Below are 56,037 nucleotides of genomic sequence, written 5' to 3'. Positions count from 1 at the left end.
CTCGCGCTTGAAGGCCTCAGACGCATACAGGCGGGACACCTCGAATTCGTCCTTGATGGCCAGCAGCTTGAAGTAATAGCGCGCCACGGCCGTCGAGAACTCCTTGCCCAGCCCCCTGGCTTCTTCAACGGCGACCGCCCGTTTGACCAGCTCGAGGTAGCGTTTGGCATAGGCCTCGTCCTGGTAGGCTTTCAGGAATTCGGCCGAGCGGGTGACCACGGCGTCGCGCGACATGTCGATGCGCGGCGCGAACTGGATGGTCGAGGTGGCCACGGCCGCCTTTTCCACCGCGGCGAGATCGTGCGCGGCGCGCCGTCCCCACAGGAAGCTTTGCTTGTTGAACTCGATCTGCACGTTGTTCAGTTCGATGGCCTTCATGATCGATTGGTGCGTCAGGGGCAGGCTGCCGCGCTGCCAGGCCAGCCCCAGCATGAACATGTTGGCGGCGATGGTGTCGCCCATCAGCAGCGATGCCAGGCGCAGCCCCTCGACCGCCGTCAGGCCGTCGCCGGCGACGGCCTGCAGCCGCTGTAGGAGCGCCTCCTTCTCGAGCTTCCAGTCGGGATTGCGGACGAATTCGCTGGTCGGCACGACATCGGAAGCGACGAACACCTGCGTGCGGCCGTTCCGGATCTTGCTCAGGGCCTCGTCGCCGGCGGTGACCACAAGGTCGCAGCCGACGATGGCATCCGCCTCGCCGTAGGCGATCCGCGTCGCGTGCAGATGGCTGGCATCGGGCGCCAGCCGGACATGGCTCATCACGGCGCCGAATTTCTGCGCCAGGCCGGTCACGTCGAGCACCGAGCTGGCGATACCCTGCACATGCGCGGCCATGCCCAGCACCTGGCCAACGGTGACGACACCGGTGCCGCCGATGCCGGTGATCAGGATGGAAAAATCCTTGTCCAGCGCCGGGATGACCGGCTCGGGCAGGCTCGGGAAGTCGCCTTGCGCCGCCTTCTTGATCTTGCGCAGGGCGCCGCCGTGCACCGTGACGAAGCTCGGGCAGAAGCCCTCGATGCACGAATAGTCCTTGTTGCAGGCGCTCTGGTTGATCTTGCGCTTGCGGCCGAACGGGGTTTCCAGCGGCTCCACCGACAGGCAGTTGGAGGCCTTGGAGCAGTCGCCGCAGCCCTCGCAGACGGCGGCATTGATGAAGGTGCGCTTGGGCGGATCGATCCACTTGCCGCGCTTGCGCAGCCGGCGCCGTTCGGTGGCGCAGGGCTGGTCGTAGACGATCACGGAAACGCCGGGATATTCACGGAAGCGCTTCATCACGGCATCCAGTTCGGTGCGCGGCAGGACTGGGACGCCATTGGGCAGGGAGCCCGGCGGATGCTTGGCGACCTCGTCGGTGAGGACGACGATTTCCTTGACGCCCTCGGCCAGCAGTTCGCTGACCATGCTGGGCACCGACAGTTCGCCGTCGATGGGCTGGCCGCCGGTCATCGACACGAAGCCATTGACCAGTATCTTGTAGGTGATCGGCGCCTTGGCGGCGATCGCCTGGCGGATGGCGAGGAAGCCGGAATGGAAATAGGTGCCGTCGCCGATGTTGGCGAAGACGTGCTTTTCCTTCGTGAAGGGCTGCTGGCCGATCCAGTGCAGGCCTTCGCCGCCCATCTGGCTGATTGCCGGCGGGGTGGCGACCGGGTTGTTGAAAATGGCCATGGCGTGGCAGCCGATGCCGGGGACGGCACGCGAGCCTTCCGGCACCTTGGTCGAGCGGTTGTGCGGGCAGCCCGAGCAGAAGGTCGGGATACGCGAGGGCGACGCCGGGTTGGCCACGCCGGGCGGCATCTTGGGCGCCGGCAGCGCGATGGCCGGGATCGGGCAGGCGGGATCGAGCTGGCGCAGCACATCGACCAGCACCTTGGCGACGATGGGCGGCGACAGTTCGCCATGGGCGGCAAAGACGTTCTGCCCGCGCTCGGGTGCGAACGGATTGCTGGCGTTGAACTTGCCGACGATGCGCGGCGGTTTCGCCAGCTTCAGGTCGTAGAGCTGGGTTTTCAGCTGATCCTCGATCAGGCCCTTCTTTTCTTCGATGACCACGACGGTGTCGAGGCCGTCGACGAAGCTCTTGATGAATTCGGTTTCCAGCGGCCAGACCATGCCGATCTTGCCGATGCGGATGCCCAGCTCGGTGAGCCTGGCATCGTTCAGGCCGAGTTCCGACAGGGCTTGCAGCAGGTCCTGGTAGGCCTTGCCGGCGGCCAGGATGCCGAGGCGCGCACCCGGGCATTCGTGCGCCACGACGTTGATCGGGTTGGCGCGGAGGAAGGCGGTCACGGCGTGCAGCTTGTGGTTGACCAGGCGGTCTTCCATGATCAGCGGGTTGTCTATCAGGCGGGTGTTGAAGCCGGCCGGCCCGAGGTGCGGCGCGGGGGCATGCTCGGGGATGGCGATGGTCGGCTCGTTGGCCGAAATGCGGACCGAACCGCCGCCTTCGACGACGTCGTTATGGACCTTGATGCCGACCCAGCAGCCGGAATAGCGGCTGAGGGCGATGCCGAACAGCCCGAAGTCGATCAGGTCCTGCGTGTTGGACGGGTAGAGCACCGGGATGCCGGTGGCGATGAAAATCTCGTCCGAAAAGTTGGCGATGGTCGAGCTCTTGGCGCCATGGTCGTCGCCGGCCAGCGCCAGCACGCCGCCATGCTTGTGGGTGCCGGAACTGTTGGCGTGGCGGAAGACGTCGCCGGTACGGTCGACGCCGGGGCCCTTGCCGTACCAGATGCCGAACACGCCATCGACCGTGGCGCCGGGAAAGACGCCGACGTACTGCGTGCCGGCAACCATCGTGGCGGCCAGGTCTTCATTGACGCCGGGCTGGAACTTGATGTTGTGCTCGGCCAGGCGCTTCTTTTGCGTCCACAGCTCCATGTCGTAGCGGCCGAGCGGCGAGCCCCGGTAGCCGGAAATGAAGCCGCCGGTATTCAGGCCATTGGCCTTGTCGCGTTCCTGAATCAGCAGCGGCAGGCGGGCGAGGGCCTGGTTGCCGGTCATGTATACCCAGCCGTCCTGGATCTCGAATTTGTCGTCGAGGGTGATTTCGGCCTTGTTGAGCGGAGCGTTCATTGAACACTTCTCCTGTGATTGATCATCTATCGGGGAGGGGCTTTCGGTATGGCTGCGGCTCAGCTCTTCATCTTCATCATGAAATCGAGCATCTTGGCGGCCTTCCCGGCATAGGGCGGCATCAGCATGTTGATGCTGCGCCACGGGCTTTGCTTGAAGACCGGGCGCAGCTTGGAGAAGGTCTGGAAGCCTTCGTAGCCGTGGTAGTGGCCCATGCCGCTGTTGCCGACGCCGCCGAAGGGAAGCGTGTGCAGGCCGGCGTGCATCAGGCCGTCGTTGATGGTGACGCCGCCGGAGATCGTGTTGTGCATGTAGTAGTCCTGGATCGCCTTGTCGTTGCTGTAGACGTAGAGCGCCAGGGGGCTGTGATGGTCGCCGATGTAGTCGACCACTTCTTCCTTGGTCCGGTAGGTCTTGATCGGCAGCAGCGGGCCGAAGATTTCGCGCTGCATGATGATCATGTTGTCGGTGACGCCGGTCACGGCAATGGGCGGCATGATGCGCTGCGCCGGGTCGCCGTTGCGGCCGGGGCACAGGTTGGTTGCCGTGGCGCCCTTGGCGACGGCGTCGGCGAGGGTTTCCTGCAGGCGGTCGTACTGGCGCTGGTCGATGATCGCCGTGTATTCGCCGTTGGTGATGCTCGGGTAGCGCTCGGCGGTGATCGCCTGCGCCTCGCGGATGAATTCATCGACCTTGCCTTCGGGCAGGTACAGGTAATCGACGTTGGTGCAGATCTGCCCGGCGTTGAGCATCTTGGTCCACATGATCCGCTCGGCGGCCGTGCGCATCGAATAATCGGGCGCGACGACGCAGGGGGATTTGCCGCCCAGTTCCAGCGTCACCGGCGTCAGGTTCTGCGCGCAGTTGGCCATCACCGCCCGCCCGGTCATCGGCGAGCCGGTGAAGAACAGGTGGTCGAAGGGCAGCTGGGTGAACTGCGGGCCGCGGCCGCCGCCGTCCTCGAAGAAGGCCAGCTTGTCGGCGGAAAAATACTTCGGCGCCAGGCGCTTGAACAGCTCGGCCAGGGCGTTGGAGTTTTCCGACATCTTGACCATCACCCGGTTGCCTGCGGCAAAGGCGCAGATCATCGGCTGGAAGGTCATGGCGATCGGGAAGTTCCAGGGGACGACGATGCCCACGACGCCCACCGGTTGGGGGAAAACCCAAGCCTTGGCGAGAGGATATTGCGTCGGGTCCACATGGCGCTTTTGCGGCTTCATCCATTTCTTGAGCTGCTTGATGGCGTCAAGAGTGGCGTCCTGGCATTGCAGCAGTTCCGTCAGCTTGGTTTCGAAGCTGCTGCGGCAGCCGTAATCCTGGTTGACGGCGGCAATCAGCGCATCCTTGTTGTCGACCAGCAGGCGGTGGATGCCGCGCAGGTCGTTGCGCCGCTCCTCGAGCGACGGCACCCGGTTCGCCTTGTAGGCGGCGCGCTGCTTCAGGTAGGTCTCTTGAAACTCCGCAGGCGTGCCCGCGGCAAAACTGATGTGGTGGTCGGCCATGAGTCGAGTGTCTCTAGAAGTCGTTCGACAAAACGCCCCTTGCACCATGCCTTCACCGGCGCAATGTGCGGTCGCTTGTTCTTGCTTCTATTGGAGCACCGGGTGGAGGCAACTCTTATCCCCCTCTCGGGGGGGGCTTGGACGAATTACAGGTTCCAGCACTCGCGCAGCACCGACAGCATGCCGATGGTGGTCGGGTGGGATTCGTTCTTCTGCCGGTAAATGAAGGAGAGCGGCACGTCGATCGCAGCGTGCGGCCAGATCACGGCATGCCCTTCCTCGACCGCCTGCAGCGCCCGTTCCTCGCGCAGCAAGGTCAGGCCCAGCCCGGCGCGGACCAGTTCCTCGAGCGCCGAAATCTGGTCGCAGCCCAGGGTTTCGCGCGCCTGCAAGCCTTGCTGCGCGAAGAGCTGCTGTTGCAGGCGGCGGATGTGGCTCTTGGCCGGCGGCGTCAGCCAGGGCATCTCGGCCAGTTCGCGCCAGTTGGCGGCAACCAGCCGCTCGGCCAGGGCGCGCGGGCCGACGACGAGGTAGCGGACGCTGCGCAGCGCGATCCTGGCGAATTCGGGCTGGTCGAGGTGGCCGATGTGGAAACCGGCATCGAGCTCGCCGTTGGCGACGCCGGCCAGCAGTTCCTCGGCCGGGCAGCTGCGGAAGCCGAGCTTGAGCAGCGGCAGCGCGTTCTGCAGGTTGTAGAGGAAGGCGCCGAGGCGGATGAATTCGGCGTCCTCGACCGTGCCGACCAGCAGGTTGCCGGTGATTTCTCCCTTGATCTGCTTGGCCTTGTGGAGCAGGCCGTTGAAGGTGTCGAGCACATGCTCGGCCTCGTCGAGCAGCAGTTCGCCGGCCTTGGTCAGTACGATTTTCCCCGGGCTGCGCGTGAACAGCACGATGCCCAGTTCCTCCTCGATGGCCTTGAGATGGGCGGTGACGGCGGGCTGGGTGAGGCACAGGCGGTCGGCCGCCTTGGTCACCTGGCCGAGCCGGGCGACCATGACGAAGGATTTGAGCTTGAGGATATCCATGCCGCCGGCTCAGGACGCCGCTTCGTCGGCGAGGAACAGGCGCGCCTGGCCGAGGTTGAGCGCGAGCAGGATGCGCTGGCCGGCCGGCAGCGCCGGCATGCCGCACAGGTGCGGCTGGCTGGCGGAGAGGCATTGTTCGCCGACCTGCAGCGTGTAGACGTATTCGCTGCCGGTGAATTCGACGTTCTCGATCACCCCTTCGACGTGGAAGTCGCGGCCGTTGCGCTGGCTGTCGACCGGGATCAGGCGGATCGCCTGCGGGCGCAGCGCCATTTGCCCCGCCGCGCCATGGCGGGCGGCGGCGGGCAGGGTGGGCAGGGTGGGCAGCGGCAGCTTGCCGAGGTCGGGCGAGACGAAACAGGGCGCATGCGTCGGCTCGATCTGCAGCTGGCCGGAAATCAGGTTGACCGCGCCGCCGATCTGCGCGACGTAGGCGCTTTGCGGGAAATCGTAGAGCGCGGCCGGCGTGCCGACCTGTTCCAGCCGGCCGTGGCGGATCACGCCGACGCGGTCGGCCAGGCTCAGCGCCTCCTGCTGGTCGTGGGTGACGAGCACGGTGGTGAAGCCGAGCTGGCGCTGCAGGCGGCGCAGTTCGCGGCGCATCTGCTGGCGCAAGGCCGGGTCGAGATGGGAAAACGGCTCGTCGAGCAGCAGCAGGCGGGGCTGGCCGGCCAGGGCGCGGGCCAGCGCCAGGCGTTGCTGCTGGCCGCCGGAGAGTTCGGCCGGGCGGCGGCCGGCAAAGTCGGCGAGCGCGAAGGCGTCGAGCGCCCAGGCCATGCGTTCCCGCCGCTGCGGCACGGAAAGCCCGTGTTCCTCGAGCGCGAAGTCGATGTGCTCGGCGACGCTGAGGTGCGACCATAGCGCATAGCCCTGGAAAACCAGGCCGATGCCGCGCTGCCAGGGCGCGAGGCCGGTGATTTCCCGGTCGTCGAGGCGCAGGCTGCCGCTGCTCGGCTTGTCCAGCCCGGCGATGACGCGCAGCAGGCTGGTCTTGCCCGAGCCGGAGGGGCCGAGCAGGGCGAAGAACTCGCCGGCCTCGATGCTCAGGTCGATGCCGTCGAGCAGGGTCTGCCCCTGCTTGCGCACGCCGAGGGCGGCCAGGCGCAGGCCGGCGCGCGGCATCATGCTGCCGGCTCCGCAACCGGCCGCGGCCGGCGGCGCAGTGCCTGCCGGCCGAGCGCGGCGCCCAGGCCGAGCAGGGCGAGCGCGGTGACGGCCAGCGCGGCGCCGCTTTCCTGGTTCGAGGTCTTGAACATTTCCAGATAGATGCTGTAACTCAGGGGGGCCATGTTTTCGCTGGGAATCAGGATGAGGGCGGTGGACAGGTCGAAGGCGGCCATCAGGAAGCAGACGGCGAAGGCGGTGACGAGGCTGCCGGCGAGCAGCGGCAGGGCGATCCGGACGAGGCTGCGCCACGGCGTCTGGCCCAGCACGTGGGCGGCTTCCAGTTGCTGGGCGGGCAGGTTGGCCAGCGCCAGGCGCAGAATCTGCACGGCGTAGGGCAGGTTGCGCACGGAGAGCACGAGGGCGATGAAGGCCCAGGGCGGAGCGGCAAGCAATTCGCCGCCGAAGGGAGAGAAGGCGGCATAGCACTGCTGGTAGCCGATGACCAGCGCGCTGCCCGGCAGCGCGACGAGCCCGAGCAGGGCGTTGCCCAGCCGGCGCGCCCGGGCCGTCCGCCGGCTGTGCAGGCGCAGGGCGATGATCAGCGCGGCGAGCAGGGCGCACAGCGCGGCAAGGCCGCAGTAGAGCAGGGTATTGCCGAGGGCACCCTGCTGCGTCTGCCAGGTGGCCAGGTAGTGGCGCAGCGTGTAGCTCTCGGGCAGCGCCGTGAAACTCCACAGCCCGGCGAAGGAGAGCAGCAGCAGGGCGATGAAGGGCAGGCCGGCGAGGCCGGCGAGCAGCGCCAGGTAGGCGCGTTCGCCGGGCGACAGGGGTGGCCGTTCGTCGTCGGCAGGCGGCAGGGCGAGCGGGCTGAACAGGCTGGCCGGGGCGAACGGCCGGCTGGCCAGCAGCCAGGCGCCGAGCGTCAGGCAGAGCAGGCACAGGGCGAGCACGCTGTTGACCGGGTCGGCGAAGCCGTGGCTGCCGACGCGCAGGTAGAGCAGCGGGGCGAGCAGCGTGCCCTGGCCGAGGATCAGCGGCGTCGCGATGTCGTCGAGGACGCGGCTGAAGATCAGCGCGCAGCCGAGGGTCAGCCCGGGCAGGGCGAGCGGCAGGAAGATGCGGCGCAGGAAACGCCACCCGTGGCGCGGCGCGCAAAGCAGCGCGCTGTCGATCTCCTGCTGGCGCTGGCGCAGCGGGAGCAGGATGGCGAGCAGCAGCATCGGGAAGTAATGCACGACCTCGACCGCCAGCAGCCCGGCCGGGTGATTCAGCCAGCCGGCCCAGCCGCCCGGGCCGAGCGCCCCTTTCAGCGCGGCGGCGGCGAGGAAGGGCGGCGTGCATAAGGGAAGCAGGCCGAGCGGCAGCCAGGCGGCGAAGGCCTTCGGCTGGCGGAGCAGGATCACCGCCGCCGGCAGCGCCAGCAGGCAGCAGCCGGCGGCGGTGGCGCCGGCGAGCAGCAGGCTGTTGCCGAGCGCGGCGCGGTAGGTCGGGTTGGCCCAGGCCAGCAGCAGGCTGTCGAGCGGCGTTGCGCTGCCCCCCAGGCTCAGGCCGTTGACGAGCAGGGCGAGCAGCGGCAGAACGATGAAGGGCAGCAGGTAGACCAGCGTGCTCAGCGCGAACAGGCCGTTGGCCAGGCGTTCCGGCCAGCGGGTCTGGCTGGCGGAAGGCGCGGGGGCAGGGGTGAGCATGTCCGGCACTCAGCGCAGCAGGTCGAGGGCGCGGCGCAACTGCTCGCCGGCCTGGCGATAGTTGGCCTGGCTGGCGCGGGCGACCTGGTTTTCGAGGAGCAGGGTCTGGCGCTCCGCCAGCGGGGCGGCGTCGGCGCCGGCGATCTCGGGCGGCGGCCGGTAGAGCAGGCGGCGCGCTTCGGCTACCAGCGCCGCGGCCTGCGGCTCGGGGGCAAGCGCCAGCCGCCTGTCGGCTGCGTGCAGCAGGCGCGTCGTTTCGCGCAACTCGGCGTGGCGGAAGGTGATGGCCTGGTCGAAGAGCACGCCGATCAACTGGTAGCGGTGTTGCGACAAGGCGCGGTCGAAGCGCTGCCCGGCCTGCGCCAGGTGCGGGAGCAGGGCGTGCTGCGGGTTTTGCGCTTGCGCCAATACCGGCAGCCGGCTGATTTCCGGGCGGTTGAGCAGGGCCTGGCCGGCCGGCGACAGCGTGAAGGCGAGAAAGCGCCGGGCGCCGTCCGGATTGGGCGCGGCGGCGAGCACGGCGATGTTGGCCGGGATGATCGAAGTCTGCGGCGGGTAGATGAAAGCGACCGGGGTGCCGGAATTCCGGGCGCCGAGGGCGAGAAAGTCGACCACCGGCCCGGCGCCGTACTGCCCGCGACCGACGGCGTTGGGGACGCCGAAGCTGCGTTCGCTGATTTCCGCGCAGTTGCCGGCGATGCGCAGCAGCAGTTGCCAGCCGGCCTCCCAGCCGTGGCTTTGCAAAATCTGCTCGACGATCAGGTGGGTGGTGCCCGAGCGCGCCGGCGAGGTCATGATCAGGTGGCCGAAATAGGCCGGCTGGCCGAGGTCGGTCCAGGTGGCCGGCGGCGGCAGCGCCTTGGCGGCGAAATAGCGGGTATTCCACATGATGCCGTAGCCCGACCAGGCCTGGGCCAGGAAATAGGGCTGGGCCGAGGCGTCGACCGCGGCATCGCCCGGTGGCGGGGCGAGGCGTTGCAGGTAGCCTTGCGCGGCGAGCTGGTCGAAGGTTTCCGGCGCCGACGACCAGACCAGGTCGGGGCGCGGTTCGAGATGGCGGCCGAGGATGTAGGTCAAGGCGCGCGGCGACGGCAGCGACAGGAATTCGACGCGCAGGCCCGGGTTGTCGGCTTCGAAGGCCTTCTTGTAGGACTGGGTGATTTCCTTGCTGAACGAGGTGACGACGACGATGCGCTGGCTGCCGCTCGCCAGCGGGGCGGCGAGCAGGGCCAGGATGAGCAGGAAAAGGCGGCAGGCGGGCAGGGGCATGGTCGGGGGCAAGCCTAGCGCAAAAAGGGGCGGCGCAGGAAGCGCCACCCCTCGCTGCGTGCGGCGCGCGGCCTCAGGCGGCGTTGTTGGCCAGTTGCGGCGCTGCCTGGCGGGCGTTTTCCAGGTTCAGCGTGCTGCGGTGGGTCAGGTGGCAGAAGACGAAGCAGAGCATGGCGCCGGTCAGCAGGGTGTAGAAGCCGGCATCCCAGCCGTAGAGGTCGACCAGCTTGCCGATCAGCGCAGTGCCGATGGTGGCGCCGACGATATAGCTCATGAAGCCGCGCAGGCCGACCGCCGAACCGACGGCGAACTTGGGCACGATTTCCATGGTGCTCACCGAGAGCAGGAACTGCGGCACGTAGATGAAGGCGCCGATGACGCCGGCGGCCGCGGTGACGACGAGCAGCGAACTGCTTTCGTGATAGACGAACAGGGCGCCGAAGATCACCGTGACGCAGAACATGGCCAGCGGCATGCGGCGGCCGCGCAGGTACTTGTCGGTAATCACCCCGGCGAACAGCGTGGCCGGGATCGCCGCCCACTCGAAGATGGCGAAGGCGACGCCCATCTGGCCCTTGGAGAAGCCCTTGACCTGGAGCAGGTAGATCGGCAGCCAGCTGATGACGCCGAAGCGCACCAGGTAGACGCAGGCGTCGGCCAGCGAGACGAACCAGACGTTCTTGTTGGGCAGCACGTAGCGGCGGAAGATCTGGAAGGCCGAGAGGTTGTCCGGGGCATGGTCGCTGTTGTCGCGGATCAGGTCGTTCTTCGCCACGTCGGGCAGGATCTTTTCGACCGGCGGCAGGCCGGCGTTGTAGGTGGTGCCGACGCCGACCCACATGAAGACCACGGCGATCACCGCCGCCAGCGCCGCCGGCGCCCAGTAGGAGGCGGCCTGCCAGTGCTCGGCGCCGAACAGCGCGAAGGCGCCGACCGAGATCGGCGCCACGATGCCGCCGCCCAGGTTGTGCGAGATGTTCCAGATGGCGCCGGTGCGGCCGCGCTGCAGGCGGGGGAACCAGCTGGCGATGGTGATGAAGGACGGCCCGACGCCCATGCCCTGGAACAGGCCGTTGGCGATGATGAGCACGACGAACATCCAGAATTCGCTGCTGAAGCCGAGGAAGAAATTGACCAGGCAGGAGAGCAGCAGCCCGCAGATCATGTAGTACTTGGGATTGCATTTGTCGGCGAGCAGGCTCATCAGGCCCTTGCTCAGGCCGTAGGTGATCAGCATGCAGCTGCTCAGGATGCCGATGTCGGTCTTGGTCAGCGCCATCGCCTTCATCAGGTAGGGCGTGGACAGCGTGAAATTGGAACGGACGATGTAATAGGCGGCATAGCCGATGAATATGCCGAACAGCGCCCGCAGCCGCAGGCGGTAGTAGGCGGCTTCGACCTGGTCGGCGGGAACGGCCTCGCGGGCGGCCCGGGATTGCAGCAAGCTGAACATGATGTGGTGTCTCCTTATCTGGTCTGCTCGCCGCCCGGAGGGGGGAGCGAAGCCACTCTAGAGAGATTGCACCATCCGGGAAAATCACTTTTCGTGATGTGCCCGATCAGCAAAAACGGGGTTCGTCGCCGCCTCGCTTGCCGTGTTCGGAAAAAAACAGGGAAGGCGCTTGCCTTCCCTGCGTTCGGTCTGTCGGGAAACGACGGAGAGCGGGCGGTCAGAGGGCCTTTGCCAGTTCCAGCCCTTCGGCGAAGGCCAGCTTGGCGTCCATGCCGCGCGCATCCCGCGCGGCGCCGATGCGATGCACGCGGATGCCGCTGCCTTCGAGCTGATCCGCCAGGTCGGCGCGGGCGCGCTGGCCGGCGCAGATGATCACGGTATCGACCTCGAGCACCTTGTCTTCGCCGCGATAGCTGAGTTCGACGCGGCCCTTGTCCACCTGCTTGAAAACGACGCCGCCCCACATCTGGACGCCGCGCTTCTTCAGCACCTCGCGGTGGATCCAGCCGGTGGTCTTGCTCAGTTCCTCGCCGACCTTGATGTCGCGCACCTCCAGCAGGTGGATCTGGCGATCCACAGCCGGGGCGGGGCGCGGTGCGGCGAGGCCGCCGCGCGCCTCGAAGCGGGCGTCGACGCCCCATTCGGCCATGTAGCCTTCCTTGCCCTGGTGCGCGTGATCGTCGGATTCGGTCAGGTATTCGGCGACATCGAAGCCGATCGGGCCGGCGCCGATGATCGCCACCCGCTTGCCGACCGGCTTGCCGTGCTCCAGGACATCCAGGTAGTCGAGGGCCTGCGCGTTCTCGGCGCCCGGGATCGGCGGCGTCCAGGGGCGGACGCCGGTCGCCACGACCACGTCGTCGTAGCCTTCGGCGAGCAGGGCTTCCTTGTCGGCGGTCTGCCCCAGGCGCACTTCGACGCCCGCCTTGTCGAGGCGTTTTTCGTAGTAGCGGAGGGTTTCGTAGAATTCCTCCTTGCCCGGAATGCGGCCGGCGATTTCGAATTCGCCGCCCAGGCTGGTGCGCGTCTCGAACAGCGTGACCCGGTGGCCGCGCTCGGCGGCCACAGCGGCGACCATCAGGCCGCCGGGGCCGGCGCCGATCACCGCGATGCGCCGCGACTCGGCCGTCGCCGTCACGCCCGGCTCGATCTCCCGGCAGGCCAGCGGATTGACCAGGCAGGTCGTCATCTTGCCTTCGAACACGTGGTCGAGGCAGCCCTGGTTGCAGCCGATGCAGGTGTTGATCTCCTCCGAACGCCCGGCGGCAGCCTTGGCGACGAACTCCGGGTCGGCCAGGAAGGGGCGGGCCATGGAGATCATGTCGGCCTGGCCGGAGGCGATGGCCTGCTCGCCGACTTCGGGCACGTTGATGCGGTTCGAGGTGATGACCGGCACCTTAACCTCGGCGCGCAGCTTGGCGGTAACGCCGGTGAAGGCGCCGCGGGGAACGTTGGCGGCAATGGTCGGGACGCGGGCTTCGTGCCAGCCGATCCCGGTATTGATGATGGTCGCGCCGGCCTTTTCGACGGCCTTGGCCAGCGTCACGATCTCTTCCCAGTCGCTGCCGCCCTCGACCAGGTCGAGCATCGACAGGCGATAGATGACGATGAAGTTGCTGCCCACCCGTTCGCGCACGCGGCGGATGACCTCCAGCGGGAAGCGCATGCGGTTCTCGTAGCTGCCGCCCCAGCGGTCGCTGCGCTGGTTGGTGCGCTGCGCCAGGAACTGGTTGATCAGGTAGCCTTCCGAACCCATCAGTTCGACGCCGTCGTAGCCGGCGCGCTGGGCGAGTTCGGCGGCACGGGCATAGTCGTCGATCTGCTGCTCGACCTCGGCGTCGCTGAGTTCCTTGGGCAGGAAGCGGGTGATCGGCGACTGGATCGCCGACGGCGCAACCGAATCCTTGGTCATCGCGTAACGCCCGGCGTGCAGCAGCTGCATGCAGATTTTGCCGCCCGCTTCATGCACGGCATCGGTGACGATGCGGTGATGCGCCACCTCGGCCTCGTCGTCCATCCGGGCGGCGCCCCTGAAGACCACGCCGTGGATATTCGGCGCGATGCCGCCGGTGACGATCAGGCCGACCCCGCCCCGGGCACGGGCCGCATAGAAGGCAGCCAGCTTCTCGAAGCCGCCGGGCTGTTCTTCCAGGTTGGTGTGCATGGAACCCATCAGGACCCGGTTCTTGAGGGTGGTGAAGCCCAGGTCGAGCGGGGCGAGAAGGTGGGGGTAACGGTTAGCGCTCATGGTGGCGATCCTCACGGTACGGTTACACGAAACTCCAGCGCGGAGTGTATCTTGACGGCGTCAAGTTACCCGGGTATCTTGACGCCGTCAAGTTGACTTTATTGCATCGGATACCGGCCCCATGAATGCCCCCGAACCCAAGCCCTACCATCATGGCGAACTCCGCCCGGCGCTGCTCGCCGCGGCCAACGGCATCATTCGCGAAGCGGGCGTGGACGCCCTGTCCATGCGCCGGCTGGCGGATCAGGTCGGTGTCTCGCGCATGGCGCCGTACCATCATTTCAAGGACAAGAACGATCTGCTGTGCGCGATCGCCGAGATGGGCTTTGCCGACCAGGACCGGATGATCCGTTCGGTCATCGACGACATCGGCACCGAGGACGGCGCCCGGCTGTTCGAGAACTGGGTCCATGCCTACATCCGCTTCGCCCATGACAACCCGGAAACCTACGACCTGATGTACGGCAAGGAAATCTGGAAGCGGGGAGCGCCGACGCCGGTCCTGCACCAGGTGTCCAGGGCCAGTTTCCGCCTGTGGGTGGACATGGTCGGCAAGCTGCAACTGCAAGGGGTCCTACCCGCTACCCATCCCGCCCTGCGGACGGCACAAGCCAGCTGGGCCACGCTGCACGGCCTGGCCCGCCTGCTCAACGACGGCGTCTACGTCCTGTCCGGCGATCTCGACGAAATCGCCAACACGGCGGTGGACCTTCTCACTCAACGCACTGGCGGCAGCCAGACCCCGGGCGCGCCTGCCTGAAACCCTGACTCCGGAGAACAAGATCATGAGCGATTTCGCGACTGCGGCCTCCCGTAGCGAACCCACCGTCACCGCGCCGTCCACCGGCGAGGTCGATGCCGTCGTCCGCAAGGCCGCCTGGCGCCTGGTCCCCATCCTGTTCCTGGCCTACCTGATCAATTTCATCGACCGCATCAACATCTCCTTCGCCAAGTTGCAGATGAGTTCCGCGCTCGGGCTGGACGACGTGGCCTTCGGCATCGGCGCCGGCATGTTCTTCATCGGCTACTTCTTCTTCGAAGTGCCCAGCAACATGATCCTCGAGCGCATCGGCGCCCGGCGCTGGGTGCCGATCATCATGGTTTTCTGGGGCCTGGCGACCGCGGCGCTGGCCTTCGTCAGCACGCCGATGGAGTTCTACCTCATCCGTTTCTTCATCGGCTTTGCCGAGGCCGGTTTCTTCCCCGGCGTGGTGCTCTTCCTGACCTACTGGTTCCCCGTCTCGCATCGCGGCCGCATCATGGCCCTGTTCATGACCGGGCTGGCTATCTCCGGCGTGCTTGGCGGTCCGCTCTGCGGGGCGATCATGCAGTACCTCGACGGCGTTGCCGGCATTGCCGGCTGGCAGTGGCTGATGACCACGACAGGGCTGCCCTCCCTGCTGGTCGGCGCGGCCATCTACCGGCTGTTGACCGATCATCCGGATCAGGCCGCCTGGCTCGACGAACGCGAACGCGCCGTCCTCAAGCAGAGCCTTGGCAACCAGGAGCGGCCGAAGGCTTCCGTGAAGGAGGGTTTTTTCAACTTCTGGAGCTGGAACTGCGCCTTGATCTACTTCCTGCTGGTCTGCGGCGGCTATGGCCTGTCGTTCTGGATGCCGACCCTGTTTCGCAACGCAGGAGTTGCTTCAAGCCTCGATATCGGCCTGCTGGTGGCGCTGCCCAACCTGGTCGGGGTTGTCGCCATGCTGTTGATCTGCCGCCATTCCGACCGGACCCAGGAGCGCCGTTGGCACTTGACCTTCTGTTTCGCCCTCGGGTCCGCTGGTTATGCGGTGACGGCCAGCCAGTTGGGCAGCGTGCCGGGAATGCTGCTTGGGCTGTGCATCGCCCACGTCGGCATCCTCTCCGGGGTGCCCATGAGCTGGACGATTCCCACCCGCATGCTGGCGCCGTCGGCTGCCGCCGTCGGTATCGGCATCATTGCCTCGGTGGGTAATCTTGGCGGCTTCGCAGGGCCGGTTCTGATCGGCAAGCTCAGCGAGCAGGCGGGGGGTTTCGCTGTCGGCATGCTGGTCGTTGCTTGCCTGTCGCTGTTCGGGGCGCTATGGACTGCGCTGACCGTACGCATCCCCCGCTAGCCTGACCCGGCACGCCGGGCAATTCAGCCGGCCAGTTCCTTGCGGGGCCTATTTTCTTCCCCCGAGGGGGGGATGAGAGTTCTACTCATCCAATGCTCCAATGGAAAGGAGCGAGGCATGTCTGCCCAATCAGGCAGAGGTCAGTCATAACGCCATCTGGAGGGGTACAACATGGATATCGTCAAGGAACTGCGTGCCTTGATCGGCGCAAGCGGCGTGCTGGATGCCGCCGAAGTGGCCACGCGCTCGGCCGGCGCCTTTCGGCCCGATACCCTGAAGGCGGCTGCGCTGGCTCGCCCGAGGACGACGGAGGAGGTCGCCGCCGTGCTGCGCTGGTGCCGCGCGCAGGGGATTTCCGTCGTCACCCAGGGCGGGCTGACCGGCCTGGTCCACGGCGGCGACGCGCAACCCGACCAGGTCATTCTGTCGCTGGAAAACATGCGTGCCATCGAAGGCATCGACCCGGTTCAGCGCATCGCCACCGTACAGGCCGGGGTCACCCTGCAGAGCCTGCAGGAGGCCGCCGACACCCATGCGCTCGCCTTTCCGCTGGATCTCGGCGCGCGCGGCACGGCGACGCTCGGCGGCATGGCGGCGACCAATGCCGGTGGCAACCGGGTGATCCGCTACGGCATGACGCGAGACATGATACTCGGCCTCGAAGTCGTGCTCGCCGATGGAACCGTCGTCTCCTCGCTCAACTCGCTGATCAAGAACAACACCGGCTACGACCTCAAGCAGCTTTTCATCGGCTCCGAGGGAACGCTCGGCGTCATTACCCGGCTGCTCCTGCGCCTGCGCGAAAAACCCCTGACCACCAACATGGCCTTCATCGGCCTCGACAGCTTCGACAGCATGGCCAGGCTGCTCAAGCACATGGACCGCAGCCTGGGCGGCACGCTGTCGGCATTCGAGGTCATGTGGCAGGATTTCTACAAACTGGTGAGCACGCCCCCTCGCGGCAAGACGCCGCCGATCCCGCAGGACTATCCTTTCTACGTCCTGGTCGAAAGCCAGGGCGCGGACCGCGAGCTGGACGACCAGCGCTTCAACAACGCGATCGAATCCGCCTACGAGGCGGGGATTGTCGCCGACGCCGCCATCGCCCAGTCCGAGGCCGACTGCCAGGGGTTCTGGACCTTGCGCGACAGCGTCGAACTGGTCCTCGAGGGCGGGGCGCCGATCATCTTCGACATCTCCCTGCCGATCGGCGAGATGGATAACTACATCAACCGGCTCAAGTCGGCGCTGCCCGAGGCGATCGGTTCCGATCACCGCCTCTTCGTCCTCGGCCACCTGGGCGACGGCAACCTCCATGTCATTGTCCAGGTGCCGCCCGCCGACTATCCGCTGGCGCGACCCCGGGTCGAGGCGCTTGTCTACGGCGGTCTTTCCGGTTTCCGCGGCTCGGTGTCGGCAGAACACGGGATCGGACTGGAGAAAAAGCCCTGGCTTTCGATCAGTCGAAGTTCGGAAGAGATTAAACTAATGAAAATGGTAAAAAAAATACTGGATTGCGACAATGTTCTTAATCCGGGAAAATTGATTGATTCGATGTAGCCCATCGCCAACAGACTGACGAACGGAATATGGCCCGGAAAACCAAGGAGGACGCGGAGCGGACGCGCAAGGATCTGGTCGTGGCGGCGCGCCAGGTGTTTCACGAGTGCGGCGTCAGCCGCTCGACGCTGGAAAAGATCGCCAAGGCGGCCGGCGTGACGCGCGGCGCCGTGTATTGGCACTTCAAGGACAAGGCCGAACTGTTCTTCGCCATGCGCGAGGACGTTTTCGCGCCGGTGATCCTGCGTACCGACGCTTTCCTCTATTCACCGGATTATGCCAATCCGCTCGATGCCATCGAAGCCTCGCTGGTCGAGTTTTTCAGCGTGCTGGAAAACGACGTCACCGTACGCGAGGTGTTCGAGGTCATGATTTCGCGCTGCGAATACGTCGACGAATTCGCCAGCGTTCAGGAAGAGGTCAGTCGGCCAGCCTTGCACTTTCTCGAAAAAATGGAAGGCGTCTATCGGTTGGCGGCCGAGAAGGGGATGTTGCGCACCGCCGTCAGCCCCGAGGCCGCAGCGCGCGATACCTGGGCCTTTACCAGCGGCATTCTGCACCTGATGTTCGGTGTCAGGCGGAGCAGCGGCCTGGAGCGGCTGATTCCCGAGATGATCCGGGCGCACATGGCGATGCGACGCCCCTGAGGGGCATCGCGACAAAAATGCTGCACTGAAGCAAGCCGGCCGGGCGACTTGCCCAGCGCGATCAGGCCTCGATGCGGGAGATGACGACGGCGCTTTGCGGAATCTGGTAGTCGGCCGCCAGCTGGGTGCGGGCGATATCCTCGATAGCCTTGTCTTCGCAGGCGACGAAGTGGCGGGCGCCGCAAAAATCCTGCGGAATGCCGGCGCGATCCTGGGTGATGCGGTAGTGCACCTTGACGTTCATTTGCTGTTTACCTTTTATGTGGTTTTGTGATCCTGCGCGCGCAGTTTAGGCGCAATCTTGTGCGACGCAATAAGGGTTTTCCACAGGTTGGGGAGTCGTTATGCGACGTGGCTGCGCGGCCCTGAATGACCGCCGGATGCCCGCTTGCCCGGCGCCTAGCGCGGGGCGTCGAAGCGCTGCAGTTCTTCGCGGGTGTTGATGTTTTCGAAGGCCGAGGCGACGTCGTCGAAGGGAACCTCGACGGTCTTCAGGCTGGCGTACCAGCGGTCGAACTTGCGCTCGCCGCTCTGCAGGTAGGCCGTTAGGTGCGGCAGCAGGTCGCGCTTGCACAGGCAGAACACCGGGTGCGGCTGGTCGAAGGTGCGGGCCACGGCCAGGTCGGCATCGGCAGCCCGCATCGCGCTGGCCAGCCGCGACACCAGGTCGGTCGGCAGAAACGGCGAATCGCAGGGCGCGGTGGCGACCCAGGGGTGGGCGGCTGCCGACAGCGCGGCATGCAGGCCGGCCAGCGGGCCGGCGAAGTCGGGAATTTGGTCGGCGACGACGCGGTAGCCGAATTCGGCGTAGCGCTCGGCATTCCGGTTGGCGTTGATGAGCAGTTCATCGACCTGGGGCGCCAGGCGTTCGACGACCCAGGCGCCCATCGGGCGTCCGTGGAGCTCCTGCAGCCCCTTGTCGACGCCGCCCATGCGGCGTCCCTGTCCGCCGGCAAGGAGAACGCCGGTGATCGGCGGGCAGGCCATCAATAGACCAGCGTGCGCCATGCCGGGTCGAGCGTGCGGGCAACGAAGGCGGTGGCGCCGGCGGCCCGCGCCTGCGGGATCAGCGCCTCGCTCTCGGCGATCCACCCGGCACGGGCCATGCCGCAGGCAAAGAGCGGGATGTTCTCGGCGATGACCTCGCGCAGGAATTCGCCGATCGATTTTTCACGGGCGGCCGTGGGGTAGAGCGTGTCGGCCACGCCCTCCGCCAGCAGGCGGATGGCCGGGCCGGCGAAATGGATTTCGACCTCGGCATCGAGGGCGTGCGCGGCCAGGGCGTGGACCAGCGGCGTCGAATACAGCTCGGGGCGTTCGACGCTGGGCGAGCAGATCAGGATGGCCAGCTGCTCACTCAAAGCATGCCTCCGGCTCGATCTTGAGGATGTGCCGGCGGTAGGCCGCGGCATCGACCAGCGTTGCCTTGTCGGCTTCCCAGTCGGTAGGCCGGGCGCGCACCATCCAGCCGGCGTCGTAGGGCTGCTTGTCCACAAGGGAAGGGCGTTCTTCGGCAGCCTCGTTGCCTTCGAGCAGGGTGAAGGAGATCGGCGCGTGGACGGCGAGCACGGTCTTGCGGCACTCGACGGTGCCCAGGCCCTTGCCGACGACAACCTGGGCGCCCTTCGGCTTGGCGGTAAAGGCGATGATCTCGCCGGCGAGGAAAATGCCGAAGCTGGTCGCTCCGATCAGCACCTCGCCGTTTTCCTGGACGCGGACCCACATGTCGTGGCCGGGGCAGTAGAGGCGGTCGTCGGGCACGCTGCCGTGGAAGGGATGATGAGCCATGGGCGGAGGGGAATTGGATGGATGCGGAAGTTTAACCCCGGCGCGGCATTCCGGCTCGGGAAAGCGACAGCGGCGGCCGGATGGCCGGCGATTGGCACGGGAGCGAAGGCCGGTCGAGGAAGCGAAATGTTGACGCAGCGCAATACATCAAGGCGAATTGCCTGCTAGCGTGGGGCTGTCTGTTTTGTAACCATCAACCATGAGAGTTAGCCTATGTTTCCCGAGTATCGCGACCTGATTACCCAACTCAAAACAACTGACCGCCACTTTCTCAACCTGTTTGACCGGCACAACGATCTGGACCAGCAGATCAAGAATCTGGAGGCGCACATCGGACATGCGACGCATCTGGAAATCGAGTCGCTGAAGAAGGAAAAGCTGGTGCTGAAGGATGAGCTGTACGGGCTGCTACGCCGGGCCGCCACGGCCTGAGGCATCCGGAACCCCGCTGCGGCGGGGTTTTTTCCGGCATGCACCGGCAAATGGCCGGGGCGGGTATTGGCGGAAGAGAGCAGGAGTCGAACCTACCCAAACCTGTTTGACAGGTCCTGCCGGTTTTGAAGACCGGCCGTCCCACCGGGGAACGATCTCTTCCGTTGTTCATGCGCCGAATTGCTGCGGATTGCCGCGCAATACGTGGGTATCGCGGACCCGGCGAGTGTAGCCGATACGGTCGAAAAATTCGAGGATGTGGATGGCGACTTTTCGGCCGCCGCCGATTTCGTCGCGCAGGGGCGCGGCGCGGGCCATGCCGTCGCGGGCATTGATGGCGGCGACGCGTTTCGCCAGGTCGGCGACGGCTTCCGCGGTGAAATAGTGGTCGTGCGCCACCGGGTAGGCTTCGCCGATGCGGGCGACGCGCTTGAACAGGGCGCGCACGGTGTCTTCGCCGACGCCGGTGGCCTTGGCCACGTCGCGGACACGGGGCGGGCCGTAGGGCGCGGCGTCGAGCAGCGGCTTCAGCGTCTGCCACAGGTCGCGGTCGCCGGCGGCCATCTGCACGCGATGTTCGGGCAGGTGCAGCCAGGCGTTGGTCTGGGCGATACGGCCGTCGGCCAGCGGCGCGGAGAGCAGGGCGTCGAAGGCCGGCCGGCCGAGGGTGGGCAAGGTCAGGCGGCGCAGGCGGTCGCGTTCGACGCCGGGCATGTCCGGGGCGCGCTCGTGCTCGGCGGCGAGGGCGGCCAGCAGGCGTTCCGACAGCGACTGCCAGTTGGCCGGCGAGAAGGCGGTGTTGCCGACCAGGCGCAAGCCGAGCTGGTCGACAAGCGTTTGCCGCGAGGCGGCGTCGAGGTTGCGGTTGAGGGCGCAGGCGTCGAGCTCGACGCCGGCTACCTGCTGCTCGGTGGCGAGTCGCAGGGCGGCGGCCGGGTCGTCGTTCGCCAGCGCGGCGAGCATGGCCAGGCGTTCCGGGCTGCGTTTCTTGCGCGTCGGCGGGAAGATGTCGAGAACGCGGCCGCCGCCGATGGTGTGGCGGGCCGAGGCGTCGCGCAGGATGAAGCGGTCGCCGGCCAGGGTGCCGATGTCGCGCTCCAGCGCGATCTGGGCCCAGTGTTCGCCGCCCGGCGGAATCTCGTCGGCGCCGAGCAGGGCGATGCGGGCGGGGACGTCTTCGGCGCCGAGGTGGAAGTGGACCTGCGTCCAGTGCTTGAGCGGCGGCTGGCCGGGCAGGACGCGGACGGTGGCGTCGAAGCGGTGGGTCGGGGCGTGCAGGGCGGGCGCGAGCAGCCACATGCCGCGTTCGACCTCGGCCTTCTCGATGCCGGCCAGGGCCAGCGCGATGCGTTGCCCGGCGTGGCCGGATTCGGCCGGCGTGTCCTGAACGCGCAGGCTGCGCACGCGCACCGGCTTGCCCGGCGGCGAGAGCAGCAGCTGGTCGCCGGCCTTCACGGCGCCGGAGAAGGCGGTGCCGGTGACGACGGTGCCGGCGCCGGAGAGCGTGAAGCAGCGGTCGATGGCGAGGCGGAAGCCGCCTTGCCGGGTACGTTCGCCGATGGCCGCGGCCATCCGGTCGAGATGGCCGCGCAGCGCGGCGATACCCTGGCCGGTGACGGCGGCGACCGGAAAGACCGGGGCATCGGCCAGCGCCGTGCCGGCGAGCAGGTCGGCGATTTCGGCCGTGGCCTGCGCCTGGCGCTCGGGCGATACGCCGTCGATCTTGGTCAGCGCCACGGCGCCCTGGCGGATGCCGAGCAGTTCGACGATGTCGAGGTGCTCGCGGGTCTGCGGCATGGGGCCGTCGTCGGCGGCGACGACGAGCAGCGCGAAGTCGATGCCGGTCGCGCCGGCCAGCATGTTGTGGATCAGCTTCTCGTGGCCGGGCACGTCGATGAAGCCGAGCGTGCCGCCGGCCGGCAGCGGGGTGTAGGCGTAGCCGAGGTCGAGCGTGATGCCGCGGGCCTTCTCTTCCTTCAGGCGGTCGCAATCGACGCCGGTCAGCGCCTTGACCAGCGTGGTCTTGCCGTGGTCGATGTGGCCGGCGGTGCCGATGATCATGGCGTCAGTCGGCCCGGAAGAAGGTGTCGGCGGCGGCCAGGGCGGCCGCGTCGGCGAGCACGGCGTCGGGGGCGCCGCCCTTGCCCCACAGCGGCGGCATGGACTGCATGCCGAGGAATTCGGCGCACATGCGGTAGCTGTCGAACATCGGCTGGGCCTTGTCGCGGTCGCCGCTGGTGGCGATGACCCACAGACGCTTGCCGGCCATCCTTTCCTTGAATTCGACGCCGGGGATGCGCAGCCAGGCGCTCCAGTGGTCGAGATAGGTTTTCAGCGGCGACGGCACGGAGAACCAGTAAACCGGCGATACGAAAACCAGGTCGCTCGCTTCCAGGGTCAGGTCGAGCAGGGGCTTGGCCTCGCCGATGGGCATCGGATAGGTGCCGGCGGTATGGCGCAAATCCACGAACGGCGGGATTTCCAGGTCGGCCAGCTTGCACCAGGTCTGGCGGGTGCTGGCGGGCAGGCCGGCGGCGGCACGGCGGGCCAGCGTCTCGGTGTTGCCGACATGGCCGGGTTCGCGGGTGCTGGCATTGAGGAAGAGGAAGTGGGACATGATCGAGGCCGGTTCGTCAAAAAGCGTATTCTGACACGCCCCCGCGCCAACGGTCGGGCGGGGGCATGGTCGGTCAGCCGAACATGTCCTCGTACATGCGGCCGGCCCAGGCGAAATCCTCGGTGACCAGCTCGTCGCGGCGCAGGTTGTCGTCGTCCTGGTCCTGGATGATGACGCCCTTGTCGTTGACGTAGTACTTGAAGCGCACCGCGATATCCTCGCGCGGCTCGGTATTGACCATCATGAAGCACAGGTTGTCGGGCAGGGCGTACCTGGGGTCGCGGCCCTTGACGCGCTGGGCGATGTAGTTGGCGACGATGCGGGCATGGGCGTTGGCGACGTGGCCGGCCTTGGGGTAGAAGCGGAACTGTGGCGACACGACGCCGACCGAGTCGCCGATCACATAGACATCGGGGTCGTCCTTGAGGTTGAGGAAGAAGGGATCGACGCCGGCCCAGCCGGTCGGCTTGCCTTCCTCGTTGCGGCCGATGACGCCGGCCTTCCACGCCATGTCGCCGGCCTGGTGCGGGGCCATCAGAATCGAATGGTCGAAGCTGAAGTCGCCGGCCGCCGTCTTGATCTTCTTGTTGAAGGGATCGACTTCCTGGATCGTTGCCTTGGGCACGTAGACGATCTGGTCCTTGTAGAGGTTGGCGAAGGCTTCCTGGAAGCCGCCGGTGATCGGCGCCGGGCTCGGCTTGGGGTCGAGGATGATGACCTTGCCCTTGATCTTGCGCTGCTTGAACAGGCCGGCGATCAGGCAGGCGCGCTCGTAGGGCGACGGCGGGCAGCGGTGGGGTGGCGGCGGCAGGGTCATCACTAGGTCGCCGCCCTGGAAGTTCTGGATGCTCTGCTTGAGACGGAAGTGCTCGGCGTTGGGAATGTAGGCGGCCGGGAACATGGCCTTGGTGTAGTCGGCGGCCTTGCGGTCGTTGCCGAACCAGGCCTCGTAGTTGTAGCGGATGCCGCTGCCGAGGATCAGGTAGTCGTAGTCGATCCAGCCCTGGGCGGTGATGACGCGCTTGCGGTCGCGCTCGAAGGCGGTGACTTCGGTCTGGATGAAGGTGTAGCCGTATTTCTGGGCGACCGGCAGGTAGCTGAAGGTGAGGAACTGGGCATCGACGATGTCGACCAGCCACTTGTTGCTCATCGGGCAGGAAAAGAACACCGGGTTGCGCTCGAGCAGCACGACGTCGAGGCTCGGGTCGAGCTGGCGCAGGTGCTTGGCGGCGGTGACGCCGCCCCAGCCGCCGCCGCAGATGACCACCCGCTTGCCGGTGGCCTTGGGCAGCAGCGGATCGGCCTGCATCTGGATCAGGAAGGGCAGCGGGCCGGTCGGCGCGGCGATGCTGGCTGTCGCGCCCAGCGCCGCCCCGGCGGCGAGGAATTGTCGTCGGTTCAAGCTCATCGGGTTGTCTCCATTCGGTAAACCACCCGGGCACGGAGATGCCCGGATTTACAAGTGCGCCGTTGCCGGCGCGGGCGAGGACGGCAGGCGGTACGCAGACCGCCGTGCGAGGCCGTGCTCAGAATTTCAGGGAGGGCAGCTGGGCGACGAAGCGCGCTTCGTCCTGCGCTTCCAGGCAACGCAGGTCGAGGTGATAGGCGTCGTCGCGGATGTAGCCGATAACCGGCGTCGGCAGGCCACGGAAGGCGGCTTCGAGGGCGAGCAGGGCCTTGCCCGGCTTTTTCGCGCCCGGGCGGCAGACCAGGGCGGCCGACGGCAGGCGCTCGACGGGCAGGGCGCCGCTGCCGATCTGGCTGCTGCACGGGGCGATGGCCACCGTGGCGCGCTCGCCGAGGGCGGCCTGGACGGCCGGTTGCAGGCGGGCCGCCAACGCCTCGATATCGGCGACCGGGCGGGTCAGCAGGCGCAGCGTGGGCAAGCGTTCGGCCAGGCGGTCCGGGTCGCGATACAGGCGCAGCGTGGCTTCCAGCGCGGCGAGCGTGGTCTTGCCGACACGCAGGGCGCGCTTCAGCGGGTTTTTCTTGATTTTCGCGATCAGATCCTTGCGGCCGACGATCAGCCCGGCCTGCGGGCCGCCGAGCAGCTTGTCGCCGGAGAAGGTGACGATGTCGGCGCCGGCGGCCAGCGCCTGCTGCGGCGTCGGTTCCGGCGGCAGCCCGTAGGCCGCGAAGTCGGTCAGCGTGCCGCTGCCGAGGTCGACGACGAAGGGCAGGCCGGCGGCGTGGGCGATGTCGGCGACGGTTTTTTCATCGACCGACTTGGTGAAGCCGGTCACCGCGTAGTTGCTGGTGTGGATCTTCATCAGCAGCGCGGTTTTCGGGCCGATGGCCTCGGCGTAGTCCTTGTCGTGCGTGCGGTTGGTGGTGCCGATTTCGTGCAGGCGGACCTGGGCGCGGCGCATCACGTCGGGGATGCGGAAGGCGCCGCCGATCTCGACCAGCTCGCCGCGCGAGACGACCGCTTCCTTACCCTGGGCCAGCGCGTTGAGGGTGAGCAGCACGGCAGCGGCGTTGTTGTTGACGATGGTCGCCGCGATGTCCGGTGAGCCGCCGGCGACCAGCTCGGCGAGCAGTCCGGAAACGAGGTCGTCGCGGTCGCCGCGGCCGCCGGAGGCAAGGTCGTATTCCAGCGCGCAGGGGGCGCGCGCGGCGTCGACCATCAGGGCGATGGCTTCCTCGGCCAGCTGGGCGCGGCCGAGATTGGTGTGGAGCACGGTGCCGGTCAGGTTGATGACGGGGCGCAGGTTGGCGCGGCCGGCGTCGTCGGCGCGGCGGTGGATGGCGGCGAGCAGGGCGGCTTCGTCGGGCAGCGGCAGGCCGTGCTTGAGGCCCTCGCGGGCGGCGGCCAGCTCGGCACGGACGCAGCCGGTGACCAGCTGGCGGCCGTGGGTTTCGATCAGGGCGGGGAGTTGCTGCAGGACGCGGTCGACCGCGGGAAGGTGTTGGTTTGGGTTCATGGCTTTTCGCCCGGACCGGGCAGAAAGGTTAAAAAATTGGCCGGAATCAGCCGCTATGCGCACCGATCAGGAGCAGGTTGGGGCCGGAGCGCTCGTAGCCGGCTTCGTCGACCAGCATGTCGAGGGCCAGCGTGGCGAGGTCGTCGGCCACCGGATCGACATTCGGGTCTTTTTCCTGGTACACGATCTTCAGGTAGCTCTGGCAGGCATCGCAGGTTTCGGCGCGGACAGCACCCTTGCTGCCTTCGACTTCGTGCAGCGACACTTCCTTGTCGGTGTCGCAGGCCGTGCAGGTGGCGCGCGGCACGTTCCATTCGGTGTTGCACAGCGAGCAGTGCAGGTAGCGCAGGTTGTTGATCGTGGCGCCGAGCCTGACCACGCTGGCCACCGGCAGGCTGCCGCAGCAGGGGCAGACGCCGTGGGCGTCGAGTTTCTGCACATGGCTGGCGTCGAGCTGGCTGGCCATCTGGGTGAAGGCGACCTGCAGCGCGGCGGCGACGAAGGGCAGCTCGGCGGCGTGGGCCATGTCGGGCTCGCCCTTGAGAAGCATGTCGGCCAGTTGCTCGAGTTCGGCTTCGGATGCGGCAAAGAGCTTCCTGAGCGTTGCCTGGGCGCCTTCCGGGGCGTCGGCTTCCAGGCGCTGCACGATTTGCTGCAGGGCGAAGCGCCAGGCCGCGGGGCGGGCCAGCGAGGCGGCGTTCAGGGGCGGCATGCCGTGCGTGCGCGCTTGTTCGAGCGCGGCTGCGTCGGGCAGGGGCAGCGCGGGCAGACCCTTGATCACGTCGTGCTGGGCGCGGCTCAGGTCGCCGAGGAAGCTCAGCCAGTCGGCCAGGCTGTGCTGGTCGGCCAGGGTGCCGAAGCGGGTGGCCCGGTCGGCGAACAGCGTGGTGGTGACCGGCAGCAGGATCGGTGCGGCTTCTTCTGCCGGCGGGTGGAAATCTATCGGTTGGCTGTGCATGGGGACAGTTTCAGGTGTTTATCCGGTCGGTGCCGAGGGTGGATCATTCAAAAAAACTGGGGGATGCGAAATGTTCTTCGCAGAGCCCCCAAAACGCAAGGTAAAACGGTTGTCGGTCTCGCCCGCGGCGGCAGGCGAGACCGGATGCGGCTTATTTGCCGGTGACCTGACGGTACCAGCCGCGGTGATGCTGCTTGGCCCAGGCGCGGGTGACCGTGCCGTACCACATGGCGCGGATGGTGCCCTTGACCCAGATGGCGGCATAGACGTGGACCATGATCATGGCGATCATCACGGCGCCGGCCGCGGCATGGACGACGGCACCGAGGCGGACCACGGTGATGTCGAAGCCGAACCAGGCACGCCAGATGAACAGGCCGGAGACCGTCATCAGCAGCATGCACACGGCGAGAACCCAGAACATAACTTTCTGCCCGCCGTTGTACTTGCCCTGTTCCGGCATGTCGTGGTCGTTGCCGTCCACCATGTTCTTCGCCTTGGCCAGCCATTCCTTGTCCGCCGGCGTCATCTTGTTCAGATGCTTGAAGCGGATGAAGATGGCCAGGAAGGACACCGCCATCAGCACCCCGATGTAGGGGTGGATGATGCGGGCCCAGGTCGGGCCGCCGAACAGCTGGGTGAGCGGGAAGAACGCCGGGTGGAAGAAGGCCAGGCCGGAGAGCGCGAGCAGGATGAAGCTGATGCCCACGACCCAGTGGTTGGCCCGTTCCTTGGGCTCGTAACGCTTGAGGTCCTTCGGATCGCGGATCATTTTGCTTCCTCCTTGTCTTCACGTTCGATCTCGTCCTCGATCTCCTTCGAGACCTCGTTCGGACCCTTGGTCACGTAGTGGAACAGGCTGCCCAGGGCAACGCCGGCCAGGGCCAGCGTAGCGAGCGGCTTGGCGAAGCCCTTCCACAGGGAGACCAGCGGGCTGATCGACGGGTTTTCCGGCAGGCCGGCGTACAGGTTCGGCTTGTCCGCGTGGTGCAGGACGTACATGACGTGCGTGCCGCCCACCCCTTGCGGGTCGTACAGGCCGGCCTGGTCGTAGCCGCGTTCCTTGAGGTCGGTGACGCGCTTGGCCGCGTAGTCCTTCATGTCCTCCTTGGAACCGAACTGGATGGCGCCGGTCGGGCAGGCCTTCGCGCAGGCCGGGGCCTGGTTGACGGCAACCCGGTCGGAGCACAGCGAGCACTTGTAGGCCTTGCTGTCTTCCTTGGAGATGCGGGGGACGTTGAACGGACAGCCGGTCACGCAGTAGCCGCAGCCGATGCAGTTTTCCTGGTGGAAATCCACGATGCCGTTGCTGTACTGGATGATCGCGCCCGGGGCCGGGCAGGCCTTGAGGCAGCCGGGGTCGGAGCAGTGCATGCAGCCGTCCTTGCGGATCAGCCACTCGAGCTTGTTGTTCTGCTCGACCTCGGTGTAGCGCATGACCGTCCACGACTTGGCCGACAGGTCCATCGGGTTGTCGTACACCCCGTGGCAGTTGCCGACTTCGTCGCGGATGTCGTTCCACTCCGAACACGCGACCTGGCAGGCCTTGCAGCCGATACAGGCGGAAACGTCGATGAGCTTGGCGATTTCGATGGTTTCCCGCACGTGCGTGGAGGGCGTCGTCGTCGCGGAGCGCTGTTTGATGTCTAGCGATTGCAGTGCCATATCAGCTCTCCCTTACGCTTTCTCGATGTTGACCAGGAACGCCTTGTACTCCGGCGTCTGCGTATTGGCGTCACCGACGTACGGGGTCAGGGTGTTGGTGATGAAGCCAGGCTTCGTCGCCCCCTTGAAACCGTAGTGGATCGGGATACCGATGGTGTGCACCTTCTTGCCGTCGACATCGAGCGCCTTGATGCGCTTGGTGACCACCGCCACGGCCTTGATGAAGCCGCGGTTGGAGCGGACCTTGACGCGGTCGCCCACGGCAATGCCCTTTTCCTTGGCCAGTTCCTCGCCGATTTCCACGAACTGTTCCGGCTGCATGATCGCGTTGATCTTGCTCTGCTTGGTCCAGTAGTGGAAGTGCTCGGTCAGGCGGTAGGTGGTCGCCACGTACGGGAAGTCCTTGGCCGTGCCGAACGCTTCCATGTCGCCCTTGTACACGCGGGCCGCGGGGTTGGCGCGGGCCTTCGGGTTCTTCGGGTGCATCGGGTTCGCGTCGAGCGGGCTTTCGAACGGCTCGTAGTGTTCCGGGAACGGACCTTCGTTCATCAGGCCGAGGCTGAACAGGCGGCCAACGCCTTCACCGGTCATGATGAAGGGCATGACGTGCTCTTCCGGCTTGGCGTCCGGACGCATGTCGGGCACGTCGTTGCCGCCCCACTTGTCGCCCAGCCACTTGAGCACGGTCCGCTTCGGATCCCACGGCTTGCCGGAAACGTCGGCCGAGGCGCGGTTGTACAGGATGCGGCGGTTGACCGGCCAGGCGAAGCCCCAGTTCAGGGTTTGGCCCAAACCGGACGGATCGGCGTTGTCGCGTCGTGCCGACAGGTTGCCGGCAGGCGACCAGACACCGCAGTAGATCCAGTTGCCGCAGGTGGTCGAACCGTCGTCGCGCAGCATGGCGAAGCTCGGCAGCTGATCGCCGGCCTTGACCAGCACCTTGGTCGGATCCTTCGGGTCGAGCACGTCGGCCAGCGCCTTGCCGTTGAACTCCATCATCAGTTCTTCGGGCGAGGGCTTGTTCGGGATGCGATAGGCCCAGGTCAGCTTCTGGATTGGCTCGGCGTAGGCACCGCCGTCCTTGGCGTACATTTCCTTGAGCTTCAGGAACAGCGTGGCCATGATCTCGGTGTCGTCCTTGGCGTCGCCCGGACCGTCGGCAGCCTTCCAGCGCCACTGGATGACGCGGCCGGAGTTGGTGAAGCTGCCCGTCGTTTCGGCGAACAGCGTGGCCGGCAGACGGAAGACTTCGGTCGGGATCTTGCTCGGGTCGACGTCGTTGAACTCGCCGTGCGGCTTCCAGAACTCGGAGGTGTCGGTGGCCAGCGGGTCCATGACGACCATCCACTTCAGCTTGGCCAGCGCGTCGCCCACCTTCTTCTTGTTGGCGACGGAAGCCAGCGGGTTGAAGCCCTGGCACAGGAAACCGTTGATCTTGCCCTGGTACATCTGGTCGAAGATCGACAGCACGTCGGATGCGCCGCCCAGCTTGGGCATGAAGTCGTAGGCGAAGCCGTTGTCCTTGGTCGCGGCATCGCCCCACCAGGCCTTGTGCAGGCTGACGTACCACTTCGACAGGTTCTGGCCGTAGTTCATCTGGCCCGGACGCAGCAGCTTCGGCGTCTTCTTGTCGAGGAAGGTCTTCAGGTCCGGCTCGGCGTCGGTCGGCACCGCCAGGTAACCCGGCAGGTTCTGGGCGTACAGCGCGAAGTCGGTGATGCCCTGGACGTTGGCGTGGCCGCGCAGCGCGTTGATGCCGCCACCCGCCATGCCCATGTTGCCGAGCAGCAGCTGGATGATCGCCATGCAGCGGATGTTCTGGGAGCCGACGGAGTGCTCGGTCCAGCCCAGCGCGTACAGGTTGGTCATCGTCTTGTTCGGTGCGGCCGTTTCGGCGATGTACTCGCAGACCTTCAGGAAAGCTTCCTTCGGCGTGCCGCAGACCTGTTGCACGACGTCCGGCGTGTAGCGGGCGTAGTGGGCCTTGAGCATCTGGAAGGCGCAACGCGGGTCCTGCAGCGTTTCGTCGACCTTGACGAAGCCGTCGGCACCCATCTGGTAGGACCAGGTGGACTTGTCGTAGCTGCGTTTTTCCTCGTTGTAGCCGGTGAAGATGCCGTCGTCGAAAGTGAATCCTTCGTTGATCAGGAAGGACGCGTTGGTGTACGCCTTCACGTAATCGTGATGGATCTTGTCGTTGGTCAGCAGGTAATTGATGACGCCGCCGAGGAAGGCGATGTCGGAACCGGAGCGGACAGGCGCATAGTAATCGGCCACCGAAGCCGTGCGGTTGAAGCGCGGGTCGACGACCACGAGCTTCGCCTTGCGGTTCTTCTTGGCTTCGATTGCCCACTTGAAGCCGCAGGGGTGCGCTTCAGCGGGGTTGCCGCCCATCACGAAAATCAAGTCAGCGTTCTTGATGTCCACCCAGTGGTTGGTCATCGAACCACGCCCAAAACTCGGAGCCAGACTGGCCACCGTGGGAGCGTGTCAAATGCGCGCCTGGGTATCGATCGAGGTCATGCCCAACGCGCGAATCGTCTTCACGGTCAGGTAGCCGGCCTCATTCGGTGCTGCCGATGATGCGAGGAATGCAGTGCTGGTCCAGCGGTTGACGGTCAGGCCATCCTTGTTCTGGGCCATGAAGTTGGCGTCGCGGTCGGCCTTCATGTGCTTGGCGATGCGGTCGAAGGCTTCCATCCAGGAAATCTTCTTCCACTCGTTGCTGCCGGCTTCGCGAACTTCCGGCCACTTCAGGCGATTGGCGCTCTGCACCATGTCGCGCAGGCCGGCGCCCTTCGGGCACAGCGTGCCACGGTTGACCGGATTGTCCGGGTCGCCTTCGATGTGAATGATCTCGGCCGGGGTGTTCTTGGACTTGTCCCCCGTCGAATAGATGAGTACCCCGCACGATACCGAGCAGTACGGACAGATGTTCCGTGTCTCGGTGGCGCGGGCCAGCTTGAAGGTACGTACTTCCGCCTGGGCTGCGGTCGGCGAGAAACCCATCAGTGCGATGGATGACCCGCTGAGCCCGGCGGAGCAGACCTTGAAGAACTGCCGCCTGTTCATGTTCATTTAGGTTTTTCCTCCGTATGCGACTCCGTGTCGCAATGGCAGAACGCAGCAAGGAGCAGGCCAGTTTTCGTAAGTCATTGAACGATGGGGAATCGGCTTGCGGCGGCCCTCTTGGGGTTGGGACATTTTGTCCTTTTGGCTGCCGGGTGGGACATTTTGTCCGTGCGCCGGATGGCTCGCTGCGGCCTCAATGGCCGGCATGGCGCAGGCGAAGAGCGAGGCGGGCGGATACGCGGGCAAACCGGTGGCCGGCCGGGGCGGCGAGCTCGGGGAAAGGCGGGCAGGGCGGTACCGCGGACGAGGCCGGGCGCGCCCGTCGGCGGCGCGCTTACTGCCGCGTCTGGCGCAGGGTGTCGGAAGGGAGTTCGCCGAACAGGGCGCGATATTCGGCGGCAAAGCGCGGCAGGTGCCAGAAGCCCCACTTGGCGGCGATGTCCCGGATCTGCTGGCCGCTGCCGTCGGGGTCGCGCAGCGCGCGACGGACGCCGTTGAGGCGCAGCGAGCGCAGGTATTGAACGGGGTTGATGTCGAGCGCGTCCTGAAAGCAGTAGTTGAGCATGCGCCGGCTGATATTGAGCTTCTGGCAGAGGTCGGCGACGGTGATCGGTTCGGATGTATGGGTCATCGCGTAATCGGTCGCCTCGCGCACCACCTGGCAGCGCCCGGCAAAGGAGCGGGTGGGCAGGGGCGCGCGGTTGGAGGCCTGCAGCACTTCGGTGAGATGGCCGATGATGGCCGAACTCATCGAGCGCTGTACCTGCGGATAGCGGAGCAGCGAGGGTTCGAAGTTGGACGGGTCGAAAATGGCGAGCAGGCAATTGCGCAGCTCGTCGAGCAGTTGCCGGTCGGCGACCATCACGGTCGGGGCGTTCGGGAAAACGCCGGGCAGGTTTTCCTGGCCTTCGGGGGACATCGTGTCGAGCAGGGCTTCCTTGCGGATGGCGAGGGCGACGATGTCGAATTCCTCGGGCGAGGTCAGGGAAAATTCCTGGCCGCTATGGAAGGTCAGCATCGAGTCGCGGGTCAGGACCTGCCGGGAAAACAGGCAGCTTCCCTTCATGGCCACCGGAATCCCGACGACGAAACAGCCATCCCAGGAGATGCCGCTCTGCGCTACCGCGCGATTGGTCGTCTCGCGAAAGATTTGCAGGCCCTTGAAGCGGATATCGACGACCCGCCCTTCGAAGTTGCCCGGCGACAGCTGGTCGTAGGTCTGGTCCCAGCCTTGCAGCGATTCGGCGTGCTCGTCCGAGTCGCGGGTTGTGCGGTTGAAAAATGAGTAATTCGTCGACGTGGCGGAGAGGGGCATGGGCACACCTGGAATGAATGACCGGGCCAATGTCGTCATGACCGATTGGAGCGGCCTCTATGCGGTTCAGGATAGATCAGAATTTCGTTTAGGGAAACAGGTTTTGATTGGTGACATGGGGTTTTTTCCAGTTTCGGCTACGGCCTGTTGATGGCAGGGCGTTGGGTCTTGGCATGAATGCGCCACAACGGGGCGTTTTCGTAGGTTCATGCACACATTTTGCCTTCCTTTTGTTTTGAAAATAATTCTTTTAAAACAGTTGGATGCTTCGTTTTTGCCGATTCGCCATCGCCGGAACCGGAGGCTCGTGGCTGTTTATGCAAAACCGGTGCCAGTCGCTGCGGCCGGCCGGCGACCGCATCTTTCGGAAACCGGCCGCTGGCTGCCATGGGGTATTTCCCGGCGCTTTGATCCAGATCGTGTTTTTCCGGTTTTTTTGTCGTCTTTTCCGAAATCGGATATCAAACCGGGCTTTCGCATCGCTTCGGTTCCGATTTCGGATACCGCCTTCGACTTCTCCGCCAACACAATTTGAGCCATCGAACGGGACAGTTTTTGTTCCGCTCCCGATCCAAATAGAAAAAAGGAGGTCGCTGGTGATACCCAAGAGAATTGCATTGCTAACCGTCGTCGCCGCCCTGGGGGGCAGCCTGACGGCACACGCCGAACTGCCGCTGGACCAGATCACGGTCGCCCGCATGCCGGCGCCGCATCCCTATCGTCTGTATTTCACCGATGTGAATATCCTCTCGCTGCTCGACGGCAAGATGACCATCATCGACGGCCGCAACCTCAAGGTCGAAGGCATGGTCGCCACCGGCACCTTCGGCCAGACCGCGGTGTCGCCGGATCGCTCGGAGATCTACGCGGTCACCACCTATTACAGCAAGGGCAACCACGGCGAGCGCAGCGAGGAGGTGCTGGTCTACGACGCCGCGACGCTGAAGCTGAAGGCCGAGATTCCCTATCCGGCCCGTCATGCCCAGGCGCTGCCCTATCGCGGCACAATGCGCACCTCGGGCGACGGGCGTTTCCTGTTCATCCAGAACGCCACCCCGGCCACCTCCATCGGCATCGTCGACCTGAAGAGCCAGAAACTCGTCGCCGACATCGCGACGCCGGGTTGCTACAACGTCTATCCGGCGCAGACCGCCAACCGGGTGTCGACCCTGTGCGGCGACGGCACCATGCTGACCATCGCGCTCGACGACGAAGGCAAGCCGACCGGCAAGCAGAAGAGCGCCCGCTTCTTCGATCCGGACGACGATGCGCTGTTCGTGACGGCCGCGCAGGAAGGCGACCGTTATCACTTCGTTTCCTTCAAGGGCAACGCGGTCAGCGTCGATCTCTCCGGCGAGACCGCCCAGGCCGGCAAACCGTGGCCGCTGGTCAGCGCCAAGGATGCCAAGGGCGGCTGGCGCCCGGGCGGCTACCAGCCGGTGGCCCTGCATCGCGACAGCGGCACGCTGTATGTCGGCATGCACCCCAAGGGCTACGAGGGCAGCCACAAGAATCCGGCACACGAAGTCTGGACCTACGATTTCAAGGCGCAGCGCCTGGTGGCCCGCAACAAGGTGGTGCATAGCACCGGCCTGGCCGTCAGCCAGGGCGCGGCGCCGCGTCTGTTCGCCTTCGATACCGAAAAGGCCCAGGTTGCCGCTTACGACGGGACGACCAAGCTCAAGCTGGCCGGCATGAAGGGCGGTTTCGGCTTCACGCCGACCCTGCTGGAGGCCCAGTGATGGACGCCGTCACGGCTTTCCTCAACGACCCGGTGGTGACGCGCAGCCTGGGAGCCATGCTCTCCGTGCTGCTGCTGATCGGGAGCTGGCAGAAGCTGCGCGACATGGTGGTCTTCGCCGCCGCGGTCGACAACTACCGCCTGCTGCCCGAGTCGCTGGTGACGCCGGTGGCCTGGGCCGTGGCCTTGAGCGAAGCGGCGGCCGGCCTGCTGCTCCTGCTCAACGACACGGCGGCAGCCGGTGCCTGGTTCTCGCTGGCCCTGCTGGCCGCGGTCACCGCTGCCGTCGTCATCAACCTGCTGCGCGGCCATACCGCCATCGATTGCGGTTGCGGCGGCCTGTCCAGCCAGCCGCTGGCCTGGTCGCTCGTCGCCCGCAACGTCGTGCTCATGGGCATCGCCCTGCTTGCCGCCCGGGAAGGCGCCAGCCGCCCGCTGGTATGGGCCGACTACCTCACCACCGTCGGTGTCGTCCTCGGCCTGCTCGGCCTCTACACCATCGCCAATCAACTAATGACCAACGCCCCGCGGGTGCTGGCCGTTCGCCGGTAACAAGAAAAGGAATTCAACATGAACGATGCAATCCTCATCTCCAACGCCATGCTGTGGGTCGTGCTGCTTGCCCTGGTCGTGGTCGTCCTCGCCCTGGCCCGCCAGATCGGCATTCTCTACGAACGCATCGCCCCGATGGGCGCCCTGATGATGGACCAGGGCCCCAAGGTCGGCGAAGCGGCACCGATCTTCAACCTCGACAGCATCGGCGGCGGCAAGCTGCAGGTCGGCGGCAACCGCGGCCGCAGCCAGCTGCTGTTCTTCCTGTCGCCGACCTGCCCGGTGTGCAAGAAGCTGCTGCCGGTCCTCAAGTCGATCCGCCAGGACGAATCGGCCTGGCTCGACGTGACCCTGGCCAGCGACGGCGAACTGCCGGCGCATGCCGAGTTCTACAAGAAGGCCGAGCTGCAGGACTTCCCCTACGCCTTGTCCACCGACCTCGGCATGACCTACCGCATCGCCAAGCTGCCGTACGCCGTGCTGATCGGCGAGGACGGCGCGATCCGCGGCAAGGGCCTGGTCAACTCCCGCGAGCAGCTGGAAAGCCTGTTTGCCGCCAAGGAGGCCGGCGTGGCCTCGATCCAGGAATACATCGATCAACGCGCCTGAAGCGCGCCCCAGCAAGGAGAAACAGAAAATGAAATGGTTCGATGACTTTTTTGAGCACAAGACCCGGCGCGTCGCCCAGTCCTCGTCGCGGCGCAGCGCGCTGGCCAGGCTCGGCAAGATCTTCGTCGGCACGGCCTTCGTGCTGCCGGTCCTGCCTTTCGACCGGATCGGGCAGGGCGCCCACGCCGCCGCGCCGAGCAAGGCCAACGACGACACGACCTGCGACTACTGGCGTTACTGCGCGCTCGACGGCTTCCTCTGCACCTGCTGCGGCGGCACGATTTCCAGCTGCCCGCCGGGGACCGAGATATCCAAGGTGACCTGGGTCGGCACCTGCCGCAATCCGGGCGACGGCAAGGATTACCTGATCAGCTACAACGACTGCTGCGGGGCCACGGCCTGCGGCCATTGCGGCTGCAACCGCAACGAACGCGAGCGCCCCGGCTACCGCATGGGGGTGCATAACGACATCAACTGGTGCATGGCCAACAGCAGCAACATGTACAACTGCACGGTGGCGGCCATCGTCGGCGTCAGCGACGGCAAGGGCTGAGCCATGGCGCGTCGGGTATTCGCATCCCTGGCTCTGCTCGCCGCCTGCGGCGGCGCGCTGGCCCAGGCCGACGGCGCGGCGCTGTTCGCCGCCCATTGCCAGGCCTGCCACCAGCCGGGCGCGGTCGGCGCGCCCGGTATCGCGCCGCCGCTGGTCGGCAACATCGGCCGCCATGCGGCGAACGAGGAGGGGCGGCGCTACCTGATGCGCGTCGCGCTGACCGGCATGATCGGCAGCATCACGGTCGATGGCGTGCGCTACACCGGCAACATGCCGTCCTTCGCCGTCGCCTTGTCCGATGCCGAACTGGCGGCCGTGCTGCGCCATGTCCTGGCCGGCTACGAAAAGGTCGCCGACCTCGCCTGGCTGACGCCGGAACAGCTGGCGGCAACCCGCCAGGCCGGCGGCAGCCCCAACGAAACCCACAAGATGCGCGGGCGCCTGCCCGCAGGAGGCTGATCATGAAACGCTCGGTCGTCGCCGTGGCGGTCGCGCTGCTGGCAAGCCAGGCCGGGGCTGCCGGCAGTTCGCCCAAGGTTAATTACATGCTGCACTGCTCCGGCTGCCATGGCCCGGCCGGCGCCGGCAACCCGGAGGTCGGCATTCCGGACATGCGCGGCGCCATCGGGCATTTCCTCAAGGCCAGGCATGGCCGCGAGTTCCTGATCCAGGTGCCGGGCACTTCGCAGACCAGCATGAACGACGCCGACGTGGCCGTGATGATGAACTGGATGCTGCAGCAGTTCAGCGCAGCGGAAGTTCCCGCCGGCACGCTTCCCTATAGCGAACAAGAAGTACGACAACTGCGCGCCAATCGACTGGCCGACGTCCCCGGAAGACGGGCGGCGATCATCAGCGAATTGAAAGCGCAGGGCATATCAATCGAGTAACACTCGAAACAGGGCAATTCATCTTTCGACAGGAGGACCACAATCATGCACCCCAACCACAGAGCCAAACCGCTGGCGCTGGTCGTCGCAGGCCTCATCGGCCTCATTGGCCAATCCGGCGGCACGGCGCTCGCTGCAGTCAGCGAGCAGGAAGCCGCCCAGCTCGGCAAGGACCTGACCCCGGTCGGCGCCGAGCGCGCCGGCAACAAGGACGGCAGCATCCCGAAATGGGAAGGCGGTCTGCCCAAGGGCAAACACAAGGTGGGCGACGCCCGCGTCGACCCCTTCGCCGCCGACAAGCCGCTGTATTCGATCGACGCCAGCAACGTCGACAAGTACAAGGACAAGCTGTCGGCCGGCCAGATCGAGCTGATCAAGACCCGCAAGGGCTACCGGATGGACGTTTACCCGACGCACCGCAGCTGTGGCTACCCGGATTCCGTCTATGGCCAGACCAGGGTCAACGCCACCAGCGCCAAGCTGACGGCCGACGGCAAGGACAACCTGGCCCAGGCGGTCGGCGGCGGCTTCCCGTTCGCCGTGCCGAAGAACGGCGCCGAGGCGGTGTGGAACCATCGCCTGCGCTGGCAGGGCGAAGGCCGGATCGAGTATTACCAGACCAACTTCATCAATCCGGACGGCACCTTCTACGGCCTGGCCCAGGACCAGGTGGTGATCACCCCGTTCGCCTCGCCCAAGGCCAAGTCCATCGACGACGTCGGAGGCGTGCAGATGAAGCTGCTCAACCTGGCGACGGCGCCGGCCGCGCGCACCGGCGAGATCATCCTGGCCCATTACTTCCTCGGCAAGTCGAACGATGCCTGGATGTACTTCCCCGGCCAGCGCCGCGTGCGCCGCCTGCCGGCCTTCGAGTACGACAACCCGATCCCCGGCTACGAGAACCTGGAAACCGCCGACCAGTACCCGATGTTCGCCGGCGCGCTCGACCGCTATGACTGGAAGCTGGTCGGCAAGCAGGAGATGGTCGTGCCGTACAACAGCTTCAAGTTCGTCGCCAAGCGGCCGGCCAAGGAAGTGTATGAGGGCATGTATCCGAAGCGCGACCTGATGCGCTACGAAGTGCACCGCGTCTGGAAGGTCGAGGCGACAGTCAAGCAGGGCATGCGCCACATGTTCGCCAAGCGCACCTTCTACCTCGACGAAGACACCTGGATGATCCTCGCCGCCGACCAGTACGACGCCCAGGGCAAGCTGTGGCGCGTGATGGAAGGCTCGCTGTACCCGGCCGTTGAACTCGGCGCCTGCGTCAGCCAGGAGTTCATGTCGTGGGACCTGACGGTCAACCGCTACATGGCCGAAAACTCGACCCAGGAAGCCAAGCACACCGACTGGCTGGCCGGGCAGGAAGGACGCATCGACGCCAAGCGCTTCGAGTCCGACGAATTGCGCCGCGCCGGCGACCGCTGACCTGAAGCACACGGAGGGGTAAATCATGCATCAACAACATTGCTTCAAGCGCAGCACGCTGGCCGTCGTCGTCGCCACCCTCGGCCTGGGGGTGGCCGGGCAGGCGCAGGCCTTCAAGTTCGATCTCGACAACGGGATCAGCGGCTCGCTGGATTCGACCATTTCGCTCGGCGTCCAGCGCCGCATGCAGTCGCCGAACAAGTCCATGGTCGGCAACGACAACGGCGGTTCGGTGCCGACCAGCGGCACCCTCGGTTCCCTGGTCAACGGGCCGGGGCAGGGCGCCACGTCGAATCCCGACTTCAACTACACCAACATCGACGACGGCAACCTGAACTACAAGAAGGGCGACATCGTCGCCGCCGTGCTCAAGGGGACGCACGAACTGGCCCTCGGCGAGCGCGGCAACTGGGCGGCGCTCGGCCGGGTGACGTGGTCCACCGACTTCGCCGCCGCCAACACCGTGCGCACGCCGCTCGACGACGAGGCCAAGAAGGCGATGACGCAGAACGTCTCGCTGCTCGACCTGTGGGTGTCGAAGGACTTCAAGGTCGGCGACAACTCGGCCAAGTTCAAGTTCGGCAACCAGGTCATCAACTGGGGCGAGGACATCTTCATCTTCGGCGGCATCAACACCATCCACGCCTTCGACCTGCGCAAGGCCCACATCCCGGGCACCCAGGTCAAGGAAATCCTGATTCCGGCGCCGATGGCCTCGCTGAACATGGCGCTCGGTGCCGGTTTCTCGACCGAGATGTACTACCAGTTCGCCTGGAACAGCTTCAAGCTCGACCCGGCCGGCACCTACTGGTCGACCGCCGACTTCATCGGCAAGGGCGGCAAGCGCGGGGCCTTCATTCCGTCCAGCTACGGCGGCATCGGCGACTTCGATCCGACGCGCGGCCGCTCGCTGGCCAGTATCGATGCGGCCGGCGGCTTCATCCCGGTCGAGCAGACCAAGCCGTCCAACAACGGCCAGTACGGCTTCAACCTGCGCTACAAGCCGCCGGGCGCCGATACCGAGTTCGCCGCCTATTACATCCGCTACCACGACAAGCTGCCCTTCGTCGGCTTCAAGCTCAACCCGGCGGTCAACAACCTGTTCGGCGGCATCACCGTCGTCGAGCAGTATGGCGAAGACAAGGAACTGTTCGGTCTGTCGGCCAACACCAAGGTCGGCGACTGGGCCTTCGGGGCCGAACTGTCCTACCGCCCGCGCGACAGCGTGGCGATCGACCCGACGGTTCCCACGGCCGGCCGCTACAGCGTGTTCAGCCTGCCCAGCAACACCGTCGCCAACGGCTACGTGAACGAGAAGAAGTACCAGGGCCACGTCACCGCCTTCACCTGGCTGCCGCCGGAGCTGACCCGCGCCCTGGGCGCCGCCGACGGCGCCTTCCTGGCCGAGGTGGCGGTGGCGCATTACCCGGGGCTCAAGCTGAACGGCGAAATCCCGTACCTGCTGAACAACTACGAGATGCCGACCAGGACCTCCTGGGGTTACGTCATGGAAGTCAGCCTGACTTACGCCAACGTGTTCAATTCCGGCTGGACGGCCACCCCGATCGTCGATTTCTACCACGACGTGAAGGGCACCAGCCCGAACACCATCCCGTTCGTGGAAGGGCGCAAGGCGCTGGCGGTCGGCCTGAACTTCGACTACCACAACCAGTGGAAGGTCGGCCTCGGCTACAGCAGCTTCTTCGGCGGCGGCAACCTGAACCTGATGCGCGACCGCGACATTGCGTCGATGACGGTTTCCTACACCTTCTGATCCGCTTCACAGGGCGGCGCTGCCTGTCACGCACACGGCGCCGCCCGACCTCCGCAAGGGGGCACATAACAATTACGAGGTTGAATCCCCATGGTGAGCATCGTTGGTTTCGTCAAACGCCTGGAAGATTTTTTCTTCCGCTACCGGCTGATCACGCTGTCGGCCCTGCTGGTGTTGACCGCCGTGATGGGCATGCTGGCCTCCCAGCTGCACATGTCGGCCGGTTTCGACAAGCAACTCCCGGTCGGTCACGAATACACCGACACCTTTTTCAAGTACCGCACCCAGTTGTTCGGCTCCAACCGGGTGATGGTCGTCGTCCGCGCCCGCGACGGCGACATCTGGACGCCCGAGTCGCTGAAGAAGCTGCACGAGGTGACCGAGGCCGTCCTCTACCTGCCCGGCGTGGACCGCCGCTCGGTGCAGTCCTTGTGGACGCCGAACACCCGCGTCTATGAGCTGACGGAGGAGGGCTTCCAGGCCGAGGACGTGATCGGCGGCACGGTGACGCCGGATGCGCTGGACGCCGGCAAGATCGCCCAGATCCGCGACCGCGCGGCACGCGGCGGCTATACCGGCAGCCTGGTGGCGAGCGACGGCAGCGCGGCGATGATCGTCGCCGACCTGCTCGAGGAAGACCCCGGCACCCACGAACAGCTCGACTACCTGGCGCTGGCCGGCAAGCTAGAGCAGGACATCCGCGCCAAATACGAAACGCCGACGCACGAGATCGAGATCGTCGGCTTCGCCAAGCAGATCGGCGACATCGCCGACGGCGCCAAGGGCGTTGCCGTCTTCTTCGCGCTGGCCACGCTGCTCACCGCGCTGGCCGTCTATTGGTACTGCCGCTCGCTGATGCTGACCGCGCTGCCCATCTTCTGCTCGATGGTCTCCGTCGTCTGGCAGTTCGGCACGCTGACGCTGCTCGGCTACGGCCTCGATCCGCTGGCCATCCTGGTGCCTTTCCTGGTCTTCGCCATCGGCGTCTCGCACGGCGTGCAGCAGATCAACGCCATCTCCAAGGCGGTGGCCGGCGGGGCCGATTCGCTGGAGGCGGCGCGCGAAAGCTTCTCCAGCCTGTTCATCCCCGGCACGCTGGCGCTGGTCACCGCCTTCGTCGGCTTCATCACGCTGGTCCTCATCCCCATCCCGATGATCCGCGAACTGGGCATCACCGCGTCGATCGGCGTCGGCTACAAGATCGTCACCAACCTGATCATGCTGCCGCTGACCGCGTCCTTCTTCCGCTTCTCGCGCGACTACGCACTGCATCTCGAAGCCATCCAGGCCAGGCGCGGCGAGTGGATACAGCGCCTCGGCTTCATCGCCGACATCAACCACGCCCGGCTGGTGCTCGCCGTCGCCGCCGTGCTGCTCGGCATCGCCGTGTGGCAGAGCCACGGCCGCCACATCGGCGCGCTGCAGCCCGGCGCCCCGGAACTGCGCCCGGACGCCCGCTACAACCAGGACATCGAGAACATCGTCAAGCGCTTCGATCTCGGCATGGACGTGCTGACCGTGGTCTTCGAGACGCCCAACGACTCGTGCAACAACTACCCGGTGCTCAACTACATCGAGCAATTCACGCTGCACATGTCGCAGGTGCCGGGGGTGCTGTCGGTGCAGTCACTGTCGGCGCTGGCCAAGTTCGCCAATGCCGGCCTCAACGAGGGCAACCCGAAGATGATCGCGCTGCCGCGCGACAGCAAGGCGCTGCAGGTGGCGGTGGGCTACCTGCCCGAGGCCGGCGGCCTGTTCAACCGGGCGTGCACCATGATGGCCGCCAACGTCTATCTGGCCGACCACAAGGCGACGACCATCGAACCGGCCATCCACGCGGTGAAATCCTTCCGCGCGCAGTTCGACGGCAAGCCGCTGGGCATCGAGGTCCGCCTCGCCTCCGGCAACGTCGGCGTACTGGCGGCGACCAACGAGGAAGTGGAAATGCGCGAGCTGCCGATGATGCTTTACGTCTATGCCGCCATCGTCGTCCTCGTGCTGCTCGCCTACCGCGACTGGCGCGCCATGCTGGCCTGCTGCGTGCCGCTGACGCTGGCCACCTTCCTCGGCTACTGGTTCATGAAGGAACTCGACATCGGCCTGACCGTCGCCACGCTGCCGGTCATGGTGCTGGCCACCGGCATCGGCGTCGATTACGCCTTCTACATCTACAACCGCCTGCTCATCCACCTGGCACGCGGCGAGTCGATGAAGGAGTCGCTCGAAGGGGCGCTGCGCGAAGTCGGCGTGGCCACCATCTTCACCGCCATCACGCTGTCGGTCGGCGTCGCCACCTGGGCCTTCTCCGACCTCAAGTTCCAGGCCGACATGGGCATCCTGCTCACCTTCATGTTCATGGTGAACATGCTGATGGCGATCACCGTGCTGCCGGCCTTCGCGGTCAAGCTCGATTCACTTTTCCCGCGTCGCGGCCCGGTCAAGGCACCGGCCATCGGCCACTGATGGAGAGCGCAACATGAAATTCCCGTTCAAGATTCTTGCCCTGGCCGCCAGCCTCGCGCTGCTGGCGCCGCTTTCGGCGCAACTGGCGGCGGCGCCGGGGGAGGGCAAGGCGGCCCCCGACTACTTCCGCAGCGCGCCCCACCTGGCGGTGCCGACCAAGGCGCCGATCTACGCCGCGGCCCGGGCCGGCGAGCGAACGATTGCCGTCGGCGACTACGGCTTCGTGATCTACAGCGACGACGGCGAGCGCTTCGTGCAAGCCGAGGTGCCGACCCGCGCGCCGCTGACCTCGGTGTTCTTCCTCGACGCCTTGCGCGGCTGGGCGGCCGGCCACGACGGCACGGTGATCGCCACCGTCGATGGCGGCAAGACCTGGAGCGTGCTGCGCGAAATGCGCGGCCAGGACCAGGTGCTGATGGCCATCTGGTTCGCCGACGCCGAGCGCGGCCTGGCCGTGGGGCAATTCGGCCTGGCGCTGGAAACCCGCGACGGCGGCAAGAGCTGGAGCGAGCGCCAGCTGGTCGACGGCGAGGCGGGGGAGCGCCACCTGCTGTCCATCGTCCCCGGCCGCGACGGCCTGCTGCTGGTCGCCGCCGAAGCCGGCACCGTGCTGCGCTCGACCGATGCCGGCCAGAGCTGGAAGGCGATCCAGACCGACAACAAGGGCTCGTTCTGGGCCGGTGCCGAGCTGGCCGACGGCAGCCTGCTGCTCGGCGGCATGCGCGGCCACCTCTATCGCAGCACCGACCGGGGCGAACACTGGACCCACCTGGCCAGCGGCACCCAGCAGTCGCTGACCGGCATCGCCCAGCACGCCGACGGCAGCGTGCGGGCGGTCGGCCTGGCCGGCACCACGCTGCTCAGCAAGGATGGCGGCCAGAGTTTCGAAACCGTCGTGCGCCCCGACCGCCTGGCCGTCACGGCCATCGTTCCGCTGGCCAAGGGGGACTTGATGTTCTCGGCGGTCGGTACGGTCGTCCGCGACTAAAACCCGATTTTTCCCGCACCGGCGGCTTGAACCGGTCAAACCAAAACCCAGAAGGAGACAAACCATGAATGCACCGCTCAACCCCGTCCTCACCGCGGCGACCACCGAATTCCTGGCGCGCCGCAACCACCGCATGCTGATCGGCGGCCAGTGGGTCGCCAGCAGCAACGGCCAGAGGCTGGAAGTCCTCAACCCGGCCGACGAAAGCCTGCTCGCCACCGTGCCGGCGGCCACCGAGGCCGACGTGGACCGTGCCGTGCAGGCCGCCCGCCAGGCCTTCGAGGCACCCGGCTGGGCGAAGATGCGCCCCGACCAGCGCCAGCGCCTGCTGCTGCGCCTGGCCGACCTGATCGAGGCCAACGCCCGCACCCTGGCCGAGATCGAATCGCTCGACAACGGCAAGTCGGTGGCCATCGCCGAAGCCGTCGACGTCGCGCTGGCAGCCAGCTACTTCCGCTACATGGCCGGCTGGACGACCAAGATCGAAGGCAGCACGCTCGACGTGTCCATCCCCTTCGCCCCGCAGAACGAGTTCGTCGGCTATACGCGCAAGGAGCCGGTCGGCGTCGTCGGCGCCATCGTCGCCTGGAACTTCCCGCTGCTGCTCGCTTCGTGGAAGCTGGCGCCGGCCCTGGCCACCGGCTGCACGGTGGTCCTCAAGCCGGCCGAGCAGACGCCGCTGAGCGCGCTCTACCTGGCCGAACTGGTCCTCCAGGCCGGCTTCCCGGAAGGCGTGGTGAACGTGGTGACCGGCGACGGCCCGTCGGTGGGCGCGCCGCTGACCCGCCACCCCGGCGTCAACAAGCTGACCTTCACCGGCTCGACCGAAGTCGGCAAGCTGATCGGCAAGGCGGCGATGGACAACATGACGCGCATCACCCTCGAACTCGGCGGCAAGTCGCCGGTCATCGTGCTCGAGGATTGCGATCCGGCCGTCGCCGCCGGAGGGGCCGCGCAAGCCATCTACTTCAACCAGGGGCAGGTGTGCTGCGCCGGCTCACGCCTCTACGTGCACAAGAAGAACTACGACCGCGTCGTCGCCGACCTGGCCGACCACGCCAACGCGCTGACCATCGGCCACGGCATGGACCCGGGCGCCCAGCTCGGCCCGCTGGTCTCGCGCGAGCAGCTCGACCGCGTCTGCGGCTACATCGACATCGGCCGCCAGCAGGGCGCCGAGGTGGTGGCAGGCGGCGGTCGTGCCGGCGACAAGGGCTACTTCGTCAAGCCGACCGTGCTCGCCAAGGTGGACCAGAAAGCCCGCGTCGTGCAGGAGGAAATCTTCGGCCCGGTCGTCGTCGCCATGCCCTACGACGACCTCGACCAGGTCGCCGCCTGGGCCAACGACACGCCCTTCGGCCTCGGCGCCTCGATCTGGTCCAACGACCTGTCGCGTGTCCATCGCCTGATCCCCAGGATCAAGTCCGGCACCGTCTGGGTCAACTGCCACAACATGCTCGACCCGGCCCTGCCGTTCGGCGGCTACAAGCAATCCGGCTTCGGCAAGGAAATGGGCCGGGCGGCGCTCGATGCCTACCTGGAGCAGAAGTCGGTGCTGATGATGGTTTGAGTGTCGGGAAACCGGAAAAGCAAGGCCCGGCCAGCTTGGCCGGGCTTTTTGCCGATTTGAAACAGAAATGCGGGCCAGGCGAGCGGGGTTCGGGATATCAAGGGAGGCCCGTTTCGATTGCTGCCGGCATCGAGGCGTCAGGCGCCGATCCGCTTGCGATATTCCGATGGCGTGACGCCCAGTTCCAGGTTGAACGTCCGGCGCATGTTGTATTCGTCGCCAAAGCCGCTTCGGTAAGCAATTTGCTTGAGCGAGAGTTCGGGATTGGCCAGCGCGCGACAGGCCGCTTCCAGGCGCAGGCGCTTGAGCCAGGCGGCGGGTGTCCGGCCGGTCTCCTTGATCAACTGCCGATGCAAGGTACGCGATGAAACCGCCAGTGCGCTGGCCATTTCATCGACGTTCACGCTCTTGTCCAGCCGTTCGAGCAGCCACTTGCTCAAACGTCCGCTCAGCGAGCTTTCCTCCGTCTGGGCATGCAATTCCGCGCTGTATTGGCGTTGCCCGCCGGGGCGCTTGAGATAAAGCACCAGACGATGGGCGATGCGCAGGGCCAGCGGGCGTCCCAGGTCCTTTTCGACCAAAGCCAAGGCGAGATCAATCCCGGCGCTGATGCCGGCCGATGTCCACACCCGGTCGTCCTGAACGTAGATCGCGTCGGCATCGACATGCACTTGCGGAAAACGGGTTTGCAGGGCGTGAGCATCCATCCAATGGGTCGTCGCCCGGCGCTCATCCAGCAAGCTGGCGGCGGCAAGCAAAAACGCACCGGTGCATACCGAGCAGGTCCGATCCGCGTGTTCATGCGAACGATTCAACCAGGCACAGAGCGCCTGCGATTGGTCCAGAATCGACAAATCCTGCGTCCCCGGAACCAGCAGCGTTGCGCCGGACAGTTCCTCTTCTTTCGGCAGCGGTTCGCTCAGCAGCGTAACGCCGGAAGCCGAGGTGACGGGGCCTCCGCCTTGAGAGACAACGTGGATGTCGTAGCTGGCCGGTACCCCTTCATCATGACATTGATTGTTGGTTGTCGAGAAAACCTGGATGGGTCCGGTGGCATCGAGCAGGACAAAGCCGGGAAACAGAAGGACATAGACACGACGCCTCGTCGCCGGCTCGTGAGTTGAATCGTGTGGAGTTTCAATTGGAGACATCGATCTGGCGGTATTTCACTGAAGGTCGTCCATTTTGCCAGCCTTGGCTTGGGTAAAGTGTTTTCCAGTAACACATCGACAGGCACATCGACGACAATCGGCAGTACCCAATCCGGATATGGCGTGGCTTGCAGCGGGGCGTCGCCGTGAGCTGAAAGTCTTTCCCCCAACCATCGTGCCGAGCAGGAGGTGATATGGCAATTGTTCGAATTGACTTTACGCGGGGCCAGCCAACGGGTTTTGCTCAGGCCGTCGCTGAAGTTGTTAACACAGCAATGCAGGAAGTTCTCGGAATCCCTCCTCGGGAGAACTTCATCGTTTCCCAATCACACGAAAAGGGCGCGATCCTGCATGCGCCGGAGAGCTGTTCGCCGGCTCGCTTGGAAAAGCTCGTTTTTATTCAAATTACGCTCAATGAAGGCCGCTCGACTGAGCTGAAGTCGATGTTTTATGCGCAATTGAACCAGCGTTTGGTTTCCAGCGGATTCGTCGAGGCAAACAATGTCTTCGTCAATCTGGTCGAGGTTGCGCGCGACAACTGGTTTTTTGGTGCATCCGGGGACACGGGGCCGTAGCAACGCAAGCGCTGATCCCGGCCCATCGGCCGATTGAAGAATAGGACACAGATGCTTTCCCAACTTATTTTCTTGCCCGGTGCCTTGGGGCGAACCGCACAGTGGCGTCCGATTTCCACGCAGCTTGCACATTCCGGTGAACGCATTCATTTTGGCTGGCCTGGATTCGGATCGACACCCTCCGATCCACTGGTGTCTGGAATCGATGATCTGGTGCGGCTGGTTGTGGCTCGTATCAACAAGCCGACGGCCCTGTTGGCTCAATCGATGGGCGGAGTGGTCGCAATTCGTGCCGCCCTGGAAAAGCCGGCGCTGATTACGCATCTGGTGTTGGCGGTGACCTCCGGCGGAGTCGATGTGCGGGGGCTGGGCGGGGCGGACTGGCGTCCAGCCTTTCGACAGGCGAATCCGCATCTTCCGGAGTGGTTTTCGAGCGATCAGCATGAGCTTTCCGATCGGCTGGCAGAACTCACGATGCCCGTCTTGTTGCTTTGGGGCGACTCAGACCCCATCAGCCCGGTCAGCGTTGGAAAACGCCTGGCCGGCTTGTTCCCGCAGGCTGAGCTACATGTGGTCAGCGCCGGCGATCACGATTTGCTGGAGACGCATGCGGCGATCCTTGCACCCATCATCAATGCGCATTTGTCCGGGAAGGGTTGATCATGGCAACACCGTTTCCAGTCGCTGACTCCGCCATTCGCGAGGTTCTGCCGAAACGCGGCATGCTGGTGCGGCCAGGCCATGTTTTGATGGTTTCCAAATAAAAACGACGAGCCGGCTATTGGAAACTAACCGCCGCTTGATTCCAGGGAGATGCGATTTTGTTCATTCGAGAATTCAAGCCTGCTGATGCATTGACTGTTAATGGCTTGGCATTGATGGCATTCGAGCAATTCCGGAATGCTTACAAGGATTGGCCGGGCTTTCGCGCAAAAATAGCCGGGATGTCATCCTTGGCAGATACCGGGGAATTGCTTGTTGCCGAAATCGATGGGCAGATCGTCGGGGCTGTGGCTTATGTCGGCCCTGGTAAGCCCAAAGCCGATTTTTTTCAACGTGAATGGCCCATCATGAGAATGCTGGTCGTTGCTCCTGATTTTCGCGGGCGAGGCATAGGGCGGGCGCTGGCCGAGGCATGTTTGAGTCTGGCCAAGCGAGACGGCGCTCGTTTTTTTGCTCTGCATACCAGCGAAATCATGCACGTGGCGCTGCCGATGTATCGACGGATGGGATTTGAAAAAGTGTCGGATGCCCCGGCGATTAACGGGGTGGTGTACGCTGTCTATCTCAAGAGAATTGACTGAGCGGACGACGGTTTTCCTGGCGGCACGTTGCGAAAACAGAAATGGCGGATTGGCATCTTTTCACTGCAATTGGGCGGTGTCGGCAGATAGGCAGCATGTAAATTGTTTCAGAACCGGTCGTAATAACGGCTATCGATGAGCAATGCCATTTTCTGACCATTTAATGCCAAGAATCACTCCTTTGACTTTTGATATTCAACTTGGGCGCGGCGAACGCTACGATCTTCAGGTTGACCATGGAACAGGCGTTTTCCTGCTTTCCGGGAAAATTAGCTTGCACCATGGCTTGGTGTGCTTGACCGAGCATGCAGTCGCTCCCGGGCAGGTGCTGACTACGGAACAGAGCTTGACGATTGAAGGTGCGGGATGGATCGCGCTTTTGGCTCAGGAAGACAGCAAAGTATTCGTTTTTGCCCCTCAGGGCATTCTTACGCGAGCGGGCGAATATTTGGGACAGTGGCTGTCGGGCTATAAGCACCTGAGTAACACCGCCTCGAATTAGGCGCACTGGTTCGGAATGAGGCCAGCGTAGGCGCTGGCGGATACCTTATGGAACATACCCATGTCTATCTCAAATAATCCGACAACAGATGAGCTTGCGATTTCCCGCGCGAATGCCAGCGACGTGACGGATGTCGGCGTGATGGTCGGAGAACTCCTGGCTGAAATCATGGATGTACTGGGCGTTCGGGCATTCAATTTCGACTTGGCCGAAACAGTTGAGCGGCTTCAGGGGTTTCTGGATCAGGAGAAATATTTTGCCTTTGTCGCCCGATGCGGCGACGGGAGCGCCGTGGGCTTCATCGCGCTATACGAAAGTCATGCGCTTTATGCCGAGGGGGCTTTCGGGACGATTCCCGAACTCTATGTCCGTCCGGGATTTCGCGAACGGAATGTCGGCCTGGAATTGCTGGCCGCCGCCAAATCATTCGCCGCCACCCGTAACTGGACGCGCCTGGAAGTCACCACGCCGCCGCTGCCGCAGTTTGATCGAACCCTCGCTTTTTATGAACGCGAAGGGTTTGCGATCAGCGGCGGGCGGAAGTTGAAACTTGAACTGTGAGCGAATCGATGGACACTCAAGCCAGCCCGATACACGCCATGGAAGATATCGTCATTCGCCAGGCAACTCCCGCCGACTATCAGCGCGTGATCGAGGTGGTCGATCACTGGTGGGGAGGGCGACACATGGCCGACATGCTGCCCAAGCTGTTCTTCGTGCATTTTCGCGGCACCAGTTTTGTTGCCGAGCGTGCGGGCGAGGTGCTGGGATTTATCGTCGGCTTCGTCTCGCAAACCTTTCCCGACGAGGCCTATATCCACTTTGTCGGCATCCACCCCGAGTACCGCAGCCGGAACCTCGGGCGCGCCTTGTATGAGCGATTTTTTGCCTCGGTGATGGAAGCGGGCGTGCATACCGTGCATTCCGTCACTGCGCCGATCAACAAAGGCTCCATCGCATTCCATCTCCGTATGGGTTTTCACATGCTTCCCGGTGACCGGGTGATGGATGGCGTGCAGGTGGTGGAGGGATACGATGGCAAAGGGGAGGACCGGGTGCTGTTTTCCATGAACCTGGCTAAAGAGGGCGTGACTGGCAACTTCTTCTCTGCCGGCGAGTGATCGTGGCTCGGTGACCGGCAGCGTATCGATGCCGGCTGAAGGTCCGCTTGGCGTGGGTGACACCTTATCAATGGAAATTGGCAGATTCGATCGACGCCGCTTCCGGATAATTCGCCATTTCCTGACCGAGGAGCATTGCAAATGACCCACCCGAATTTCGTCATCTTGTTCGTTGACCGTCCTGAGGACAGCGCGGTCTTTTATAAAAAGATCCTGGGTGTCGATCCGCTCGAGGTATCCCCGACCTTCGCCATGTTCGCGCTGGATTCCGGCATCATGCTTGGCCTGTGGTCGAAGCACACGGCCGATCCCGCACCGGCAACGACGGGAGGCGGGTGCGAACTGGCCATTTCGCTGGAGAGCGATCAGCGCGTCGATGAGCACTTCGCACGATGGTCAGCCGCAGGCATCACGATTTTGCAGGCGCCTGTACAATTGGATTTTGGCTATACCTGTCTGGCCAGCGACCTTGATGGTCATCGGATCCGGGCATTTTGCCCGGCTGAACATTGAACAGCGCGGCTAGCGCTCGGTAATGAGATCAACCATGTATTCCTCAACTTTTACCTTCGCCAAGGGGCAATACGACGATGAGTACCATCGCCTCGATCAGGCCATCGCCGAGGCGGTCAAGTCGATTCCGGGGTATCTGGGCGAAGAGGCCTGGGAAAACCCAGCGACCGGTTTGATATCGACGGTGTACTACTGGGAGTCGCTCGAGGCTTTGCACACCCTGATGCATCATCCCTTGCATCGGCAAGCGAAGGCGCAGCAGGCGAGGTGGCTGGATGGCTACCAGGTGGTGATCGCCCAAATCATCAAGACTTACGGCGACAATCGGCTTCGGATGCCGTTTGCAGCGCAGGCGCCGGCGCCTGCGGACGGGGCGTCCTGAGCGGATCGCCAGCGGTGGCCGTGGGGCCGCCTGTTCCGGCTATCTTCCGCGAGGCTTTGCCGGCCCCTTGCGCGGGCCGCCCGTCGGGCGAGGACCGGGCCGGCGGGCGGGTTTGTCCGGGAAGTCGTCGAACCCCACCCAATTGCCTGGCGTCCCCTTGCCTGAACGCCCGCCGGCCACCTTCGGCTTCTTCGGCTTGGGCGCGGCAGCGGCAGGGCCGGTGGCGGGTACGCGGTGGGTCGGTTCGAAGCCCGGTTCCTCGTCGCGGCTCAGGCTGGTCTTGAGCAGGGTTTCGATGGCGCCGAGCAGCGGGGCCTCGTCGGCGCAGACCAGCGAGATCGCTTCGCCCGTGGCGCCGGCGCGGCCGGTGCGGCCGATGCGGTGAATGTAGTCCTCGGCGACGATGGGCAGATCGTAATTGACCACCTGCGGCAGGTCGTCGATGTCGAGGCCGCGCGCCGCGACGTCGGTGGCGACGAGGATTTCCACCTCGCCCGACTTGAAAGCGTCCAGCGCCTTGAGGCGCGAGGCTTGCGGGCGGTCGCCGTGGATGGTGTCGGCGGAGATTTTCCTGGCCTGCAGGCGGTCGACCAGTTCGTCGCAGCCGCGCTTGGTCTTCACGAATACCAGCACCTGGCCCCAGCCGCGGTCCTTGCGCATGAACAGGAAGAGGTCGGTCTTGCGCTTCTTGTCGCAGGGCACGACCCATTGCTTGACGGTCTTGGCGGCGGTGTTGCGCGGGCTGACTTCGATGGATAGCGGATCGCGCAGGCGGGTGCTGGCCATGCCGCGGATGTCGTCGGAGAAGGTGGCCGAGAAGAGCAGGGTCTGGCGTTTCTTGGGCAGGGCCTGGAAAACGATGTCGAGATCGTTGGCGAAACCGAGGTCGAGCATGCGGTCGGCTTCGTCGAGCACCAGCGTCTGCACCTGGCGCAGCTTGACGGCATTCTTGGTGAACAGGTCGATCAACCGGCCGGGCGTGGCGACCAGGATGTCGACGCCACGCCGCAGGCGCATCATCTGCGGGTTCAGGCTGACGCCGCCGTAGGCCGCGTAGCAGCTGACGGCGAGATGTTCGCCGTACTGGCGGAAGCTGCTCATGACCTGTTCGGCCAGCTCGCGCGTCGGCACCAGCACCAGGACGCGGATGCTGTTGCTGGCGACGCTGTCCTCGCTTTCGCTCAGGCGTTGCAGCAGGGGCAGGGCGAAGCCGGCGGTCTTGCCGGTGCCGGTCTGCGCCGCCGCCATCAGGTCGCGCCCGGCCAGCACGGCGGGGATGGCCTGGGCCTGGATCGGCGTCGGCTCCTGGTAGCCGAGGGTGTCGAGGGCCTGGAGGAGCGGCGCGGAAAGGCCGAGCTGGGAGAAGGTCATGGCGGTTGGGGCGGGGTGCGAAAGGGCGGATTTTACCCCGCCGCGGCGTGGCTCAATGCTCGAAACGGTAATCGGCCGCGGCGACGGTCCGCCAGGCGCTGCAGCCGTCGAGCTCGAGCACCTGGGTGTGGAACTTGAGGATGGTCGTGCGGTGGCCGACGCTGATCACCGTCGTCTGCGTGTCGAGCAACTGCTGGTAGAGGTTCGTTTCGTTGGCGATGTCGAGGGCGCTGGTCGCCTCGTCGAGGATGGCGAAGCGCGGCCTGGTCAGCAACAGGCGGGCGAAGGCGAGGCGCTGCTGCTCGCCGACCGAGAGCAGTTTGGGCCAGTCGCGTTCGGCATCGAGACCGCCGACGCGGTGGGCGAGGTTGGGCAGGCTGACCCGCTCCAGCGCGGCGAGCAGGTCGTCGTCGGATACCGGCAGGTCGGCGTTCGGATAGAGCAGCTGGTTGCGCAGGCTGCCGAGCACCATGTACGGCTGTTGCGGCAGGAACAGCATGTCGTGCGGCGCCGGCCGCCGGATGCTGCCGCTGCCGGCGTACCACAGCCCGGCGACGGCACGCAGCAGCGAGCTCTTGCCGCTGCCGCTCTCGCCGACGATGAGCAGGCTTTCGCCGGGCCTGACGGTCAGCGACAGGTTCTGGATCAGGACGCGTTCGGCGTTGGGCGTCATCAGCGTCAGGTCGTCGATTTCAAGCTGCGGCGCATCCTGCGTGTCGATGGTGTTGCCGGAACGGTGCTCATCGACCGGGTCGGGCGGCAGGTACCTGGCGAGCATGTCGAGGCGGTCGATGCCGGCGGCGAAGCGGCTCAGCCCTTCGAAGTTCTCGATGATCATCGAGATGGCGCCGAGCACGGCGGCAAAGGCGCCGGCGGCCTGCACGGCGCGCCCGACCTCCATGTCGCCGGAAAGGACGTTGTCGGCGATGATGGCGCTGGGGATGATCAGGGTGAACAAAAAGTAGCCCTGCTGGAACAGGTTGAGCCAGAACTGGGTGCGGACAAGGCGTTTGAAGTTGCTGAAGGCGGCACCGAAGCGGTGTTTGACCTGTCCGAGTTCCAGCGCCTCGCCCCGGTAAAAGGCGATCGATTCGGCGTTTTCGCGGACGCGAACGAGGCTGAAGCGAAAATCGGCTTCGCGCCGCAGCTGGTTGAAGTTGAGGCTCATCAGCCGCTGGCCGAAGACGAAAATGACCACGCAGGTGCCCGCCGTGGCGTAGAAGACGAGGAAGTAGACCAGCTCGTGGGAGATCGACCACAGCACGGCGCTGAAGGCGACCAGCTGCAGGGTCGAGCTGACGATGATGAGCAGGAAGTACAGCGAGCGCTGGGTGAAGGTGGCGATGTCCTCGGTCATCCGCTGATCGGGGTTGTCGATGGCGGCGTTGGCGTTCAGCTCGTAGAAATGCCGGTTGCGGAAATAGCTGTCGAGGAAGCGCCCGGTCAGCCAGCGCCGCCAGTAGATGCCCAGCGTGTCGCGGACGAAGAAGTAGAAGGCGTAGACCGGGATGGCGAAGGCGAGCAGGCCGAGGCAGAGTTTGATCGAATTCCAGAAGCGCTCTTCGTCCTGCGCGGCCAGTGCCGACGTGAATTCGCCCGTCTGCTCGTTGAAGAGCACGGCGAAGCGAGTTTGCCCGAGCAGCAGGACGACGAGCAGGATGATCAGCCCCCAGGCCCGCCATTTTTCCTCATGCCGCCAGTAGGGCGTGGCAAGTGCCCAGAAACGCTTCCACAAGTGGAGGTTGGACGGAGTCATGGTCTGCCGGCGCGCTTTTTTTGTCGTTTTCCGGTGGGAGCGGGGATGGGGCTTTCGCTACCCGGGGCGGCGAAAGGAATGGTCATTCACACGGCGTGTTTTACACCTCGCGCCGGGCCGGCGCAAGCGGGGTGGCGGCGGGCAAGCGACAGCGCTCGCCCGGGGCAGGAATCAGAAGGCGACGAGCTTGTCAGCCAGGCTGGTCGCTTCGGCCAGTTCGACCAGCCGTGAAAGGCGGTTCGGCCTGCGCGGCAGGCCTGCAAGCGCTCAGGAGAACTTGGCGCGGTGGGCTTCCAGCGCCTTGGCGCGGGCTTCCTTCAGGCGGTCGGTGACGCGCTGGGGCAAGGCTTCGCCGTCATCGGCCACGTGCGCCAGCGCATGGGCTTCGAGCGCTTTCAGGCGGGCCATCATCAGGCGAACGCGGGCGGTGTCGGAAATCGCGATCAGGTCGGCTTCCGGATCGTCGTGCTTGTCTTCCTTGGTCAGCCTGGGGCGGCTGTAGAACTGGTGCAGTACGTGTTCGCCGTCGTGCGACTGGCCTTCGTCCTCATCCTCGGCACTGTGTACCGGTGCCTCGCTGTTCTTGCGCTTGGCGACCATCAGCGCCATCTGGTGGCGTTCGGTACGGCTGAGCAGGGTGGCCGGCAAGGCTTCCTTGGCCGCCTGCTTGGCCTTTTTCGCCGCCCGCAGCTTGGCTGCCGGGTTGATCGGCGGCAGCAGTTCGGTGACCGCCGCCGGCATCGGGATCGGCGTGATCGTCACGTCGGCGTGCGGAATCGAGGCGTCGACGAACGAAACCTGATCCTCGGTATCCGAGGCGAGGGCAGTCAGCGAGAAGAGCGCTGCGAGCGCTAAGGCGAAAATACGGCGCACAACCATGAATCCTGAATATTACGGCTTCTATTTTAGCATCCGCGAATGCGCTTTGCCGGACAGGCTTGTTACGGATTGTTACCGGCGCTGCAGCAGCACGCCGCATTCCAGGTGGTGGGTGTAGGGAAACTGGTCGAAGACGGCCGAGGCGGCGATCCGGTGGCTGTCGTTCAGCGCGGCGACGTTGTTGCGCAGCGTGTCCTGGTTGCAGGAGATGTACAGGATGCGGTCGAAGTTGCGGGCCAGTTCGACGGTGGCATCGTCGAGGCCGGCGCGCGGCGGGTCGACGAACAGCGTGGCGTGGCGGAAGGCGTCGAGGTCGATGTGCTTCAGGCGCTGGAATTCCTCGCGGCCGGCGAGCGCGGCGCTGAATTCCTCGGCCGACATGCGGACCAGGTCGATGTTGTCGACGGCGTTGGCAACGATGTTGTACTGCGCGGCATGGACCGAGGTCTTGCTGACTTCGGTGGCCAGCACGCGCTCGAACAGCGGGGCCAGCGCCAGCGTGAAGTTGCCGTTGCCGCAGTAGAGTTCTACCAGCTTGCCACCGATGCCGGCAGCTTGCCGGCGGGCCCAGGCGAGCATCTTGCGGTTCACCTCGCCGTTGGGCTGGGTGAAGCTGCCTTCGACCTGCTGGTATTTCAGGCGGCGGCCGTCGAGTTCGAATTCCTCGAGCAGCCAGTCGCGGTCGATGACGATCTTCTGGCCCCGGCTGCGGCCGATCAGCTGCACGCCGAGTTCGCCGGCCAGTTCGCGGGCCGCGGCTTCCCAGGTGGCGTCGAGCGGGCGGTGGTAGATCAGCGTGATCATCAGCTCGCCGCTCAGGGTGGCCAGGAAGTTGACCTGGAACAGCCGGCGGCGCAGGGCGTCGCTGGGGACCAGGCGTTCCTTCAGGCGCGGCATGACGGCGCAGATGGCCGCGGTGGCCGGCGGGAAGGTCTCCAGGCGGATTTTCTGCTTGGGGTCGTCCGGGTCCGACATCGTGTAGTCGAGGTCGTCGCCGTCGTGCCAGACGCCGAACTCGGCCCGCATGCGGTAATGCAGCGGCTCGGAGGCGTGGATGGCGATGTCGCCGACCCCGAACTCGGCGAAATTCCGTTCGAATCCGGCCGCCTTGGTGGCGAGTTGGGCTGGGTACTGGGCGATGTCGAAGGTCGGTAGCGGCATGTTTCTACGGCGATGAAGCGGTTTTCGCCGCCGGTTTTGCAAGCCGGCGGCACGGGGAGGGCGAAATATACGCCGGTCTGCGCGCGACGGCGAGGATTCGCTCAGCGCAGGCGCCGCCGCAACCAGGCGCTGGCCTGGTCGACGCCGATGGAGAGGAGCAGCATGGCGATGATGACGGTGCTGGCCTGGGCGTAGTGGAACAGCGACAGTTCAAAATAGAGCAGCTGGCCCAGGCCGCCGGCGCCGACGAAGCCGAGGATGGCGGCCATGCGGATGTTCATTTCCCAGCGGTAGAGGGTGTAGG

At 65.4% G+C, this 56,037-nt stretch carries 52 protein-coding genes, 1 tRNA gene and 1 pseudogene (1 of these 54 only partly in view); 25 read left to right on the top strand and 29 right to left on the bottom strand.

What is annotated here, in order from left to right:
- From Q0P59_RS14105 to Q0P59_RS14070, 8 genes are all read right to left on the bottom strand, one after another.
- A protein-coding gene (locus tag Q0P59_RS14105) for an indolepyruvate ferredoxin oxidoreductase family protein (protein ID WP_295007340.1) crosses the window boundary here: on the bottom strand, positions 1–3,081 show its 5' portion. Its footprint begins 405 nt before the window's first position; the window shows 3,081 of its 3,486 coding nt (coding positions 1–3,081); its start codon is at positions 3,079–3,081; the stop codon falls past the left edge of the window.
- A 59-nt stretch (positions 3,082–3,140) separates the two neighbouring features.
- Positions 3,141–4,583, bottom strand: coding sequence for a coniferyl aldehyde dehydrogenase (locus Q0P59_RS14100; protein ID WP_295007338.1), 1,443 nt, complete (start codon positions 4,581–4,583; stop codon positions 3,141–3,143).
- A 146-nt stretch (positions 4,584–4,729) separates the two neighbouring features.
- Positions 4,730–5,608 carry a LysR family transcriptional regulator gene (locus Q0P59_RS14095; protein ID WP_295007336.1) on the bottom strand — a complete coding sequence of 293 codons (879 nt, stop codon included), beginning with the start codon at positions 5,606–5,608 and terminating at the stop codon, positions 4,730–4,732.
- 9 nt (positions 5,609–5,617) lie between these two features.
- On the bottom strand, positions 5,618–6,733 hold the full coding sequence (locus tag Q0P59_RS14090) for an ABC transporter ATP-binding protein (protein WP_295007334.1): 1,116 nt from the start codon (positions 6,731–6,733) through the stop codon (positions 5,618–5,620).
- A complete protein-coding gene (locus Q0P59_RS14085) occupies positions 6,730–8,403 on the bottom strand; it encodes an ABC transporter permease subunit (protein WP_295007332.1) in 1,674 nt (557 codons plus the stop codon). Before Q0P59_RS14085 ends, Q0P59_RS14090 begins: the two co-directional genes overlap by 4 nt.
- 9 nt (positions 8,404–8,412) lie before the next feature.
- Positions 8,413–9,672 (bottom strand): extracellular solute-binding protein, encoded by a 1,260-nt coding sequence (locus Q0P59_RS14080; RefSeq protein WP_295007331.1) that lies wholly within the window; start codon positions 9,670–9,672, stop codon positions 8,413–8,415.
- Positions 9,673–9,745: 73 nt separating this feature from the next.
- Positions 9,746–11,125 (bottom strand): MFS transporter, encoded by a 1,380-nt coding sequence (locus Q0P59_RS14075; protein ID WP_295007329.1) that lies wholly within the window; start codon positions 11,123–11,125, stop codon positions 9,746–9,748.
- A 217-nt stretch (positions 11,126–11,342) separates the two neighbouring features.
- Positions 11,343–13,373, bottom strand: coding sequence for an NADPH-dependent 2,4-dienoyl-CoA reductase (locus Q0P59_RS14070; RefSeq protein WP_295007327.1), 2,031 nt, complete (start codon positions 13,371–13,373; stop codon positions 11,343–11,345).
- A 121-nt stretch (positions 13,374–13,494) separates the two neighbouring features.
- On the opposite strand from Q0P59_RS14070, the gene Q0P59_RS14065 reads away from it, so the two are divergent.
- The 4 genes from Q0P59_RS14065 to Q0P59_RS14050 all read left to right on the top strand — a co-directional run bounded on the left by Q0P59_RS14065 (position 13,495) and on the right by Q0P59_RS14050 (position 17,679).
- Positions 13,495–14,133, top strand: coding sequence for a TetR/AcrR family transcriptional regulator (locus tag Q0P59_RS14065; RefSeq protein ID WP_295007325.1), 639 nt, complete (start codon positions 13,495–13,497; stop codon positions 14,131–14,133).
- Between the two features lie 25 nt (positions 14,134–14,158).
- The gene (locus tag Q0P59_RS14060) at positions 14,159–15,472 is read left to right on the top strand and encodes an MFS transporter (RefSeq protein ID WP_295007323.1); all 1,314 of its coding nucleotides are present in this window, start codon (positions 14,159–14,161) and stop codon (positions 15,470–15,472) included.
- Between the two features lie 171 nt (positions 15,473–15,643).
- On the top strand, positions 15,644–17,032 hold the full coding sequence (locus Q0P59_RS14055) for an FAD-binding oxidoreductase (protein WP_295007321.1): 1,389 nt from the start codon (positions 15,644–15,646) through the stop codon (positions 17,030–17,032).
- 29 nt (positions 17,033–17,061) lie between these two features.
- Complete coding sequence (locus Q0P59_RS14050; protein ID WP_295007319.1) at positions 17,062–17,679, top strand: TetR family transcriptional regulator; 618 nt, start codon at positions 17,062–17,064, stop codon at positions 17,677–17,679.
- A gap of 61 nt (positions 17,680–17,740) precedes the next feature.
- Here Q0P59_RS14050 and Q0P59_RS14045 read toward each other — a convergent pair whose 3' ends face one another.
- The 4 genes from Q0P59_RS14045 to Q0P59_RS14030 all read right to left on the bottom strand — a co-directional run bounded on the left by Q0P59_RS14045 (position 17,741) and on the right by Q0P59_RS14030 (position 19,467).
- A complete protein-coding gene (locus Q0P59_RS14045) occupies positions 17,741–17,923 on the bottom strand; it encodes a hypothetical protein (RefSeq protein WP_295007317.1) in 183 nt (60 codons plus the stop codon).
- Positions 17,924–18,078: 155 nt separating this feature from the next.
- A complete protein-coding gene (gene mobA / locus Q0P59_RS14040) occupies positions 18,079–18,687 on the bottom strand; it encodes a molybdenum cofactor guanylyltransferase MobA (RefSeq protein WP_295007315.1) in 609 nt (202 codons plus the stop codon).
- A complete protein-coding gene (locus Q0P59_RS14035) occupies positions 18,666–19,040 on the bottom strand; it encodes a DsrE family protein (protein WP_295007313.1) in 375 nt (124 codons plus the stop codon). Before Q0P59_RS14035 ends, mobA begins: the two co-directional genes overlap by 22 nt.
- Positions 19,033–19,467 (bottom strand): glycine cleavage system protein H, encoded by a 435-nt coding sequence (locus Q0P59_RS14030; protein ID WP_295007311.1) that lies wholly within the window; start codon positions 19,465–19,467, stop codon positions 19,033–19,035. The genes Q0P59_RS14035 and Q0P59_RS14030 overlap by 8 nt, the downstream gene beginning before the upstream one ends.
- A 213-nt stretch (positions 19,468–19,680) precedes the next feature.
- On the opposite strand from Q0P59_RS14030, the gene Q0P59_RS14025 reads away from it, so the two are divergent.
- Positions 19,681–19,899 (top strand): YdcH family protein, encoded by a 219-nt coding sequence (locus Q0P59_RS14025; protein WP_295007309.1) that lies wholly within the window; start codon positions 19,681–19,683, stop codon positions 19,897–19,899.
- A gap of 67 nt (positions 19,900–19,966) precedes the next feature.
- Here the strand turns inward: Q0P59_RS14025 and Q0P59_RS14020 are convergent.
- From Q0P59_RS14020 to Q0P59_RS13975, 10 genes are all read right to left on the bottom strand, one after another.
- Positions 19,967–20,062: transfer RNA gene (locus tag Q0P59_RS14020), tRNA-Sec, on the bottom strand.
- Positions 20,063–20,067: 5 nt separating this feature from the next.
- Positions 20,068–21,960 (bottom strand): selenocysteine-specific translation elongation factor, encoded by a 1,893-nt coding sequence (gene selB / locus Q0P59_RS14015; RefSeq protein WP_295007307.1) that lies wholly within the window; start codon positions 21,958–21,960, stop codon positions 20,068–20,070.
- Between the two features lie 4 nt (positions 21,961–21,964).
- On the bottom strand, positions 21,965–22,516 hold the full coding sequence (locus Q0P59_RS14010; RefSeq protein ID WP_295007305.1) for an NAD(P)H-dependent oxidoreductase: 552 nt from the start codon (positions 22,514–22,516) through the stop codon (positions 21,965–21,967).
- 73 nt (positions 22,517–22,589) lie between these two features.
- The gene (locus Q0P59_RS14005; RefSeq protein ID WP_295007303.1) at positions 22,590–23,924 is read right to left on the bottom strand and encodes an FAD-dependent oxidoreductase; all 1,335 of its coding nucleotides are present in this window, start codon (positions 23,922–23,924) and stop codon (positions 22,590–22,592) included.
- 118 nt (positions 23,925–24,042) lie between these two features.
- Positions 24,043–25,440, bottom strand: a complete 1,398-nt coding sequence (gene selA / locus Q0P59_RS14000) for an L-seryl-tRNA(Sec) selenium transferase (protein WP_295007301.1) — start codon at positions 25,438–25,440, stop codon at positions 24,043–24,045.
- A gap of 46 nt (positions 25,441–25,486) precedes the next feature.
- On the bottom strand, positions 25,487–26,398 hold the full coding sequence (gene fdhE / locus Q0P59_RS13995) for a formate dehydrogenase accessory protein FdhE (RefSeq protein ID WP_295007299.1): 912 nt from the start codon (positions 26,396–26,398) through the stop codon (positions 25,487–25,489).
- Positions 26,399–26,549: 151 nt separating this feature from the next.
- Positions 26,550–27,170 (bottom strand): formate dehydrogenase subunit gamma, encoded by a 621-nt coding sequence (locus Q0P59_RS13990; protein ID WP_295007297.1) that lies wholly within the window; start codon positions 27,168–27,170, stop codon positions 26,550–26,552.
- Positions 27,167–28,063: a formate dehydrogenase subunit beta gene (gene fdxH, locus Q0P59_RS13985; protein WP_295007295.1), complete on the bottom strand. Its 897-nt coding sequence runs from the start codon at positions 28,061–28,063 to the stop codon at positions 27,167–27,169. Before fdxH ends, Q0P59_RS13990 begins: the two co-directional genes overlap by 4 nt.
- A 12-nt stretch (positions 28,064–28,075) precedes the next feature.
- Positions 28,076–31,141, bottom strand: a complete 3,066-nt coding sequence (gene fdnG / locus Q0P59_RS13980; RefSeq protein ID WP_295007293.1) for a formate dehydrogenase-N subunit alpha — start codon at positions 31,139–31,141, stop codon at positions 28,076–28,078.
- A 328-nt stretch (positions 31,142–31,469) separates the two neighbouring features.
- On the bottom strand, positions 31,470–32,450 hold the full coding sequence (locus Q0P59_RS13975; RefSeq protein ID WP_295007291.1) for a helix-turn-helix domain-containing protein: 981 nt from the start codon (positions 32,448–32,450) through the stop codon (positions 31,470–31,472).
- On the opposite strand from Q0P59_RS13975, the gene Q0P59_RS13970 reads away from it, so the two are divergent.
- Positions 32,449–32,601, top strand: a complete 153-nt coding sequence (locus tag Q0P59_RS13970) for a hypothetical protein (protein ID WP_295007289.1) — start codon at positions 32,449–32,451, stop codon at positions 32,599–32,601. The genes Q0P59_RS13975 and Q0P59_RS13970 overlap by 2 nt on opposite strands.
- Before the next feature lie 55 nt (positions 32,602–32,656).
- Here Q0P59_RS13970 and Q0P59_RS13965 read toward each other — a convergent pair whose 3' ends face one another.
- On the bottom strand, positions 32,657–32,839 hold the full coding sequence (locus Q0P59_RS13965) for a hypothetical protein (RefSeq protein WP_295007287.1): 183 nt from the start codon (positions 32,837–32,839) through the stop codon (positions 32,657–32,659).
- A gap of 207 nt (positions 32,840–33,046) precedes the next feature.
- Here Q0P59_RS13965 and Q0P59_RS13960 point away from each other — a divergent pair, with 207 nt between their 5' ends.
- The 11 genes from Q0P59_RS13960 (at position 33,047) to Q0P59_RS13910 (ending at position 45,018) form a co-directional block, all read left to right on the top strand.
- Positions 33,047–34,192, top strand: coding sequence for an amine dehydrogenase large subunit (locus Q0P59_RS13960; protein ID WP_295007285.1), 1,146 nt, complete (start codon positions 33,047–33,049; stop codon positions 34,190–34,192).
- Positions 34,192–34,743, top strand: coding sequence for a MauE/DoxX family redox-associated membrane protein (locus Q0P59_RS13955; RefSeq protein WP_295007283.1), 552 nt, complete (start codon positions 34,192–34,194; stop codon positions 34,741–34,743). Before Q0P59_RS13960 ends, Q0P59_RS13955 begins: the two co-directional genes overlap by 1 nt.
- Before the next feature lie 18 nt (positions 34,744–34,761).
- On the top strand, positions 34,762–35,352 hold the full coding sequence (mauD, locus tag Q0P59_RS13950; RefSeq protein ID WP_295007281.1) for a methylamine dehydrogenase accessory protein MauD: 591 nt from the start codon (positions 34,762–34,764) through the stop codon (positions 35,350–35,352).
- Positions 35,353–35,380: 28 nt separating this feature from the next.
- Positions 35,381–35,905 (top strand): methylamine dehydrogenase light chain, encoded by a 525-nt coding sequence (locus Q0P59_RS13945; RefSeq protein ID WP_295007278.1) that lies wholly within the window; start codon positions 35,381–35,383, stop codon positions 35,903–35,905.
- Positions 35,906–35,908: 3 nt separating this feature from the next.
- Positions 35,909–36,364: a cytochrome c gene (locus Q0P59_RS13940; RefSeq protein WP_295007276.1), complete on the top strand. Its 456-nt coding sequence runs from the start codon at positions 35,909–35,911 to the stop codon at positions 36,362–36,364.
- Between the two features lie 2 nt (positions 36,365–36,366).
- Positions 36,367–36,795 carry a hypothetical protein gene (locus Q0P59_RS13935; protein ID WP_295007274.1) on the top strand — a complete coding sequence of 143 codons (429 nt, stop codon included), beginning with the start codon at positions 36,367–36,369 and terminating at the stop codon, positions 36,793–36,795.
- 45 nt (positions 36,796–36,840) lie between these two features.
- Positions 36,841–38,223 (top strand): DUF1329 domain-containing protein, encoded by a 1,383-nt coding sequence (locus tag Q0P59_RS13930; protein WP_295007272.1) that lies wholly within the window; start codon positions 36,841–36,843, stop codon positions 38,221–38,223.
- 25 nt (positions 38,224–38,248) lie between these two features.
- Positions 38,249–39,997, top strand: a complete 1,749-nt coding sequence (locus tag Q0P59_RS13925) for a DUF1302 domain-containing protein (RefSeq protein ID WP_295007270.1) — start codon at positions 38,249–38,251, stop codon at positions 39,995–39,997.
- A 90-nt stretch (positions 39,998–40,087) separates the two neighbouring features.
- Positions 40,088–42,460 carry an efflux RND transporter permease subunit gene (locus Q0P59_RS13920; protein ID WP_295007268.1) on the top strand — a complete coding sequence of 791 codons (2,373 nt, stop codon included), beginning with the start codon at positions 40,088–40,090 and terminating at the stop codon, positions 42,458–42,460.
- A gap of 13 nt (positions 42,461–42,473) precedes the next feature.
- On the top strand, positions 42,474–43,448 hold the full coding sequence (locus tag Q0P59_RS13915) for a YCF48-related protein (RefSeq protein WP_295007266.1): 975 nt from the start codon (positions 42,474–42,476) through the stop codon (positions 43,446–43,448).
- A 64-nt stretch (positions 43,449–43,512) separates the two neighbouring features.
- Positions 43,513–45,018, top strand: a complete 1,506-nt coding sequence (locus tag Q0P59_RS13910) for an aldehyde dehydrogenase family protein (RefSeq protein WP_295007264.1) — start codon at positions 43,513–43,515, stop codon at positions 45,016–45,018.
- 137 nt (positions 45,019–45,155) lie between these two features.
- Here Q0P59_RS13910 and Q0P59_RS13905 read toward each other — a convergent pair whose 3' ends face one another.
- On the bottom strand, positions 45,156–46,169 hold the full coding sequence (locus Q0P59_RS13905) for a helix-turn-helix domain-containing protein (RefSeq protein ID WP_295007262.1): 1,014 nt from the start codon (positions 46,167–46,169) through the stop codon (positions 45,156–45,158).
- Positions 46,170–46,363: 194 nt separating this feature from the next.
- Between Q0P59_RS13905 and Q0P59_RS13900 the strand changes: the two genes are divergently transcribed.
- From Q0P59_RS13900 to Q0P59_RS13865, 8 genes are all read left to right on the top strand, one after another.
- Entirely contained in the window at positions 46,364–46,744 is a 381-nt protein-coding gene (locus Q0P59_RS13900; protein ID WP_295007260.1) for a tautomerase family protein, read from the top strand.
- A gap of 51 nt (positions 46,745–46,795) precedes the next feature.
- Complete coding sequence (locus Q0P59_RS13895; protein ID WP_295007258.1) at positions 46,796–47,404, top strand: alpha/beta hydrolase; 609 nt, start codon at positions 46,796–46,798, stop codon at positions 47,402–47,404.
- A 161-nt stretch (positions 47,405–47,565) separates the two neighbouring features.
- Positions 47,566–48,048, top strand: coding sequence for a GNAT family N-acetyltransferase (locus tag Q0P59_RS13890; RefSeq protein ID WP_295007256.1), 483 nt, complete (start codon positions 47,566–47,568; stop codon positions 48,046–48,048).
- A gap of 142 nt (positions 48,049–48,190) precedes the next feature.
- On the top strand, positions 48,191–48,550 hold the full coding sequence (locus Q0P59_RS13885; protein ID WP_295007254.1) for a hypothetical protein: 360 nt from the start codon (positions 48,191–48,193) through the stop codon (positions 48,548–48,550).
- A 60-nt stretch (positions 48,551–48,610) separates the two neighbouring features.
- Complete coding sequence (locus Q0P59_RS13880) at positions 48,611–49,111, top strand: GNAT family N-acetyltransferase (protein WP_295007252.1); 501 nt, start codon at positions 48,611–48,613, stop codon at positions 49,109–49,111.
- 38 nt (positions 49,112–49,149) lie between these two features.
- Positions 49,150–49,671, top strand: coding sequence for a GNAT family N-acetyltransferase (locus Q0P59_RS13875; protein WP_295007250.1), 522 nt, complete (start codon positions 49,150–49,152; stop codon positions 49,669–49,671).
- Between the two features lie 141 nt (positions 49,672–49,812).
- Positions 49,813–50,184, top strand: coding sequence for a VOC family protein (locus Q0P59_RS13870; protein ID WP_295007248.1), 372 nt, complete (start codon positions 49,813–49,815; stop codon positions 50,182–50,184).
- A gap of 34 nt (positions 50,185–50,218) precedes the next feature.
- Positions 50,219–50,566: an antibiotic biosynthesis monooxygenase gene (locus Q0P59_RS13865; RefSeq protein WP_295007246.1), complete on the top strand. Its 348-nt coding sequence runs from the start codon at positions 50,219–50,221 to the stop codon at positions 50,564–50,566.
- A gap of 39 nt (positions 50,567–50,605) precedes the next feature.
- Here Q0P59_RS13865 and Q0P59_RS13860 read toward each other — a convergent pair whose 3' ends face one another.
- From Q0P59_RS13860 to Q0P59_RS13840, 5 genes and pseudogenes are all read right to left on the bottom strand, one after another.
- Positions 50,606–51,937, bottom strand: a complete 1,332-nt coding sequence (locus Q0P59_RS13860; protein ID WP_295007244.1) for a DEAD/DEAH box helicase — start codon at positions 51,935–51,937, stop codon at positions 50,606–50,608.
- Positions 51,938–51,989: 52 nt separating this feature from the next.
- Positions 51,990–53,693 carry an ABC transporter ATP-binding protein/permease gene (locus Q0P59_RS13855; RefSeq protein ID WP_295007242.1) on the bottom strand — a complete coding sequence of 568 codons (1,704 nt, stop codon included), beginning with the start codon at positions 53,691–53,693 and terminating at the stop codon, positions 51,990–51,992.
- Between the two features lie 267 nt (positions 53,694–53,960).
- A complete protein-coding gene (locus Q0P59_RS13850; protein ID WP_295007240.1) occupies positions 53,961–54,566 on the bottom strand; it encodes a hypothetical protein in 606 nt (201 codons plus the stop codon).
- 78 nt (positions 54,567–54,644) lie between these two features.
- Complete coding sequence (trmA, locus tag Q0P59_RS13845) at positions 54,645–55,733, bottom strand: tRNA (uridine(54)-C5)-methyltransferase TrmA (protein WP_295007238.1); 1,089 nt, start codon at positions 55,731–55,733, stop codon at positions 54,645–54,647.
- A 101-nt stretch (positions 55,734–55,834) separates the two neighbouring features.
- Positions 55,835–56,037: pseudogene (locus Q0P59_RS13840) on the bottom strand (phosphonate ABC transporter permease); the annotation flags it as partial.

This window comes from uncultured Dechloromonas sp. (assembly GCF_945957265.1).
In the GTDB taxonomy this organism is placed as follows: domain Bacteria; phylum Pseudomonadota; class Gammaproteobacteria; order Burkholderiales; family Rhodocyclaceae; genus Azonexus.
Note: the sequence above shows the minus strand (reverse complement) of the source record. Positions and strands in the feature narration are given on the sequence as shown.

What these genes read in the sequence shown, in the direction of transcription:
- Q0P59_RS13930 (WP_295007272.1), top strand. Translation starts at nt 36,841, where the DNA reads ATGCACCCCAACCACAGAGCCAAACCGCTGGCGCTGGTCGTCGCAGGC.
- Q0P59_RS14050 (WP_295007319.1), top strand. Translation starts at nt 17,062, where the DNA reads ATGGCCCGGAAAACCAAGGAGGACGCGGAGCGGACGCGCAAGGATCTG.
- Q0P59_RS14010 (WP_295007305.1), bottom strand. Translation starts at nt 22,516, where the DNA reads ATGTCCCACTTCCTCTTCCTCAATGCCAGCACCCGCGAACCCGGCCAT.
- Q0P59_RS13910 (WP_295007264.1), top strand. Translation starts at nt 43,513, where the DNA reads ATGAATGCACCGCTCAACCCCGTCCTCACCGCGGCGACCACCGAATTC.
- Q0P59_RS14075 (WP_295007329.1), bottom strand. Translation starts at nt 11,125, where the DNA reads ATGTTCAGCTTGCTGCAATCCCGGGCCGCCCGCGAGGCCGTTCCCGCC.
- Q0P59_RS13855 (WP_295007242.1), bottom strand. Translation starts at nt 53,693, where the DNA reads ATGACTCCGTCCAACCTCCACTTGTGGAAGCGTTTCTGGGCACTTGCC.
- Q0P59_RS13870 (WP_295007248.1), top strand. Translation starts at nt 49,813, where the DNA reads ATGACCCACCCGAATTTCGTCATCTTGTTCGTTGACCGTCCTGAGGAC.
- Q0P59_RS13965 (WP_295007287.1), bottom strand. Translation starts at nt 32,839, where the DNA reads ATGGCAGCCAGCGGCCGGTTTCCGAAAGATGCGGTCGCCGGCCGGCCG.
- Q0P59_RS13920 (WP_295007268.1), top strand. Translation starts at nt 40,088, where the DNA reads ATGGTGAGCATCGTTGGTTTCGTCAAACGCCTGGAAGATTTTTTCTTC.
- fdxH (WP_295007295.1), bottom strand. Translation starts at nt 28,063, where the DNA reads ATGGCACTGCAATCGCTAGACATCAAACAGCGCTCCGCGACGACGACG.
- Q0P59_RS14090 (WP_295007334.1), bottom strand. Translation starts at nt 6,733, where the DNA reads ATGATGCCGCGCGCCGGCCTGCGCCTGGCCGCCCTCGGCGTGCGCAAG.
- Q0P59_RS13875 (WP_295007250.1), top strand. Translation starts at nt 49,150, where the DNA reads ATGGAAGATATCGTCATTCGCCAGGCAACTCCCGCCGACTATCAGCGC.
- Q0P59_RS13975 (WP_295007291.1), bottom strand. Translation starts at nt 32,450, where the DNA reads ATGCCCCTCTCCGCCACGTCGACGAATTACTCATTTTTCAACCGCACA.
- Q0P59_RS13865 (WP_295007246.1), top strand. Translation starts at nt 50,219, where the DNA reads ATGTATTCCTCAACTTTTACCTTCGCCAAGGGGCAATACGACGATGAG.
- Q0P59_RS13895 (WP_295007258.1), top strand. Translation starts at nt 46,796, where the DNA reads ATGCTTTCCCAACTTATTTTCTTGCCCGGTGCCTTGGGGCGAACCGCA.
- Q0P59_RS13915 (WP_295007266.1), top strand. Translation starts at nt 42,474, where the DNA reads ATGAAATTCCCGTTCAAGATTCTTGCCCTGGCCGCCAGCCTCGCGCTG.
- Q0P59_RS14045 (WP_295007317.1), bottom strand. Translation starts at nt 17,923, where the DNA reads ATGAACGTCAAGGTGCACTACCGCATCACCCAGGATCGCGCCGGCATT.
- Q0P59_RS13925 (WP_295007270.1), top strand. Translation starts at nt 38,249, where the DNA reads ATGCATCAACAACATTGCTTCAAGCGCAGCACGCTGGCCGTCGTCGTC.
- Q0P59_RS13885 (WP_295007254.1), top strand. Translation starts at nt 48,191, where the DNA reads ATGCCATTTTCTGACCATTTAATGCCAAGAATCACTCCTTTGACTTTT.
- Q0P59_RS14060 (WP_295007323.1), top strand. Translation starts at nt 14,159, where the DNA reads ATGAGCGATTTCGCGACTGCGGCCTCCCGTAGCGAACCCACCGTCACC.
- Q0P59_RS14080 (WP_295007331.1), bottom strand. Translation starts at nt 9,672, where the DNA reads ATGCCCCTGCCCGCCTGCCGCCTTTTCCTGCTCATCCTGGCCCTGCTC.
- Q0P59_RS14070 (WP_295007327.1), bottom strand. Translation starts at nt 13,373, where the DNA reads ATGAGCGCTAACCGTTACCCCCACCTTCTCGCCCCGCTCGACCTGGGC.
- Q0P59_RS13860 (WP_295007244.1), bottom strand. Translation starts at nt 51,937, where the DNA reads ATGACCTTCTCCCAGCTCGGCCTTTCCGCGCCGCTCCTCCAGGCCCTC.
- trmA (WP_295007238.1), bottom strand. Translation starts at nt 55,733, where the DNA reads ATGCCGCTACCGACCTTCGACATCGCCCAGTACCCAGCCCAACTCGCC.
- mauD (WP_295007281.1), top strand. Translation starts at nt 34,762, where the DNA reads ATGAACGATGCAATCCTCATCTCCAACGCCATGCTGTGGGTCGTGCTG.
- mobA (WP_295007315.1), bottom strand. Translation starts at nt 18,687, where the DNA reads ATGGCGCACGCTGGTCTATTGATGGCCTGCCCGCCGATCACCGGCGTT.
- Q0P59_RS13955 (WP_295007283.1), top strand. Translation starts at nt 34,192, where the DNA reads ATGGACGCCGTCACGGCTTTCCTCAACGACCCGGTGGTGACGCGCAGC.
- fdhE (WP_295007299.1), bottom strand. Translation starts at nt 26,398, where the DNA reads ATGCACAGCCAACCGATAGATTTCCACCCGCCGGCAGAAGAAGCCGCA.
- Q0P59_RS13990 (WP_295007297.1), bottom strand. Translation starts at nt 27,170, where the DNA reads ATGATCCGCGATCCGAAGGACCTCAAGCGTTACGAGCCCAAGGAACGG.
- Q0P59_RS13970 (WP_295007289.1), top strand. Translation starts at nt 32,449, where the DNA reads ATGGGCACACCTGGAATGAATGACCGGGCCAATGTCGTCATGACCGAT.
- Q0P59_RS13905 (WP_295007262.1), bottom strand. Translation starts at nt 46,169, where the DNA reads ATGTCTCCAATTGAAACTCCACACGATTCAACTCACGAGCCGGCGACG.
- selA (WP_295007301.1), bottom strand. Translation starts at nt 25,440, where the DNA reads ATGAACCCAAACCAACACCTTCCCGCGGTCGACCGCGTCCTGCAGCAA.
- Q0P59_RS14095 (WP_295007336.1), bottom strand. Translation starts at nt 5,608, where the DNA reads ATGGATATCCTCAAGCTCAAATCCTTCGTCATGGTCGCCCGGCTCGGC.
- Q0P59_RS14065 (WP_295007325.1), top strand. Translation starts at nt 13,495, where the DNA reads ATGAATGCCCCCGAACCCAAGCCCTACCATCATGGCGAACTCCGCCCG.
- Q0P59_RS13880 (WP_295007252.1), top strand. Translation starts at nt 48,611, where the DNA reads ATGTCTATCTCAAATAATCCGACAACAGATGAGCTTGCGATTTCCCGC.
- Q0P59_RS14005 (WP_295007303.1), bottom strand. Translation starts at nt 23,924, where the DNA reads ATGAGCTTGAACCGACGACAATTCCTCGCCGCCGGGGCGGCGCTGGGC.
- Q0P59_RS14100 (WP_295007338.1), bottom strand. Translation starts at nt 4,583, where the DNA reads ATGGCCGACCACCACATCAGTTTTGCCGCGGGCACGCCTGCGGAGTTT.
- Q0P59_RS14025 (WP_295007309.1), top strand. Translation starts at nt 19,681, where the DNA reads ATGTTTCCCGAGTATCGCGACCTGATTACCCAACTCAAAACAACTGAC.
- selB (WP_295007307.1), bottom strand. Translation starts at nt 21,960, where the DNA reads ATGATCATCGGCACCGCCGGCCACATCGACCACGGCAAGACCACGCTG.
- Q0P59_RS14085 (WP_295007332.1), bottom strand. Translation starts at nt 8,403, where the DNA reads ATGCTCACCCCTGCCCCCGCGCCTTCCGCCAGCCAGACCCGCTGGCCG.
- Q0P59_RS14030 (WP_295007311.1), bottom strand. Translation starts at nt 19,467, where the DNA reads ATGGCTCATCATCCCTTCCACGGCAGCGTGCCCGACGACCGCCTCTAC.
- Q0P59_RS13900 (WP_295007260.1), top strand. Translation starts at nt 46,364, where the DNA reads ATGGCAATTGTTCGAATTGACTTTACGCGGGGCCAGCCAACGGGTTTT.
- Q0P59_RS13940 (WP_295007276.1), top strand. Translation starts at nt 35,909, where the DNA reads ATGGCGCGTCGGGTATTCGCATCCCTGGCTCTGCTCGCCGCCTGCGGC.
- Q0P59_RS14055 (WP_295007321.1), top strand. Translation starts at nt 15,644, where the DNA reads ATGGATATCGTCAAGGAACTGCGTGCCTTGATCGGCGCAAGCGGCGTG.
- Q0P59_RS13945 (WP_295007278.1), top strand. Translation starts at nt 35,381, where the DNA reads ATGAAATGGTTCGATGACTTTTTTGAGCACAAGACCCGGCGCGTCGCC.
- Q0P59_RS13935 (WP_295007274.1), top strand. Translation starts at nt 36,367, where the DNA reads ATGAAACGCTCGGTCGTCGCCGTGGCGGTCGCGCTGCTGGCAAGCCAG.